The 57,671-nt window shown below is 33.6% G+C and carries 54 protein-coding genes, 2 tRNA genes and 7 pseudogenes (1 of these 63 cut by a window edge); 26 read left to right on the top strand and 37 right to left on the bottom strand.

The features are described 5' to 3' along the window. The first annotated feature begins 22 nt into the window (after positions 1-22). The 5 genes from ACQ9BO_RS26825 (at position 23) to ACQ9BO_RS26805 (ending at position 3,752) form a co-directional block, all read left to right on the top strand. Positions 23-1,171 carry an FAD-dependent monooxygenase gene (locus ACQ9BO_RS26825; protein ID WP_431243147.1) on the top strand — a complete coding sequence of 383 codons (1,149 nt, stop codon included), beginning with the start codon at positions 23-25 and terminating at the stop codon, positions 1,169-1,171. Then, positions 1,054-1,410 (top strand): FAD-dependent oxidoreductase, encoded by a 357-nt coding sequence (locus tag ACQ9BO_RS26820; protein WP_431243146.1) that lies wholly within the window; start codon positions 1,054-1,056, stop codon positions 1,408-1,410. Before ACQ9BO_RS26825 ends, ACQ9BO_RS26820 begins: the two co-directional genes overlap by 118 nt. 119 nt (positions 1,411-1,529) lie before the next feature. Then, positions 1,530-2,255, top strand: coding sequence for a hypothetical protein (locus tag ACQ9BO_RS26815; protein WP_431243145.1), 726 nt, complete (start codon positions 1,530-1,532; stop codon positions 2,253-2,255). 41 nt (positions 2,256-2,296) lie between these two features. Continuing rightward, positions 2,297-3,274: an alpha/beta fold hydrolase gene (locus ACQ9BO_RS26810; RefSeq protein ID WP_431243144.1), complete on the top strand. Its 978-nt coding sequence runs from the start codon at positions 2,297-2,299 to the stop codon at positions 3,272-3,274. A gap of 19 nt (positions 3,275-3,293) precedes the next feature. After that, positions 3,294-3,752, top strand: coding sequence for a hypothetical protein (locus ACQ9BO_RS26805; protein WP_431243143.1), 459 nt, complete (start codon positions 3,294-3,296; stop codon positions 3,750-3,752). A gap of 76 nt (positions 3,753-3,828) precedes the next feature. On the opposite strand, the gene ACQ9BO_RS26800 is transcribed toward ACQ9BO_RS26805, so the two are convergent. The 5 genes and pseudogenes from ACQ9BO_RS26800 to ACQ9BO_RS26780 form a co-directional block, all read right to left on the bottom strand. Then, positions 3,829-3,909 (bottom strand) — tRNA-Tyr (locus ACQ9BO_RS26800). An 81-nt stretch (positions 3,910-3,990) separates the two neighbouring features. Then, positions 3,991-4,065: transfer RNA gene (locus ACQ9BO_RS26795), tRNA-Val, on the bottom strand. Positions 4,066-4,225: 160 nt separating this feature from the next. Then, the gene (locus ACQ9BO_RS26790) at positions 4,226-4,411 is read right to left on the bottom strand and encodes a hypothetical protein (RefSeq protein WP_431243142.1); all 186 of its coding nucleotides are present in this window, start codon (positions 4,409-4,411) and stop codon (positions 4,226-4,228) included. Between the two features lie 4 nt (positions 4,412-4,415). Then, a complete protein-coding gene (locus tag ACQ9BO_RS26785) occupies positions 4,416-5,036 on the bottom strand; it encodes a hypothetical protein (protein ID WP_431243141.1) in 621 nt (206 codons plus the stop codon). Between the two features lie 88 nt (positions 5,037-5,124). Beyond that, a pseudogene (locus tag ACQ9BO_RS26780) lies at positions 5,125-6,361 on the bottom strand (bifunctional folylpolyglutamate synthase/dihydrofolate synthase). Positions 6,362-6,490: 129 nt separating this feature from the next. On the opposite strand from ACQ9BO_RS26780, the pseudogene ACQ9BO_RS26775 reads away from it, so the two are divergent. Beyond that, a pseudogene (locus tag ACQ9BO_RS26775) lies at positions 6,491-7,187 on the top strand (MotA/TolQ/ExbB proton channel family protein). 3 nt (positions 7,188-7,190) lie between these two features. Next, positions 7,191-7,586 carry an ExbD/TolR family protein gene (locus tag ACQ9BO_RS26770; RefSeq protein WP_026728937.1) on the top strand — a complete coding sequence of 132 codons (396 nt, stop codon included), beginning with the start codon at positions 7,191-7,193 and terminating at the stop codon, positions 7,584-7,586. A gap of 487 nt (positions 7,587-8,073) precedes the next feature. On the opposite strand, the gene ACQ9BO_RS26765 is transcribed toward ACQ9BO_RS26770, so the two are convergent. The 3 genes from ACQ9BO_RS26765 to ACQ9BO_RS26755 all read right to left on the bottom strand — a co-directional run bounded on the left by ACQ9BO_RS26765 (position 8,074) and on the right by ACQ9BO_RS26755 (position 11,305). Continuing rightward, the gene (locus ACQ9BO_RS26765) at positions 8,074-8,937 is read right to left on the bottom strand and encodes an energy transducer TonB (RefSeq protein WP_431243140.1); all 864 of its coding nucleotides are present in this window, start codon (positions 8,935-8,937) and stop codon (positions 8,074-8,076) included. Positions 8,938-9,351: 414 nt separating this feature from the next. Next, positions 9,352-10,578: a Glu/Leu/Phe/Val dehydrogenase dimerization domain-containing protein gene (locus tag ACQ9BO_RS26760; protein WP_431243139.1), complete on the bottom strand. Its 1,227-nt coding sequence runs from the start codon at positions 10,576-10,578 to the stop codon at positions 9,352-9,354. Between the two features lie 151 nt (positions 10,579-10,729). Beyond that, on the bottom strand, positions 10,730-11,305 hold the full coding sequence (locus tag ACQ9BO_RS26755; protein WP_431243138.1) for a chalcone isomerase family protein: 576 nt from the start codon (positions 11,303-11,305) through the stop codon (positions 10,730-10,732). A gap of 481 nt (positions 11,306-11,786) precedes the next feature. Here ACQ9BO_RS26755 and ACQ9BO_RS26750 point away from each other — a divergent pair, with 481 nt between their 5' ends. From ACQ9BO_RS26750 to ACQ9BO_RS26725, 6 genes are all read left to right on the top strand, one after another. Then, entirely contained in the window at positions 11,787-12,929 is a 1,143-nt protein-coding gene (locus tag ACQ9BO_RS26750) for an acyl-CoA dehydrogenase (protein ID WP_132989062.1), read from the top strand. A 140-nt stretch (positions 12,930-13,069) separates the two neighbouring features. Continuing rightward, on the top strand, positions 13,070-14,047 hold the full coding sequence (locus ACQ9BO_RS26745; RefSeq protein WP_431243137.1) for a M20/M25/M40 family metallo-hydrolase: 978 nt from the start codon (positions 13,070-13,072) through the stop codon (positions 14,045-14,047). A 38-nt stretch (positions 14,048-14,085) separates the two neighbouring features. Next, positions 14,086-14,763: an SDR family NAD(P)-dependent oxidoreductase gene (locus ACQ9BO_RS26740; RefSeq protein WP_431243136.1), complete on the top strand. Its 678-nt coding sequence runs from the start codon at positions 14,086-14,088 to the stop codon at positions 14,761-14,763. 55 nt (positions 14,764-14,818) lie between these two features. Continuing rightward, a complete protein-coding gene (locus ACQ9BO_RS26735; RefSeq protein ID WP_431243135.1) occupies positions 14,819-15,184 on the top strand; it encodes a four helix bundle protein in 366 nt (121 codons plus the stop codon). A gap of 22 nt (positions 15,185-15,206) precedes the next feature. Further along, entirely contained in the window at positions 15,207-15,803 is a 597-nt protein-coding gene (locus tag ACQ9BO_RS26730) for a SprT-like domain-containing protein (protein WP_431243134.1), read from the top strand. 162 nt (positions 15,804-15,965) lie between these two features. Then, complete coding sequence (locus ACQ9BO_RS26725) at positions 15,966-16,571, top strand: hypothetical protein (RefSeq protein ID WP_431243133.1); 606 nt, start codon at positions 15,966-15,968, stop codon at positions 16,569-16,571. Positions 16,572-16,651: 80 nt separating this feature from the next. Here ACQ9BO_RS26725 and ACQ9BO_RS26720 read toward each other — a convergent pair whose 3' ends face one another. From ACQ9BO_RS26720 to gcvP, 6 genes and pseudogenes are all read right to left on the bottom strand, one after another. Further along, positions 16,652-17,413: an ABC transporter ATP-binding protein gene (locus ACQ9BO_RS26720; RefSeq protein ID WP_035650552.1), complete on the bottom strand. Its 762-nt coding sequence runs from the start codon at positions 17,411-17,413 to the stop codon at positions 16,652-16,654. Then, entirely contained in the window at positions 17,413-18,159 is a 747-nt protein-coding gene (locus tag ACQ9BO_RS26715; protein ID WP_012022541.1) for an MlaE family ABC transporter permease, read from the bottom strand. Before ACQ9BO_RS26715 ends, ACQ9BO_RS26720 begins: the two co-directional genes overlap by 1 nt. 79 nt (positions 18,160-18,238) lie before the next feature. Further along, a complete protein-coding gene (locus ACQ9BO_RS26710) occupies positions 18,239-19,087 on the bottom strand; it encodes a glycosyltransferase (protein ID WP_431243132.1) in 849 nt (282 codons plus the stop codon). A 96-nt stretch (positions 19,088-19,183) separates the two neighbouring features. After that, positions 19,184-19,711 (bottom strand): methyltransferase, encoded by a 528-nt coding sequence (locus ACQ9BO_RS26705; protein WP_431243131.1) that lies wholly within the window; start codon positions 19,709-19,711, stop codon positions 19,184-19,186. A 213-nt stretch (positions 19,712-19,924) separates the two neighbouring features. After that, positions 19,925-20,983, bottom strand: coding sequence for a 3-oxoacyl-ACP synthase III family protein (locus ACQ9BO_RS26700; protein WP_431243130.1), 1,059 nt, complete (start codon positions 20,981-20,983; stop codon positions 19,925-19,927). Between the two features lie 397 nt (positions 20,984-21,380). After that, positions 21,381-24,233, bottom strand: a pseudogene (gcvP, locus tag ACQ9BO_RS26695) (aminomethyl-transferring glycine dehydrogenase). 196 nt (positions 24,234-24,429) lie between these two features. Between gcvP and ACQ9BO_RS26690 the strand changes: the two are divergent. Beyond that, positions 24,430-25,241: pseudogene (locus tag ACQ9BO_RS26690) on the top strand (hypothetical protein). Between the two features lie 399 nt (positions 25,242-25,640). On the opposite strand, the gene ACQ9BO_RS26685 reads toward ACQ9BO_RS26690, so the two are convergent. The 8 genes from ACQ9BO_RS26685 to ACQ9BO_RS26650 all read right to left on the bottom strand — a co-directional run bounded on the left by ACQ9BO_RS26685 (position 25,641) and on the right by ACQ9BO_RS26650 (position 30,361). Next, the gene (locus tag ACQ9BO_RS26685; protein WP_431243129.1) at positions 25,641-25,880 is read right to left on the bottom strand and encodes a hypothetical protein; all 240 of its coding nucleotides are present in this window, start codon (positions 25,878-25,880) and stop codon (positions 25,641-25,643) included. 102 nt (positions 25,881-25,982) lie between these two features. Beyond that, entirely contained in the window at positions 25,983-26,438 is a 456-nt protein-coding gene (locus ACQ9BO_RS26680; RefSeq protein ID WP_431243128.1) for an SRPBCC family protein, read from the bottom strand. Positions 26,439-26,440: 2 nt separating this feature from the next. Then, on the bottom strand, positions 26,441-26,839 hold the full coding sequence (locus ACQ9BO_RS26675) for a hypothetical protein (RefSeq protein ID WP_431243127.1): 399 nt from the start codon (positions 26,837-26,839) through the stop codon (positions 26,441-26,443). After that, positions 26,836-27,747, bottom strand: a complete 912-nt coding sequence (locus ACQ9BO_RS26670) for a TIGR01777 family oxidoreductase (RefSeq protein ID WP_431243126.1) — start codon at positions 27,745-27,747, stop codon at positions 26,836-26,838. Before ACQ9BO_RS26670 ends, ACQ9BO_RS26675 begins: the two co-directional genes overlap by 4 nt. A 99-nt stretch (positions 27,748-27,846) precedes the next feature. Continuing rightward, positions 27,847-28,647 carry a hypothetical protein gene (locus ACQ9BO_RS26665; RefSeq protein ID WP_431243125.1) on the bottom strand — a complete coding sequence of 267 codons (801 nt, stop codon included), beginning with the start codon at positions 28,645-28,647 and terminating at the stop codon, positions 27,847-27,849. 27 nt (positions 28,648-28,674) lie between these two features. Next, a complete protein-coding gene (locus ACQ9BO_RS26660; RefSeq protein ID WP_431243124.1) occupies positions 28,675-29,415 on the bottom strand; it encodes a YqjF family protein in 741 nt (246 codons plus the stop codon). 27 nt (positions 29,416-29,442) lie between these two features. Next, entirely contained in the window at positions 29,443-29,802 is a 360-nt protein-coding gene (locus ACQ9BO_RS26655) for a hypothetical protein (RefSeq protein WP_431243123.1), read from the bottom strand. A gap of 55 nt (positions 29,803-29,857) precedes the next feature. Beyond that, the gene (locus tag ACQ9BO_RS26650) at positions 29,858-30,361 is read right to left on the bottom strand and encodes a GbsR/MarR family transcriptional regulator (RefSeq protein WP_431243122.1); all 504 of its coding nucleotides are present in this window, start codon (positions 30,359-30,361) and stop codon (positions 29,858-29,860) included. Positions 30,362-30,498: 137 nt separating this feature from the next. Between ACQ9BO_RS26650 and ACQ9BO_RS26645 the strand changes: the two genes are divergently transcribed. The 3 genes from ACQ9BO_RS26645 (at position 30,499) to ACQ9BO_RS26635 (ending at position 32,578) form a co-directional block, all read left to right on the top strand. Further along, a complete protein-coding gene (locus ACQ9BO_RS26645; protein ID WP_431243121.1) occupies positions 30,499-31,761 on the top strand; it encodes a cation:proton antiporter in 1,263 nt (420 codons plus the stop codon). Between the two features lie 222 nt (positions 31,762-31,983). Further along, a complete protein-coding gene (locus ACQ9BO_RS26640) occupies positions 31,984-32,226 on the top strand; it encodes a type II toxin-antitoxin system HicA family toxin (protein WP_431243120.1) in 243 nt (80 codons plus the stop codon). Position 32,227: 1 nt separating this feature from the next. Beyond that, positions 32,228-32,578: a type II toxin-antitoxin system HicB family antitoxin gene (locus tag ACQ9BO_RS26635; RefSeq protein WP_431243119.1), complete on the top strand. Its 351-nt coding sequence runs from the start codon at positions 32,228-32,230 to the stop codon at positions 32,576-32,578. Positions 32,579-32,608: 30 nt separating this feature from the next. Here ACQ9BO_RS26635 and ACQ9BO_RS26630 read toward each other — a convergent pair whose 3' ends face one another. The 7 genes and pseudogenes from ACQ9BO_RS26630 to ACQ9BO_RS26600 all read right to left on the bottom strand — a co-directional run bounded on the left by ACQ9BO_RS26630 (position 32,609) and on the right by ACQ9BO_RS26600 (position 41,977). Next, positions 32,609-33,268 carry a SanA/YdcF family protein gene (locus ACQ9BO_RS26630; protein ID WP_431243118.1) on the bottom strand — a complete coding sequence of 220 codons (660 nt, stop codon included), beginning with the start codon at positions 33,266-33,268 and terminating at the stop codon, positions 32,609-32,611. A 144-nt stretch (positions 33,269-33,412) separates the two neighbouring features. After that, positions 33,413-35,440 (bottom strand): M3 family metallopeptidase, encoded by a 2,028-nt coding sequence (locus tag ACQ9BO_RS26625; RefSeq protein WP_431243117.1) that lies wholly within the window; start codon positions 35,438-35,440, stop codon positions 33,413-33,415. Positions 35,441-35,553: 113 nt separating this feature from the next. Continuing rightward, positions 35,554-36,040 (bottom strand): annotated as a pseudogene (gene purE, locus ACQ9BO_RS26620) (5-(carboxyamino)imidazole ribonucleotide mutase). Between the two features lie 308 nt (positions 36,041-36,348). Beyond that, complete coding sequence (locus ACQ9BO_RS26615) at positions 36,349-37,512, bottom strand: 5-(carboxyamino)imidazole ribonucleotide synthase (protein WP_431243116.1); 1,164 nt, start codon at positions 37,510-37,512, stop codon at positions 36,349-36,351. A 263-nt stretch (positions 37,513-37,775) separates the two neighbouring features. Continuing rightward, positions 37,776-38,327 (bottom strand): hypothetical protein, encoded by a 552-nt coding sequence (locus ACQ9BO_RS26610; protein ID WP_431243115.1) that lies wholly within the window; start codon positions 38,325-38,327, stop codon positions 37,776-37,778. Between the two features lie 23 nt (positions 38,328-38,350). Next, positions 38,351-40,453, bottom strand: a complete 2,103-nt coding sequence (locus ACQ9BO_RS26605; RefSeq protein ID WP_431243114.1) for a TonB-dependent receptor — start codon at positions 40,451-40,453, stop codon at positions 38,351-38,353. 255 nt (positions 40,454-40,708) lie between these two features. Continuing rightward, positions 40,709-41,977 (bottom strand): annotated as a pseudogene (locus ACQ9BO_RS26600) (PQQ-dependent sugar dehydrogenase). A gap of 165 nt (positions 41,978-42,142) precedes the next feature. Here ACQ9BO_RS26600 and hpt point away from each other — a divergent pair. The 6 genes and pseudogenes from hpt (at position 42,143) to ACQ9BO_RS26570 (ending at position 48,271) form a co-directional block, all read left to right on the top strand. Continuing rightward, entirely contained in the window at positions 42,143-42,673 is a 531-nt protein-coding gene (gene hpt, locus ACQ9BO_RS26595; protein ID WP_431243113.1) for a hypoxanthine phosphoribosyltransferase, read from the top strand. A gap of 69 nt (positions 42,674-42,742) precedes the next feature. Then, a complete protein-coding gene (locus tag ACQ9BO_RS26590; RefSeq protein WP_132989092.1) occupies positions 42,743-43,315 on the top strand; it encodes an adenylate kinase in 573 nt (190 codons plus the stop codon). A 216-nt stretch (positions 43,316-43,531) separates the two neighbouring features. Then, positions 43,532-44,001, top strand: a pseudogene (locus ACQ9BO_RS26585) (CNNM domain-containing protein); the annotation flags it as partial. Positions 44,002-44,121: 120 nt separating this feature from the next. Continuing rightward, a complete protein-coding gene (locus ACQ9BO_RS26580; protein ID WP_431245224.1) occupies positions 44,122-44,754 on the top strand; it encodes a transporter associated domain-containing protein in 633 nt (210 codons plus the stop codon). A gap of 143 nt (positions 44,755-44,897) precedes the next feature. After that, positions 44,898-45,899: a GTPase ObgE gene (gene obgE / locus ACQ9BO_RS26575; RefSeq protein WP_431243112.1), complete on the top strand. Its 1,002-nt coding sequence runs from the start codon at positions 44,898-44,900 to the stop codon at positions 45,897-45,899. A gap of 227 nt (positions 45,900-46,126) precedes the next feature. After that, positions 46,127-48,271 carry a S46 family peptidase gene (locus tag ACQ9BO_RS26570; RefSeq protein WP_431243111.1) on the top strand — a complete coding sequence of 715 codons (2,145 nt, stop codon included), beginning with the start codon at positions 46,127-46,129 and terminating at the stop codon, positions 48,269-48,271. 76 nt (positions 48,272-48,347) lie between these two features. Here ACQ9BO_RS26570 and ACQ9BO_RS26565 read toward each other — a convergent pair whose 3' ends face one another. From ACQ9BO_RS26565 to ACQ9BO_RS26530, 8 genes are all read right to left on the bottom strand, one after another. After that, complete coding sequence (locus ACQ9BO_RS26565; RefSeq protein ID WP_431243110.1) at positions 48,348-48,521, bottom strand: hypothetical protein; 174 nt, start codon at positions 48,519-48,521, stop codon at positions 48,348-48,350. Next, positions 48,460-48,873 carry a hypothetical protein gene (locus tag ACQ9BO_RS26560; protein WP_431243109.1) on the bottom strand — a complete coding sequence of 138 codons (414 nt, stop codon included), beginning with the start codon at positions 48,871-48,873 and terminating at the stop codon, positions 48,460-48,462. The genes ACQ9BO_RS26565 and ACQ9BO_RS26560 overlap by 62 nt, the downstream gene beginning before the upstream one ends. Then, positions 48,795-49,751 carry a hypothetical protein gene (locus ACQ9BO_RS26555; RefSeq protein ID WP_431243108.1) on the bottom strand — a complete coding sequence of 319 codons (957 nt, stop codon included), beginning with the start codon at positions 49,749-49,751 and terminating at the stop codon, positions 48,795-48,797. Before ACQ9BO_RS26555 ends, ACQ9BO_RS26560 begins: the two co-directional genes overlap by 79 nt. Before the next feature lie 23 nt (positions 49,752-49,774). Then, a complete protein-coding gene (locus ACQ9BO_RS26550; protein ID WP_431243107.1) occupies positions 49,775-50,806 on the bottom strand; it encodes an alpha-2-macroglobulin family protein in 1,032 nt (343 codons plus the stop codon). 88 nt (positions 50,807-50,894) lie between these two features. Beyond that, positions 50,895-51,257, bottom strand: a complete 363-nt coding sequence (locus tag ACQ9BO_RS26545) for a hypothetical protein (RefSeq protein WP_431243106.1) — start codon at positions 51,255-51,257, stop codon at positions 50,895-50,897. After that, entirely contained in the window at positions 51,178-52,620 is a 1,443-nt protein-coding gene (locus tag ACQ9BO_RS26540) for a carboxypeptidase-like regulatory domain-containing protein (protein ID WP_431243105.1), read from the bottom strand. Before ACQ9BO_RS26540 ends, ACQ9BO_RS26545 begins: the two co-directional genes overlap by 80 nt. A gap of 182 nt (positions 52,621-52,802) precedes the next feature. Next, entirely contained in the window at positions 52,803-54,113 is a 1,311-nt protein-coding gene (locus ACQ9BO_RS26535; protein WP_431243104.1) for an MG2 domain-containing protein, read from the bottom strand. Further along, complete coding sequence (locus tag ACQ9BO_RS26530) at positions 54,065-54,889, bottom strand: hypothetical protein (RefSeq protein WP_431243103.1); 825 nt, start codon at positions 54,887-54,889, stop codon at positions 54,065-54,067. The genes ACQ9BO_RS26535 and ACQ9BO_RS26530 overlap by 49 nt, the downstream gene beginning before the upstream one ends. 131 nt (positions 54,890-55,020) lie before the next feature. On the opposite strand from ACQ9BO_RS26530, the gene ACQ9BO_RS26525 reads away from it, so the two are divergent. From ACQ9BO_RS26525 to radC, 3 genes are all read left to right on the top strand, one after another. Continuing rightward, positions 55,021-55,707, top strand: coding sequence for a tetratricopeptide repeat protein (locus ACQ9BO_RS26525; RefSeq protein ID WP_431243102.1), 687 nt, complete (start codon positions 55,021-55,023; stop codon positions 55,705-55,707). 66 nt (positions 55,708-55,773) lie between these two features. Further along, positions 55,774-57,129, top strand: a complete 1,356-nt coding sequence (locus ACQ9BO_RS26520) for a UDP-N-acetylmuramate--L-alanine ligase (protein ID WP_431243101.1) — start codon at positions 55,774-55,776, stop codon at positions 57,127-57,129. A 155-nt stretch (positions 57,130-57,284) separates the two neighbouring features. Further along, on the top strand, positions 57,285-57,671 hold the 5' portion of the coding sequence (radC, locus tag ACQ9BO_RS26515; RefSeq protein ID WP_431243100.1) for a RadC family protein. It continues 303 nt past the right edge of the window; 387 of the gene's 690 nt are visible here — the first part of the coding sequence; the start codon lies at positions 57,285-57,287; its stop codon lies off the right edge, out of view.

The raw sequence follows: 57,671 nt of genomic DNA, 5'->3' as shown, positions 1-57,671 counted from the left end.
AAAATACTGAAATAAAGGAAAAGTGAAAAACGAAGCAACAAACTGGAAAATTTGTGAGGTATGCGAAGGACGTGGCAAAAAAAGCCAGCGACTTAGTAAAAAAGTACGACTCCAATTCCAATTCGAATTAGAACAATTTGAAAAATCTAATGGAGAAGGAAATGTTCCCGTTCGACCAAAAGCCCACAAAATCATATGTTCTAATTGTGGCGGAACCGGAATAATTTCGTCTGCTTTTTTTCCTGTGGCTGATGTTGAAAAATATCCTCATGTTGCCATTATCGGTGGCGGAATTGGAGGTGTGGCTTTGGCTGTAGCTTGTCTTCATCGTGGTATTCCTTTTACGATTTATGAGCGCGACCAAAATTTCGAAGCACGTTCGCAAGGATACGGACTTACTTTGCAACAAGCCAGCAAAGCGATTGCAGGTTTAGGAATTTTAGATTTAAAAGATGGCGTTGTTTCAACTAGACATTTGGTCCATACGACCGATGGAAAAGTAATTGGAGAGTGGGGAGTAAGAAAATGGATTCCAGCTGAAGCCAAAACATTTAAAAAACGTTCCAATATCCATATCGCCCGTCAATCTTTGCGTTTGGAATTGCTTCATCAGCTTGGAGAAAATGAAAATATAAAATGGGGACATCAATTAATAGATTTTCAACAAAACGATGATCAAAGTTTTACGCTGAATTTTTCGGTAAACGATGAAATAAAAAGTGAAAAAGCTACTCTTGTAGTAGGAGCAGATGGTATTCGAAGTTCAGTTCGAAAATTATCGATTGACGAAGATATTGCTCCTTTGCGTTATTTGGATTGTATAGTGATTTTAGGCATTTGTCCTTTGAGTGCGCTTGAAGGAGTTGAAAGTTCATTATTGGATTCGGCGACAGTATTTCAAACCGCAAATGGAAACGAGCGAATTTACATTATGCCTTATAAATCAGATTCTGTAATGTGGCAATTAAGTTTCCCGATGCCAGAAAATGAAGCTAAAGATTTAAGTTCAAAAGGTACTGAGGCATTAAAAGAAGAAGCAATTAAGAGAACAAAATGGCACGAGCCAATTCCTCAAATTTTAAAGGCGACGCAAGAAGCTCAAATTTCTGGTTATCCCGTTTACGACCGCGAATTGCTCAACGCCGAAGTATTAAAAAAGGAGGGAATGTAACGTTAATTGGCGACGCAAGACATCCAATGAGTCCGTTTAAAGGGCAAGGAGCAAATCAGGCTTTGCTAGATGCGCTGTCGCTTGCTCGAGCGATTACAAAAGGTTGCAAATCATTATCGCATTGGAAAAAAGTAGGACTTCGAGAAAGTGTCTTGAATGAATTTGAAGCCGAAATGCTAAAACGCAGCGCCGTAAAAGTAAAAGATTCGATTGCTAGCTGCAGAATTCCTTCATTCTGATATTGTACTTCGTGAAGGTGACAAGCCGAGAGGAAGTTGCTTAAAGTAATATTTGGTTTACACTTGTAATCTATTTCTTTAATTGTTAGTTTTGAGTAAACTAAGACAAAACAATTAAAATGAAACATTCCAAATATTTGCTTTTTGTTTTCATGGCGCTAATAAGTTTGACTATAAAGGCGCAAAATGTAACTCAACTAACTTGGACAGGAACACTCAACAATAAAATACCAATTTCTTTATCGTACTCGATTTCTAAAGGAATAATTACTGGAGAAATCATATATCTTGATACAAAAAACAAAACTCCAATTAAAGTGATTGGATCCGTGAAAGATGATAAAAGCTATAGAATTCTAGAATTTGAAAAAAGCGGGAATATTTCAGGAATCATCACCGGAAAACCAACAGAAACTGAATTTGTTGGAGATTGGTTTTCACCAAAGTCTAGAAAATCATTAAGCCTGAAATTAGCAAATCCGATTAAGAAGCAAAAAATGCTTTCTCAAAATGCTTTCATAACGACTGCTGATTACCATTATGGCTATAGCGAAAAAGGATCGCAAGGCGATTTTCAGATTGAAAAGCTTAAAAATGGTAAATTCCGATTCAGTATTTTCTCAGTAACAAGCGATCCAGCTCGAAATATTGCCAATATTGATGAAACTGAAGTCAATATTGCCGGAAACAGTTTTGTTTACAGTCTTCCCGAAGAAAAAAACAATCAATTTAAAGTGATTTTCTATCCTGAATTTGTAGTTGTAAAATATACAAAAGGAGATTTTGAAGGACAATTTGGGCACAATGCAACTATTGAAGGGATTTATTTGAAGATGGTTAAATAAGCAAAACAGTTTAAATTTTAAAAAAAATCATTTTTGAAAATATGAAAAGAAAATTGTCAATAGTCTTGTTCGTCATTTTGTTTCCTATTTGTAATTCCATTGGGCAAAATAAAACAGAAACGAATTCTCAAAACGTTTCGAGAAAAATAGATTCACAATTAACACTTGAAATAGGAGGCATTAAACAAGTCATAGAAATCAAAACAGATGATTCGAATAAACCGATACTTCTTTTTTTAGCAGGTGGTCCGGGAGGGTCAATGATGAATAATGCACGCTCTTTTACTTCTATTCTGAAAAATAATTTCACAATTGTTCAATGGGATCAGCGTGATGCGGGGAAAACTTTAAAATTAAATCAGTCACCGGTTCAACCTACAGTGGAACTAATGGGAGCGGATACTTATGAAGTTGTCTGTTTTTTGATAAAAGAATTAAATCAAGAAAAAATATACTTGTTGGGAAGTTCCTGGGGGAATGTTTTGGGTTTTTATATGGTTAAAAATCATCCCGAACTCCTGCATGCTTACTTTGCTGTAAATCCTGTTATCAGTCAATTAGCAAGTGAGCAAGAATTGTTGCAGATTTTAAAAACTACTTTGAAAGACAATCCAGATGCTAGTCAAGAGTTGGCGAAAATAAATATTCCTTTTACAAATGATAAAGATTTGTTTTACCTACGAAAGTGGCTTTTTTATAAAGAAGGGCAAAAAATGGCATTAAGTAACAATTTTAAAACTATTTTTTCGCAATGGTCAAAAACCTGGTGGCCGGTTTGGCAAGAAGTTATGAATATTGATTTGCCAAAGACTTTAAAGAAAGTAGATTGTCCCGTTTACTTTTTTGTTGGTAAAAATGATATTCAGACATCAACAAAAATAACAGAAGCCTATTTTAAGGAATTAGAAGCACCAAAAAAGGATTTGTTTTTGTTTGAAAATTCAGGACATCAAATTCATCAAGATGAACCTGAAAAGTTTCAAAAGACAATAATTAAAATATTGGAGAGTAAATTTTAGGAAATAATCAAGAATTGAAATGAGCTACAAAAACATAAAAAGGGTTTTGTCTACATTCGGAATATTGATTTTCTTTCTTCCTTTTTTTCAGATGTGTTCACATGATTCTCTTAAGTCGCCATCTGAAATTTTTAGAACGCATTCTGATTCTCAAGATCCATTGAAGAAAAATGAAGCTTTTGAAAAAGCTGAAAACAGTGCGTCTTTAACGGGTTATGATTTAGCGTTAGATTTTGAAATTTCGGTGTTGTCGATTTTTACGATAATTATGTTTCTAAATTTCATTATTTGGGTTTTTACCTTACGAAATTTCGAAATATCGATGCTTGCATTTTTAAATACATTCCTCTCTTTTATTGCTTTTGTTCTATTATGCATCGCTATTCCATTTGGACAATTCAGATATGGAATGTTTTTATTTCAATTGAATTCGTTGGCTCTTTTTTATTTCGTTTGCAGAGAGACAAGAAAAAACTAAGCAGATAGGATTAGCAAAAAATGGAATCATAAAAAAAACTCCAAAATCAAATGACTTTGGAGTTTTTTAAATTTTGTGGGGAGAGCAGGATTCGAACCTGCGAAGTTCACACAGCAGATTTACAGTCTGCCCTCGTTGGCCGCTTGAGTATCTCCCCAAATTAAAAGATTGGATTTAAAATCCATCAACGCTTAGTAAGGCGTAAAAAAAACTCCCTAATTTCTTAAGGAGTTTTTTGTGGGCGATGAGGGGTTCGAACCCCCGACCCCCTCGGTGTAAACGAGGTGCTCTGAACCAGCTGAGCTAATCGCCCTATTTTACTAGGTTGCTATCATTTTGTGATTGCGAGTGCAAATATACGCTAGTTTTTGAGTTCTGCAAAGAAAACACACTAAAAATTTAAACTTTTTTTAATGTGTTTTCTATCTTGTTGAGGCAGAAAATGTTATAAGCGTAAATTTTTTAGGTATTTTTTACTTTGAAAGCGTCGGAACGTTTCTGTAGATGTAATCACTGTGTTTTCCAGTGAAAGATTTTTCCAATTCATCAAAAAAAGCATCGGCATCTTTTTCATTTGGCCAAGTTGATTTAATGAGTTCGTCTATTTTTTCACTTGATTTCTCCATATCGGCTAAGGAATCATAGAAAAAGGCTTCCATAAAATCAGTGCTTGCTGGAACCCCAAGAATGTCGGAACGGATAATATGCTTTTATATACGGATCCTTAAAAGTGATTTTGTCATTAAATTCTTTAAGATTCTGTCCTTTTCCTTTTCCACTCATTTCTGATTTTCGAATGTAAATAATCATTGGTTTTTTAGTAACATCTTTATAGGCTTTTTCACCAATAGAAGTGATGCTCTGATAAATTTCATCAGAATGTTTTTGGGTATAAAAAGCATCGTATTTTTCAAAAAATGCTTTTCTAGCTTTTTCATCTGGCCAAGCTTTTTTGGCAAGTTCGTCGCTAATGGCATTTGCTTTTTCGATGTCTTCCCAATTTTTGTAAACACTTACTAAAACAACTTCAGTATTGTCATCCGTATAATAATGAGTCAGAAGCTCTGAACCGATAATAAGATCATTTTTGCTGGTAACTTTGTCAAAATATTCCTGTTCAGTGGCCTTCCAGTCTTTAGCTTTTCCATCCAAACTCCGATGCAGGGTCGTCATGGTGATAAAGACTGGTTTTTCTTTTTCGGGGGCTTTGTCTTGTGCGTACGTGGCTACGCACCATAAGGTCATCCATAGGACGAGCCCTAAAAGTGTACTTCTTGTTTTCATGATTAAATTTGTTTGGTTAAAAAAAAGTAAACAAATTTAACTCATTAATAAACAGGTAGTTGTAAAAGTGGTGTTTTATCGATAAACGTTAAATTTTTATGTTTAACGGCAACTCTGCGACTACAAAAGTACTGCCACCAACATATATAAAGTCGCTTTTTGCGACCTTTTTCTTCGGCTGCCGAAAAAGCATTTTCGACAGAATCGTATTTTTCACCTATCAAATCATACTTTTTAGCTGTATCTTGCAGAATTTCAGTGTTTAATCCCCTCGGAGAATCGGGTCTGCAGAAATAATATTTAGCTTTTTTAGGGAACAGTGGCAAAATTGAATCCAGATCTTTGTCGTTTACAACACCCAAAACAATATGCAAATTTTCATAAGTTTCCTTTTGAAGCTGATTCATAACAATAGCAAGACCGTGTTTGTTATGTGCAGTGTCACAAATAATTTTCGGATTTTCGCCAAGTTGTTGCCATCTGCCTTGAAGCCCTGTATTTTTTACAACTTTCAATAATCCTGATTTCAGACTTTCTTCATAAACTTTAAAATCGGTGGTTTCATTTAAAATCTGAATCGTCTGCTGTACCGTTTTTTTATTATGAAATTGATAATCGCCAATTAAATCAGAAGGGAAAACTTCTGAAATCAAATCAGAAGCAAAATAAATCGGAGCTTTATTTTCTTCGGCTTTCGCCAAAAATACAGGTTGCGTTTCATTTGTATATTCGCCGATAACAACTGGAATATTTGGTTTTATGATTCCGGCTTTTTCTCCAGCAATTGCTTCAAGTGTATTTCCTAAAAATTGTGTGTGATCTAAACCAATATTGGTAATAACAGAAACCAAAGGTTTAATAATATTTGTAGCGTCTAATCTTCCACCCAAACCAACTTCGATAATAGCAATATCCACTTTTTCGGAAGCAAAATAATCAAAAGCCAATCCAACAGACATTTCGAAGAAGCTCATAGCATTAGCCTCAAAAAAGCTTTTATGTTTTTCAATAAATTCAATTACAAAATCTTCCGAAATTTCTTGGCCGTTTATTTTGATTCTTTCTCTAAAATCTTTTAAATGTGGAGAAGTGTACAATCCAACTTTATATCCAGCTTCTTGTAAAACGGATGCAAGCATATGTGAAGTTGAGCCTTTTCCGTTTGTCCCAGCAACATGAATGCATTTTAACTTGGTTTCTGGATTATCAAGATGCGCTACCAATAATTTAATATTAGTCAAATCTTCTTTGTATGCCGAAGCGCCCTGCGTCTGGTACATTGGAAGCTGATTAAACATCCAATTTGTAGTCTCTTGATAGTTCATTTATTCAGATAAAATAGTGGTTGATTGAAATAAATTTCGATTTTTGTAGTTTAATATTACAGCGAAAATTATCTTTAGTGCAAATTTCAAATAATTTTTAGAATTAATCATAAAAACAAGAATTAAAATATGTTTAGCTTCATTCAATTACAAACAGATACCATCGCAAACGCAAGCATCTAACGTAGTTATCGAAAAAATCGCTCCAGAACAAGAAATTTCAATGTTTGGGTTCATCATGAAAGGAGGAGTTTTTCTTATTCCAATCGCTATTTTATTGTTTTATACTATTTATGTCATTTTTGAACGTTACATGTATATCAGCAGAGCGTCAAAAATTGACAGCCGATTGATGCAAGATGTTGGCGATAAATTGAATGCTGGTAATATTGAATTGGCAAGAACAATTGTAGAAAGAAGCAACACTGCGGCAGGAAATATATTAAAAGAAGGCGTTTTAGTAATTGGAAGGCCAATTGCAGAAATTGAATCAAACATGGACCGCGTCGCTGATATTGAAATTGGCGAAATGGAAAAACATTTAGGTCATCTTGGACTTATTGCGGGTATTGCTCCAACGCTTGGTTTCATCGGAACAATTTCTGGAGTTATTAAGATTTTCTACAGTATTTCGGTGACAGAAAATATCAGTATCGGAAACATTTCTGGAGGTTTGTACGAGAAAATGATCAGTTCAGGTTCTGGATTAATTGTGGGTATTATTGCATATTCAGCTTACCACTTATTAAACGGAAAAATTGATAATTTCGCCTTGAAAATTCAAAAACAAATATTAGAATTTGTCAATATAATTCAAAGAGCATAAGCTATGTCGATCAAGAGAAAAAGAAGATTTCATGCTGAGGTGGCGACTTCGTCATTAAGTGATATTATGTTTTTCCTGTTGTTGTTTTTCCTAATTATTTCAACGCTGGCAAATCCTAATGTGATTAAAATGACGTTGCCGAAAGCTAAAGCAAATGAAAAAACGAATAAGCAATTAATAAGTTTATCGGTTACTGAAGATAAAAAATTCTACATTGACAAAGAACCAGTTGATTTTGAAAATCTAGAAACGAGTTTAATGTCTAAAATAGGAACAGACAAAGAACAAACAGTTGTAGTCCGAATTCCGTTTAATTTACAAGTACAGGATTTAGTTGATGTTTTGCAGATAGGAGTGAAGAACAATTTGAAGTTTGTAATTGCTACTAGTCCGAAGTAAAATGATCATTAGGGCGTGACCACAATAAAAAAATGGGCTAATCAACAAAGTGTTGATAGGCCCATTTTTTTATTGCGGTCGGGCTATCCGCTCCGCCGTGGCGGATTGCTTCTATCCCTCACGCGGAAACAAGGCGATTTTAGTATTCGAGAAATAAAGTAACTTCAACACAATCTTGTCATTCCGAGGAACGAGGAATCTCCGCAAGTAGCTCTACAAAGATTGGTGATTCTCTTTACGTAATTACTGGTGTTTTTAGAGTTGACAGGTTTTGTTCGAAATAAACTTTACGCAACAGTTTTGTCATTCTGAGGAACGAGGAATCACACCAGAAACTCGACAAAGATTGGCGACTCCCTTTGCAGAATTACTTGTGTGATTCCTCGTTCCTCAGAATGACAAACAAAACGAAAAAAGGCTTTCAGAATTTCTGAAAGCCTTTTTTATGAGAATATATTTTCGTGTAAATCCGTGAAATTCGTGTTTTTTAATTCAAACTAAAATTATAAATAATCTTCCCAACTTGTTTTGCAGGAGCGTCACTGTCAGATTCCCATTTGGTGTTCATTGCGGCAATTTTTGCCTGGTCTAGTAAACATGGAGCTGTATTAGTTGTCCCTTTTATTCCGGCAGTTGCGCTTATTGTTTTTCCGTTTTGATCAACAGTAACTTCAACCACAACTTTTCCTTCCTCATTGCAAGTATATTTTGGAGCAGGTTTAGATAAAGCTTTTCGGTTTCCTAAAGAATATCCTGATCCTCCGCCAGAACCACCGCCACTTCCGGCTCCATAACCACTTCCTGTGCCAATTCCATGCCCGGTTCCGTTGCCGCCTCCGGTTCCTCCGCCAGAGCCACCGCTTCCATAATAGCCATTTGAATTCAAACTTCCGTTTGATTTTCCTTTATTTCCAGCCACTTTATCATCTCCATCGCCACCTTTATTTGAGCCTTTTAAAATGCTTGATAGAGCGTCGTTTGTAGAGTTGGAAACTTTCGGTTTCTCAGGTACTGGTTTTTGTATTGGTTTTTCAACTGGTACAGGTTTTTTAGGTTTTTCCTTTGTTGGAATAACTACGTCATTATCTGCAGTTGTGTTTTCCTGCGAAATTATAGCTTCCTCTTCAGGAGTTGCTTTTGCAGGCGCTTGTTTCACATTGTTTTTTACTTCTAAAACTTCACTTTTATAATTTGCTCCGGAACCTAAATCACTATCGCCAAAGTTTACCGTTACTCCGCCACCGCCGCCACCGCCATCAGCAAGGGCAACATTGTTTTCTGGATTGTATGGGGGCCAAAAACGTATAAAAAACAGAAGTAAAATCAATATTCCGAATATTATACTAGTCATTATAAAAGATTTCTTTTTGTCGGAAAGAGAAGATTTTAATATAAAGCCAAAAAGCAATCCAAAAAAAGAAATGTAAGACGACTAATATTTCTTGACGTAACGCTCATTATTCTGTAATTTATTATTTCAATTTTAAACGTTTAAAAGTAGTAAAAATTGTTTAAAATCAAAGAGAGGATTTTACCGCAAAGAGCGCTAAGATTAACGCAAAGTTCGCAAAGTTTTTTTCACGCAGATTTTACAGATTTAAGCAGATTTTTATTTTTAAAATGAATCTGCACTAATCTGCTTAAATCTATTTTAAATCTGCGTGAAAATAAAACCACAAAGTTCAAATCCAAATAATCTTTTAATCTGTGGCAAAAAAAACGAGCTAAATAATTTAGCCCGTTTTAGAAATGAAGTATAAAAAGATTACACTAATTGTTTCAATGCAATCTCAAAAGCAGTTGCACTGATATTTGTTTTTGATGAGCTTAAAGCATGCGCTTTAACAATCGCATTTTTAATCGTTTCAGAAGTATCATTAAAAATAGCCTCATCTGTCATTTGAACTTTTTTCTCCATGAAATAAGCAAAAACTCTCGCCATTCCGCAGTTTGAAATGAAATCAGGAATTAAGCTTACTTTATGATCCACTTCTTCCATAATTGATCCGAAGAAAATTTCTTTGTCTGCAAAAGGAACATTTGCACCACACGAAATAACTTCTAATCCATTTGCAATTAAATTATCGATCTGCGCTTGAGTAACTAATCTTGAAGCGGCGCAAGGTGTGAAAATTTCAGCACCAATTGTCCAGATTTTAGAATTGATTTCTTCAAACGGAATCATATTATCGGCAACTAATTTATTTCCATCTTTATTTAAAAACAACGTTCTGATTTCTTCGAAAGAAAAACCTTCTTCCTTAATCAATCCCCCGTCACGGTCAATAATTCCGATAACTTTTGCGCCCATTTCGGCTAAATAAAAAGCAGCGAGCAGATCCAACATTTCCAAAACCTTGAACGATTGCTTTTTTCCTTTAATGTCACCTCCATAAATAGAATAAAAATGACGAACCGCTTCAGCAACGCCGTAACCTGTGATCATATCGGCAACAGTATATTTTCTAGTTACATCTGGAGAGAATTTCGGGTTTTCAATTACTTTGATAACACCTTGGCGCAATTGTCCAATTCTATTGATTTTATCAGCTTCAGTTGGTTTGAAATGTCCGTTGAAAACACCTTCCTGCGGATGCCAAACACCACATTCTTCTGTCATTGGAATTACTTCGTGAATCTCATCAACATTTAAATCGCCTCCAGTTCCGTAATAGCTTTTTAATAAAGGTGAAACAGCTTTGTACCAACGCTGTAAAACGCCTTTTTTGCGAGGATCATTTGGGTCAAAATTTATTCCAGATTTAGCGCCTCCAATTGCTGGTCCAGAAACTGAAAATTTAACTTCCATAGTTTTAGCCAAAGATAAAACTTCGTTCATATCTAAGCCTTTTCTCATTCTAGTTCCTCCGCCTGCCGCACCGCCACGAAGTGAATTAATCACAGTCCATCCTTCTGCTTCTGTTTCAGAATCTTTCCAGTTAAACACAATTTCAGGTTCCTTATTTTCAAATTGTTGTAATAAATCTTTCATTTTGTTGAGATATGTTTATTTTGCGTAAAAGTATAAAATAGAATAATGCGAATAATGTATTTTATTGCAAATTTAATGAAAGAAAAAAAGAAAGCCGAAAACTATAAGGTTTTCGGCTTTCGATATTCGAATATTTTTAAGAAATTCAGAATTATATTCCTAATAAGTGTTTTTTCAAAGTTTCGTCAACTGGTTTGTCTGAAAGCCAGATTCCGAATAATGCTTGTTTGAAATCAAATCCTGTGATTTTTCCTTTTGGAACATCGTTTTTGATTACGTTAACTGTTTGATCAAGCGGATTGTAAAACAAAATAAATACGTCTTTCTCGGTAATAGGATCACTTAATAATGTTTTGAACTGCTCAATTCGTGGGCGCAAAGCTTCAAGATTGCTTCCAGCAGATTTTTCAAAACCTGTATTCATTGCTTTTGTTAGTTTGTTTGAAGATACCATAGAAGAGGTGATTTCGATTCTCACAGCCATTTCAGTATCACTATCAATAATGAATTTTGGATCTTGGCTTAATTGTGATAAATAAAGTGCTTGAACATAAACTTCCAACCACATTTTTGATCTTCCTCCAGCACCATTTAGCCGCATTGTTTTATTTTGAACTTCAATTTTTCTCGGTACTGTAACGCCGTTTACTTCTAACTGAGTTTGCGCCGAAACAGTCGAAAACTGCACACTAAATATAAGTGCAAATAATAGTAAAATCTTTTTCATACTTCTATCGATAATTTTTGTTTTTTGGCAAAAATACTTTTAATTTCTAAATTTTGCTCTCTAAAAATACATGTTTTTTATTAAAGTATATTAATTTTTTAAAATGTATTTCTTTCATAATCAATTTAGTAAGACTTGCTTTACGTACATTTACGTGTTCCCGAACCGGTTGCGCTTTTTTTAGTCAGTAATTTTCTAAAACTTTAAAAAAACGTCTTTTTTATGTGCAATTATATTCTTAAATTTTAAAGAAAACGTTGCAATATTGATGCTTGTCTGTTCAAAATCCAGAATAATTACGAAAACGTTATCGTAATTATTGATTATCTATTAATTTTATATGCACGCATTGTTAATTTGGGTTTTAAAAATTATCTTTGGAAGCCTTTTTAAGCAAAAAACAAAAAAAATACAAAAACAAATTATTTTCATTTTCAACAATTTGATTATGGATTTAGAAAAACAATAAACTAACTACATTATGGATTTTAATCTTACCGAAGAGCATTTGATGATTCAACAAGCGGCAAGAGATTTTGCTCAAAATGAATTATTGCCTGGAGTTATTGAACGTGACGAAAAACAAATTTTTCCAACTGAGCAAATCAAAAAAATGGGTGAGCTTGGATTTATGGGAATGATGGTTGACCCAAAATACGGCGGAAGCGGACTTGATGCTATTTCATATGTAATTGCTATGGAAGAAATCTCTAAAGTTGATGCATCAGCTTCTGTAGTGATGTCTGTTAACAATTCATTAGTTTGCTGGGGACTTCAAGAATTTGGAACCGAAGAGCAAAAACAAAAATATTTGCCAGGTTTGGCTTCAGGACAAATTCACGGAGCATTTTGCTTAAGTGAGCCAGAAGCTGGAAGTGATGCTACTTCTCAAAAAACAACTGCTGTTGATATGGGAGATCACTATTTGGTAAACGGAACAAAAAACTGGATTACTAACGGAAATACAGCTTCAGTATATTTAGTAATTGCTCAAACGCATCCTGAATTAAAACATAAAGGAATCAATGCGTTGATTATGACGAAAGATATGCCAGGTTTTTCTATTGGTCCAAAAGAACAAAAAATGGGAATCCGTGGTTCTGATACACACTCTTTAATGTTTAGTGATGTAAAAGTTCCAAAAGAAAACAGAATTGGAGAAGATGGTTTCGGATTCAAATTTGCAATGAAAACTTTGGCTGGAGGAAGAATCGGAATTGCTTCTCAAGCTTTAGGAATTGCTTCTGGAGCTTATGAATTGGCTTTGAAATATTCTAAAGAACGTAAAGCTTTCGGAACTGAAATCTGCAATCATCAGGCAATTGCTTTCAAATTGGCCGATATGGCTGTAAATATTGAAGCGGCACGTCATTTGTGTATGAAAGCGGCTTGGGATAAAGATCAGCATAAAAACTACGACGTGAGTGGTGCGATGGCAAAATTATTTGCTTCGCAAGTAGCAATGGATACAGCTGTTGAAGCGGTTCAAATTCACGGAGGAAACGGATATGTGAAAGAATATCATGTTGAACGTATGATGCGTGACGCAAAAATCACTCAGATTTATGAAGGAACTTCTGAAATTCAGAAAATTGTAATTTCAAGATCAGTTATCGCAGGATAAATTTAGATTTTCATCAGAATAGATATAGAAACCCTTTCAGCTTATTGAGCTTCGAAAGGGTTTTTTGATTTTTTTGTTACTTTTCAAAAACAAAATATTTAAAAGCAATTGTCTTTTGTTAAATGAAAACCATCATCTTTATGAAAAAGCTTTACTTTCTTTTTGTTCCGTTAGCTTTATTAGGCTGTAAATCGAGCCCTTCTCCCATTAATGAAACTGCTGAAACTTCAAGTCCGAAAAAAATAGAAATTAATTATAAAGTAAGTGAATCTGAAGTTTCAGATTTCTTGAAATATCTTTCTTCGGATGAATTAGAAGGACGCGAAACAGGGACAAAAGGAATTGAAAAAGCGGCGGTTTTTTTAGAAGATTTCTTAAAAAAGAATAATGTTAAACCTTATTTTGCTTCGTATCGCGATACACTGACTAATTTTAAATTGCCAGCGTATAATATTGTTGGAGTTTTAGAAGGGACAGATCCTGTTTTGAAAAAAGAATTTGTGGTTTTGAGTGCACATTATGATCATATTGGAAAAGAGAAAAAACAGCAAGCCGATGTTATAAATAATGGTGCTAATGATGATGCTTCGGGCGTGACAGCAGTGGCTCAGATGGCGGAATATTTTGCGAAAACAAAATCGAATAAACGAAGTATTCTTATTGTGTTTTTTGCAGGTGAAGAAAAAGGATTGCTAGGCTCTAAAAGTCTTGTTCCAAAATTAAAAAAGAGAGATTTTAATTTATACACACAGCTGAATATTGAAATGATAGGCGTGCCGATGAAGCGCGATTTTTTGGCCTACGTTACTGGTTTTGACAAATCAAACATGGCACAGAAAATCAACGAATACACAGGGAAAAACACCATTGGATTTTTGCCGAAAGAAGCAGAATATAAATTGTTTTACAGATCAGATAATTATTCATTTTTTGAAGCTTTTGGAAAACCTTGCCAATCGATAAGTACTTTCGATTTTGAAAATTTTGAATTTTATCATCATGTTTCAGATGAATTCAAAGTAATGGATATTCCTCATATTACTGCATTTGTGCAAGAATTATTGCCGGCGGTGACTCAGATAGCGATTACTTCAACGAAGGAAATTACAATGAATTAATAACGCGACCTTTTATTGGTTTTGTTTATTTTTGCAACATGAAAAATATTATCGTTACAGGAACCAGCCGAGGAATTGGATATGAATTGGCATTACAATTTGCAAATGCTGGCCATCAGGTTTTGGCAATTTCCCGAAAAATACCGCAATCTTTATTAGAGCATCAAAATGTTACGTGTCTTTCAGTTGATTTGGCAGATGAAAGTGCTTTGACTGAAGTAAATCATTTTCTGTCGTCGACTTGGAAAAAAGTGGATGCAGTTGTTCATAATGCCGGAGCTTTAATTTGGAAACCTTTTGCAGAAACTACCCAAGCCGATTTTGAAAATATATATAAAGTAAATGTTTTCGCAGTAGCAAATCTTACCAGAATTTGTCTTCCCTATTTGCAAAAAGGAAGTCATGTCGTGACCATAAGTTCTATTGGCGGTGTTCGAGGAAGTTTGAAATTTGCCGGTTTGGTCGCTTACAGTTCTAGTAAAGGCGCTGTAATCACTTTAACTGAATTATTAGCCGAAGAATATAAAGAAAAAGGAATTTCATTTAATGTTTTAGCTTTAGGTTCTGTACAGACAGAAATGTTGAATGAAGCTTTCCCAGGTTATCAGGCACCAATTTCTGCCGAAGGAATGGCGAATTATATTTATGATTTTACGTTGAACGGAAATAAATATTTCAACGGAAAGGTTTTAGAAGTTTCTTCTACTAATCCTTAATTAATTATGAATTATGAGTTATGAATTATGAGTTATGAATTATGAGTTATGAATTATGAGTGAAAGTATTATGAAAACCAAAAGTTTTGAATTAGCTATAAGAGGAGTTAATTTTTATAAATGGTTGGTTGCTGAAAAGAAAGAATTTGTAATGAGTAAGCAGTTTTTGCGTTCAATTACATCGGTTGGTGCAAATGTTCGGGAAGCCGTGAATGCTCAAAGTAAAGCTGATTTTATTCATAAATTATCAATTTCTCAAAAAGAATGTGATGAGTCTATGTATTGGCTGGAAATATTAATTGCAACGAATTATATTTCTAAAGCTGAATTTGAATCGATGCACAATCAATGTGAGGAAGTGCTAAAAATCATAAAAAGCATAATTATAACGTCAAAGAAGAAACTTATAACTCATAACTAAAAACTCATAATTCATAATTACATTGAGCGAAACTTTAGCAAAATACATTCCCGAACACGCTGTAAAGCCTGTTTTTGATTTGATTGTTTCAAATCAGGTGCATTTGAAAATTGTAAATGAGCGTCAGACGCGTCATGGCGATTATCGAAGAGGACCGAGTGGAAAACATGAAATTACCGTTAATGCAAGTTTGAATAAATATCGCTTTTTAATTACGCTTATTCATGAAATTGCGCATTTAGTAGCATTCGAAAAATTTGGGCGAAATATAAAACCACATGGCAATGAGTGGAAATATACTTTTCAGCGTTTGATGGTTCCGTTTATTCGTCCAGAGATTTTTCCGAGCCAGATTTTGCCTTTGCTGGCAAGGCATTTCAAAAATCCATCGGCGAGCAGTGATACTGATACTACTTTGTCATTGGCATTAAAACAATATGATTCAAACAGTGACAAAAATTATATTTTTGAAATTCCATACGGAAGTGTTTTCCGAATTAAAAATGGTAAAGTTTTTAAGAAATTAGCCGTTCGCACAAAACGTTTTGAATGCATCGAAATAAGCACAGGCAAAACCTATCTTTTTAATCCAAATGCTGAAGTTGAGCTTATAGATTAAAGGTTTACATATATCAAAATAGAAATTCCAAATTCCAATTTTATGTAAGATTGGAATTTGGATTTTTTGTTGGAATTTGTCATAAGAAATTTAATATTAATTTCAAGTGTATTTTGTTCTACATGTGTAGAATTAGTATATATTTGAAAAAATTAATTTTTTATGAAAAGAATATTACTCAGCTTATTTTTTGTGTTGGTTTTTTCAAATTTTGTTTTAGGACAAGAGACTTCTAATTTGGAAAAAGAAGAAAAAACGAATCCGATTATTTTTTTTGAAGGTTTTGGCGGACCATCAGTAGTAAAGAATCTTGGCGTTTCTGGCGGTGTTGGACTCAATTATCAATTGGGAGAAAGCCTGTTTACTTTTAGATATATTAATTCGGCTGGATACAGAAGGAAAAATGATGGCGCGGTTATTATTGCGCCATCCGTTTACAAGTCAGAAGATAATGTTGAGCTTGCCTTAATGTACGGTAGACGTTGGGTAAAAGAGCATCATTCCTATAGTATTTCAGCGGGAATTAGCCGAAATAATTTGGAATTAGAAAGCCGTGATCTTGACGGAATTCGCACAGTCTCAACTATAGGTTTTTATGGATTTCCTTTTGAAGCCAATTATAAAAGATTTTACTCAAAAAAAAGATCTAATTTGATATATAATGTTTTAATTCCGAGTGTCGGTTTTAAGCTTTTTGGCGATATTGGGAAATATACTTTTGTAGGTGTTGGTGTATCAGTAGGTTTTGGATTGTGTAAACACTACTAAAAAGAAAATCCCAATTTCCAATTAAGATAGTTGGAATTTGGGATTTTATCCCGAGGCTTCGGGATGAGATTTAAAAGGTTTTAGCCTTTCAAATAAGCTTCTCTTACTTTTTTAAATAGGTTTGAAGAATAAACAAACTTCACAATGTCTTTGTTGTCAGTTCTAAAGATTTCTTCTTTATTTCCTTGCCATGCTTTCAAGCCTTTTTTTAGAAAAACGATATTTTCACCAATTTCCATTACAGAGTTCATATCGTGTGTGTTGATAACGGTTGTAATGTTGTATTCTCTAGTGATTTCTTGAATTAAGTTGTCAATCAAAGTTGAAGTATTCGGATCTAGACCAGAGTTTGGCTCATCACAAAATAAATACTTTGGATTGTTTACAATAGCACGTGCAATAGCAACACGTTTCTGCATACCTCCAGAAATTTCAGAAGGTAATTTTTTATGAGCATCGATCAGATTTACTCTTTCTAAAACAAAATCAACACGTTCTTGAATTTGAGCTTTGTTTTTGTTAGTGAACATTCTTAGTGGGAATGCCACATTTTCTTCAACGGTCATCGAGTCAAATAAGGCACTTCCCTGAAATACCATTCCGATTTCAGTTCTTAACTCACGTTTTTCATCTTTATCCAAATCTGAATAAACTCTTCCATCAAATTCAATTGTTCCCGAGTCTGGCGTGTGAATTCCCAATAACGTTTTCAATAAAACTGTTTTTCCAGATCCACTTTGTCCGATAATCAAGTTGGTTTTTCCAGTTTCAAATACCGTCGAAACGCCTTTTAAAACTTTGCTGTCGCCAAACGATTTTTCTATGTTTTTTACTTCTATCATTATCCTAATAATAATTGAGTTAATATATAATTTAGAAGAATAATAGTAACAGATGTCCATACAAATGACGTTGTACTTGCCTTACCAACTTCTAATGCGCCACCTTTCATGTAATAACCATGAAAAGACGGAATCGTTGCCAATAACATGGCGAAAATTAAAGTTTTGATAAAGGCATACGTAATATGAAAGGGTATGAAATCTTTTTGAGCTCCCATAATAAAATCGGCACCAGTCGAAAATCCTCCGTAAGCACACGCAAGCCATCCTCCAAAAATTCCTAAAAACATACTAATCCCGATTACAAATGGATACATTAATAAAGCTATAATTTTTGGGAAAACAAGATAATTTACTGAGTTAACTCCCATAACTTCTAAAGCATCAATTTGCTCTGTAACGCGCATTGTTCCAATACTTGAAGTAATGTAAGATCCCATTTTTCCGGCCATAATTACCGAAATAAAAGTAGGAGCAAATTCTAATACTACAGATTGACGTGTAGCGAAACCAATTAGGTATTTTGGAATTAAAGGGTTTGTTAAGTTCAGCGCTGTTTGAATGGCAACAACTCCTCCGATGAAAAAAGAGATAAAGCAAACAATTCCAAGAGAGTCAATAATTAAATCGTCGATTTCTTTGAAAATTAAATTTTTCATAACAGGCCATTTGGTCTGTTTATTAAAAATTTCTTTCAGCATTAAAAAATATTTCCCTATTTGGGATAAATAACGAATTAGCATCATAGTTTTTGAAATATTGGCTAAATTAAGGATTAGTTTACAGTTTACAGTTTCAGTTTACAGTTTTTTAATTTTTTTAAGATTAAAAAAGCTTCTGTTTCATTTTTTGAAAACGATAGTTTCTAATAAATTTAGCTTGTTCCGGAGTTACTAATAAAGGTGTTTTGGCTTTTTTTGCTTTCCAAAAACCTCTTATATAATCTAAAAATAAAAATGGTTTTTTCTTCATCATGGCCAATTTTGCCGATGCAATTGCCGTAATCCAAAAACCATATCCTATTGTGTAAAAAGCTTCGCCTTGTTTATAACGAGCTGTTTTGTTGTAATTTGCGCCTGTTGGTTTTAAATGTTTTACATGTAAAGATTCATCGGTAACGATTTTCCAGTCGTAATATTTGCAAAGTAATTCGTCAACGGTATCCCAGCCCATTGCAGGACGTAAGCCACCAATTTGCTTAAAAGTTTCTTTTCGATATGCTTTTAAAGCGCCACGAATATGATCTTTATCGGTCAAATTTTCCAAAACCCATTTTCCATTTTTATCAATGTAGCAGAATCCGCCAGCCATTCCAATTCTTGAATCTGAATTAAAATGTTTGATGATAGTTTCAAAATAATTTGGAGGAAAAATTAAATCGCCGTCTATTTTTACAATAATATCATAATCAGAATCCAGTGTTTCAAAGCCTTTTTGAAAAGCCTGAATGACTTTGCTTCCTGGCATATGAATTGCATCTGAAGTTTTATTAACAACAGAAATGTATGGGTTTTCCTTTGCAAAACTTAGCACAACTTCTTCTGTTTTATCAGTCGAATTATCGTTTACAACGACAACTTTTGAAGGCAAAACGGTTTGAGAAACTAGAGATTGTAAGGTCAAGCCAATTAAATCTTGCTCGTTGTGCGCGGGAATGACGATGTAATATTTCATTAAAAAAGTTTAGTCCCGAAGCTTCGGGATTAGATTTTAGATTTTAGATTTTTACTTTATCTAAAATCAGAAATCCAAAATCGTTAATCTGCAATCTTATTTCTTTACTTTTTCCGCAACAACAAGATAATATCTCGGAGTGAAATATCTTAATAATGGTCTAAGTCCAAGTTTTTTTACTGGATGTGTAAATTGTAAACGATCTGTAATTTTCCAGCCTGTTTTTTCTAAAAGCCAGTCCAATTGCCAGTCTTCAAATTCGTGATAATGTCTGTCCCACATATCTGTTTTAGAACGATATGCCGGAGAAAACCATAAACGTAACGGAATCGAAATTAACAATTTATCACATTTTACGTTTTCTAAAACCGTGTACGGATTCAATAAATGTTCGAAAATTTCAAATGCTGTAAAAACAGTATATTCTTCTGTTTGTAAAGCAGTGTGGTCATTATCTAAATCTTCGCCTTTTGTATTTTTTACGGTATAACCATTTTCTTCCATTATTTTAGAGAATGGATTTGGAACTCCAAAATCAAAAATGGTTTCAGATGTGCTAACGTGTTTTTGCAAAAATTCTAAAGTAAGTTTGAATCTTTTATTCGGAAATGTTTTTTCGTACATTTTATAGTTTTTAACAACAAGGCGCAAATATACAAAGTTATCTTCTTTCTTGTTTTTTTAATTGGAATGAAAATAGAAGTGTTTTAATGGAAGTTTGCAATCAATCTCTCGCAAAGACGCGAAGTCGCAAAGTAATTATTTTAAAACTTTGCGACTTCGCGTCTTTGCGAGATTAAACTCGGCTTAAAAAAGCTTAATTTATTTTAGTACTACTTAATATCGATACACAAAAGCATTAATATTCATTCCTGCCCCAACTGAAGCAAAAATTAGAACATCGCCTTTATTTATTTCTTGACCTTCGATTTTTCCTTGAAGGATTAAATCGTATAATGTTGGAACAGTTGCAACACTGCTATTTCCTAAATCATGAATGCTCATTGGCATAATATCTTTTGGTGCAGTTTTATCATAAAGTTTGTAAAAACGTTCGATAATAGCTTCGTCCATTTTTTCGTTTGCTTGATGAATAAGAATTTTTTTGACTTCGCTGATATCGATTCCGCTTTTGTCAAGACAGCTTTTCATGGCGCATGGAACGTTGCTTAAAGCAAATTCATAGATTTTACGGCCGTACATTTTGATGTATTTTGTATCTGGATCTAAATCTGGATTGTATGATTTTCCGAAGAAAAGGAAATTTGCTTCATCAATAGCAAAAGTAGCGCTTTCGTACGCTAACAATCCAGCCTCGTCCGTTGAAGCTTCTAAAATTGAAGCGCCAGCACCATCAGAGTAAATCATTGAATCGCGATCGTGATCATCTACAACTCTTGACAAAGTCTCAGCTCCAATAACTAAAACTCTTTTTGCCATTCCCGATTTGATGAATGCATTGGCTTGCAAAACACCTTCAATCCATCCTGGGCATCCGAAGATAATATCATAAGCAACACATTTAGGATTTTTGATTCCTAATTTATGTTTAACTCGTGTTGCCAAACTTGGCAACATGTCAGATTGTGTAGTTCCGATTTTTACATCTCCAAAGTTATGAGCAATGATAATGTAGTCTATAGTTTCGGCATCAATTCCGGCGTTTGCAATTGCTTTTTCAGCCGCAAAAAACGCTAAGTCAGATGCTGTGTATTGCGGTTCGGCGTAACGACGGTTTTGAATTCCGGTAATGCCTTTGAATTTTTTAATAACAACTTCGTTCGGATAACCAAAAGGAGTTCCATCTTCATTTAAAAAAACATGTTTGTCAAAATCTGTGTTTTTTACTTCTAAATTAGGAATATAGCTCCCAATACCAATAATTTTTATTTTCATTTTTCCCGTAATTATCCGATAAATTTGGTGCTAAAATAGAAATAAAATCATGATAACTATCATAAAAAATACTATGCATGCATATAATTGTGAAATAAAAGATTTTTCAATGATAAACTGATTATTTTCTAATGATTTTTTAATTTTTCCGAGATTTCAAACGTTTGAGATTGATTTGGAAGCTTATTTTTATTTTGCTCTTTTATTTTGGAATGTTATAAAAATAAGTAAAGTTGTAGTTAATGTTATAAAAAGAGAAAGTGTCGTTTTTTTGGGGTTCAGGTTTCAAGTTTCACGTTATGTGTAGAACTTGAAACCTGAAACCTGAAACAAAAACAAAACCCGACAGGTTTTTAAAATCTGTCGGGTTTGAATAATATGTAAAGAAAACTAATTCTTAGTTCTCCATATAAGCTTCAATAGGAGCACAGCTACAAACTAAGTTTCTGTCACCGTAAGCATCGTCAACGCGACGAACAGATGGCCAGAATTTATTGTCAGCGATGTAATCTAATGGATAAGCCGCTTTTCCTCTAGAATAAGGGAAATCCCAAGAATCAGAAGTTAACATTGCTAATGTGTGAGGAGCATTTTTCAATACGTTATTTTTGTCATCAGCTGTTGCGGCTTCTATTTCTTTTCTAATTGAAATAAGTGCATCACAGAAACGGTCTAACTCAGCTAAATCTTCAGATTCAGTTGGTTCAATCATTAAAGTTCCAGCAACTGGGAAAGAAACCGTTGGAGCGTGGAAACCATAATCCATTAAACGTTTCGCGATATCACCAACTTCGATTCCGTTTTCTTTAAATGCACGGCAATCTAAGATCATTTCGTGAGTCGCTTCTTCCACATTCTCCAGTATAAAGAATAGGGTAATGACCTTCGAAACGAGCTTTCATGTAATTTGCGTTTAAGATCGCATGCTCTGTAGCGCTTTTTAATCCTTCAGCGCCCATCATTGTGATGTAGCCGTAAGAAATTAAACAAACCAAAGCAGATCCGTAAGGCGCAGATGAAATCGCAGTAATCGCTTGCTCGCCACCAACATTTAAGATTGGGTTTGTTGGCAAGAACGGAACTAATTTCTCGTTCACACAAATTGGCCCAACTCCAGGTCCGCCACCACCGTGAGGAATAGCGAAAGTTTTGTGTAAGTTTAAGTGACAAACGTCAGCACCAATTGTAGCAGGATTTGTTAATCCAACTTGCGCGTTCATGTTTGCACCATCCATATATACTAATCCGCCGTTTTCGTGGATTAATTTTGTGATTTCGATAATTGAAGATTCGAAAACTCCGTGAGTAGAAGGATACGTTACCATTAAACAAGATAAATCGTCTTTATGCTCAATCGCTTTTTCTCTTAAATCTTCTACGTCAATATTTCCTTCTGGAGTCGTTTTCGTAACAATGATTTTCATTCCAGCCATCGCGACGAGAAGCAGGGTTTGTTCCGTGAGCCGATGATGGAATCAAACATACATTACGGTGTCCTTCGTTTCTTGACATGTGGTAAGCACGAATCGCCATTAAACCTGCATATTCTCCTTGAGCTCCTGAGTTTGGCTGTAGTGTTGTTCCAGCAAATCCAGTAATTACATTTAATTGTTGCTCTAATTTTTTAAGCATTGTTAGGTAACCTTCAACTTGGTCAACTGGTGCAAATGGGTGAATGCTGTTCCAGTTTGGCATTGAAAGAGGCAACATTTCTGAAGTCGCGTTTAATTTCATTGTACAAGAACCTAATGAAATCATCGAGTGATTCAATGATAAATCTTTACGCTCTAATTTTTTGATGTAACGCATTAACTGACTTTCTGAATGATGATTGTTGAATACATCATGCGTCAAGAAAGAAGATGTTCTTTCTAATGAAGCCGGTAATTGACTTCCAGTAGATAACTCAGAAACCGTAACAGTTTCTTTTCCTAAAGCTTCAGCAAAAATTGCAATGATTTGGTTGATGTCTGCAACAGAAGTTGTTTCGTTTAATGAAATTGAAACTGATTCTGCATCAGGATAGAAAAAGTTTACTTTGTTATTCTCAGCAACTGCTTTCACTTTTTGAGCGTCAGCTTTTACTAAAATAGTATCAAAGTAAGCAGTGTTGATTTGGTAAACTCCTAATTTATTTAAAGCTTCAGCAGTAGTAACTGCAGAAGCGTGAACTTTATTTGCAATGTATTTTAATCCTTCTGGTCCGTGGTAAACTGCGTACATTCCAGCCATAACTGCCAATAAAACTTGAGCAGTACAGATGTTTGAAGTCGCTTTTTCACGCTTGATGTGTTGCTCACGAGTTCCTAAAGCCATACGTAAAGCACGGTTTCCGTTTGCATCAACAGAAACTCCAATGATACGGCCCGGCATAGAACGTTTGTATTCGTCTTTAGTTGCAAAATAAGCGGCGTGAGGACCACCGTAACCCATTGGTACACCAAAACGTTGTGTTGTTCCCACAACTACAGCAAGCACCCATTTCTCCAGGTGAAGTTAAAGTTGCAAGTGATAAAATATCAGCGACAAAAGCAACTTTGATTTCGTTTTCTTTTGCTTTAGCAACAAAGGCGCTATAATCGTTTACTTGACCGTATTTTCCTGGATATTGTAAAATCGCTCCGAAAAATTCATTTGAAAAATCAAATGTTTCATGGTTTCCAACAACTAATTCAATTCCAATTGGAGTTGAACGTGTTTGAAGTACAGATAAAGTCTGAGGTAAAATTTCTTCAGAAACGAAGAATTTGTGTGTATTGTTTTTCTTTTGATCTCTCGTACGAACGTCAAATAATAACGCCATAGCTTCTGCGGCGGCAGTTCCTTCATCAAGTAAAGATGCGTTTGCAATTTCCATTCCAGTTAATTCGATAACAGTAGTCTGGAAATTCAAGATTGCTTCAAGACGACCTTGAGCAATTTCTGCTTGGTAAGGCGTGTAAGCTGTGTACCATCCTGGGTTTTCAAAAATATTTCTTTGAATTGGAGCCGGAACGATAGTTGGGTGATACCCCAAACCAATGTATGATTTAAATGTTTTGTTTTTCTTTCCTAATTCGCGAATATGATTTGCAAATTCGAATTCTGTCATTGCAGGATCTAAATTCAAAGGCGCTTTTAAACGAATATCGTCCGGAAGGGTTTCATAAACAAGTTGTTCAATCGAGTCAACACCAATTGTTTTCAGCATGTGCTGAAGATCAGTTTCTCTTGGACCAATGTGTCTTAAAGCAAAAGCATCTGTTTTCATGTAGCTATCTAAATTTTTTAAATTAATGTGTTCGTACACCATTTTGACATACGAATCACATTTAAAAGTAAATGTGTTGTTTTTTTGTGGCGCAAAATTAAGTATTATTAATAATTTAACGGGTATTTTTAACTTCATTTTTTATCAAATTTCTAACTAATGATATGATTTGTTAATAAATGATTAGATTTGAGATATGAAACTTCTAAAACAAATATTCGATTTTTATTTGAACAGCAGTATTCACGTGGCTTTGTCGTGTTATGCTTTGGTGCATATTACGTTTCATGTATTTCATATTCAGTACGATGCACCAATGGCATTGTTTGCTTTTTTGGAACAATTGTAGGATATAATTTCGTAAAATATGAAGCTTTGTTTCGTGCAAAGAAACTTCAGGTTAGAAAACAGCTCAAAATTATTGCCGTTTTAAGTTTCATTTCGCTCATTTTGGTTGGCTATTATTTTTTCCATTTAAAACGAATTACGCAAATTGTCTCTGTTGTTATTTTTTTGATTACAGCGCTTTATACACTTCCTTTTTTTCCAAATAGAAAAAATGCTAGAAATTGGGCAGGTGTAAAAATTTACATTGTAGCACTTTGTTGGGTTGGCACTACTTTAGTTTTACCGCTTATAAATGCCGAAATGCTGTTTACATTTACCTTCTTCATCAAATGTATTCAGCGTTTTGTATTGGTTTTTGTTTTGATTTTAGTTTTCGAAATCATCGATTTAGCCAATGACGATCCGCATTTGCAAACTGTTCCGCAGACAATCGGCGTAAAACGAACTAAAATTTTAGGACTTTCGCTTCTGGTTCCGTTTTGGGTTTTGGAGTTTTTTATTTCGACCTTTAATTATCATGATGTTTTTATTAATTTGATAATGGTCATCACGCTGATGCTTTTTATTGTTTTTGCCAATCCGAATCGTTCCAAATATTATACTTCTTTTTGGGTTGAAGCTGTGCCGATTTTTTGGTGGCTGATGGTGGTTTTTCTATAAAATGCTTTGGGCGTGCCACCATCCCGATAAAAGGGCAAATTCTCTTTGCGTTTATACGCCCTTTTATCGGGATGCTGTCGGGCTATCCGTTTCAAGTCCTCGCACTTCCTTCGTCAGGCTGTGGGCTTTCCACTGCTATCCCTCACGCAATTCGGAAATGAGAAAATTCGTTTTCATAATTTAATATTTTTTATTTCGATAAGCATTGCCAATGGTTTCAAGCATTGGGACGCTTTCCTTACCTAACGTTTCGCGACGTTTCATAACGTTTCCCTCGGTTGAAACCGCGGGCTATGTTTGAAATTTGGAGTTTGAAAAAAATGAATTTTCATCTAATTGGTTTTCTGAATTGCCTCAAGCTTTAGCTGGAGGTTAAAAAAAATGCCTCCAATAAAGGCTTTAGCCAAATGACAAAGTTTGGCTGAAGCCAAGAATATTCAATTCTGATTTACCTCCAGTTAAAACTAGAGGCAACTGAACTTGTTTTTTTATTTCGATAAATATTGCCAATGGTTTCAACCATTGAGATGTTTTCTTCTCACAACGTTTCCTGCGGTTGAAACCGCAGGCTATGTTTGGAATTTGAAACGAAGAATTTTCATTTAATTTAGTCAAATGACAAAGTTTGGCTAAAGCCATGAATATTGAATCCTTAATTCACCTCCAGTTAAAACTGGAGGCAAATAAATTTGATTTTTTTATCTGCTAAAATTTGTAGAATCTGCGTGAAATAAAATCCAATCAAATATTTTTCTCTGAAATCTCTTTCAAAACCTTATTTCTTTCTAAAAGAAAATTCGTCAAATGTCTCTTCAAGAACAAAACATCAAATAACTTCCCGAAAATCCCAAACGGAGTTGCATATTGCAATTTATCTTTCATAATGGTAAAACCATTTTCTTCCTGAAAAAAATGTTCATGTTTGAACGATTTGAATTTGCCTTTTTCCATTTCGTCAACAAAATAATCATAAGGATTCATTACTGTTATTCTACTTTTGTGTGTGAAATAAAATCCAAAATGCTTTCCTTGCCAAGTTACGGTTTCTCCAAAATTTATTAAACTAGAAGTTACTCCAGCAATTGCTTTTTCTTTTGAAGGACTTGCTGATTGTTGATGAATATCGATATTTCTTGAAGCATCAAAAACGATTTGTTTTGATGCTTTTATTTTGGTAGTTAAGTTTATAGTGGTCATGATTATTCTTCAGGTCTATATTTTAAATCGAACACCAATCCACTAATAATTGATGAAATTGAATAAGATAGAGCAATGAAGTATGAAATATTTCCTTCTATAAATGCTGTTGTTATAAATATTCCAATTATTGTGAGTGATATTAAAATGATTTTTAGAGTTAAACTTGATGTATTTTTGCTAGAGAAATGATGATAAACGAAAGCGTATGCAATATAAGTTGGTATTGAAAAGATAATACTGACAACGAATATTATTGGAAACATTTCCAATAGACCAACTGATTGATAATTCAAAAGAAGGGCTAAAAGTGAAATTATTTGTGCAATTATGGGGCCTATAATCAAAGTAAAAATCCAATGCTTGAAAAAATAACCCCAGTTTATATTTTGTGTTTTCATTTGTTTAATAAATTTTTAAATGCTTCATCAATATCCCCAAACTTAAATTCAAACCCATTTTCTAAAAGTCTTTTAGGAATCACATTTCTACTTTTCAAAACCAATTCCGTTTCAGTTCGAATGAAGAAAGATCCAATTTCCAGAAAGAATGTATTCAACGGAATTCCAAAAGGAAAACCAACAGCTTTTCGAAGTTTTTCCATAAAATCAACATTTCGAATTGGAGTAGGAGAAACAATATTGATAATACCAGACATTTCTTTTTCAATTATAAAATCAACAGCATCGGCAAAATCATCTTCGTGAATCCAACTTACAAATTGATTCCCTTTTCCTTGTTTTCCTCCAAAACCAATTTTTGCCAAAGTCTTTAACGGAATAAAAGCGCCACCATTTTTCCCTAAAACAATAGAAGTCCGCAAAGCTGTTTTTAAGGTATTTGGAGTTTCGGTTTTAAAGAATGCTTTTTCCCAGGAAAGCGCTACGTTTATAGAAAAATCATTTCCAATTTCGCCATCAACTTCATCCATTTGTTTGTCTAATGAAAAACGATAAATAGTGGCTGTTGATGAATTCAGCCAATGTTTCGGAGGATTCTTGCAATTCAAAACCGCTTTATTCAGGATTTTTGTACTGTCAATTCTCGACCAAAGAATTTCTTTTTTATTCTTTTTCGTATAACGGCAATCAACCGATTTTCCTGCTAGATTAATTAAAACTGTAGCATTTTCCAATTCCATTTCCCAACCAGAAAAAGTTTTGGCATTCCAGTTTACATATTTAATTCCGTCAATTGTCTGTGATTTTTCTCTTGTTAGAATTACAATTTCTTCAAATTTATTTTTGAAATGATTGATTAAAACCTGTCCGAGAAAACCGGTTCCAGATGCTATTATAAGTTTGCTCATTGGTGTAATTTTATAGCCACAAATTCACGAATTATTTTTTAGATTCAGTTTATATTAATTCGTGAATTCGTGGCGGACTTTTTTAATTAAGAATAAAAACTAATGCAAGAATTCTATATAAAATCCAGTGTAAGATAAGTAAAAAGGAAGTTTTAAAAGTTTTACCCTTCTCAAATGTTCCAAAAACATAATCAAAACCGTTACTCCAAACCAACCCAAAATAATCATTTCTGGAAGTGGAACAAATTGGCTTAAAATCAAAATCGGACTTAAAATTAAACTTCCCATCAAAGAAACCGTCATTAAATTTCCTGCGTAATTAAGAATCGTTTGTTTGTCAAATTTCGTCAGAAGTAAACCTTGAAAAACAATTTGTCCAAAAGCTAAAATGAATTCTCTCAAAATATTTGTTTTCGGTAAAATCGGAATCAAATTTGAAAATCCGAACAAAACAAAAGTTGTGATTGTTAAAGCAAATCCGATAAACAGAAATCTGTATTTGTAATTGAAATCGGGAGTGCATTGCAATTTGTTTTCCTCTTTTACATTTCCCGGAATAATTACTTTTCTATTATAAGAAACAAAAGAGTACATTTTCTTCAGAACATAATGGACAGGTTTTATAGTTGCAATTTTTTCAATTACAGGAAAAGAAAATCCAATGACTTTTATAAGACTGTCAATTCCGTAAATCACCGTTTGAGTTTTATTATCAATCAAAGCAATTTCGTTTGGAGCACGTTTTAAATCCACAAAACTTTGCTCTTCGGCAGATAACTGACAGTAAGATTTTCTTCCGTTTTCATCGAGCATTCCGCTTTTGACAAATCCAGTTGTATACAAACTGCAAAGCGGACAATCTTCATCATAAAGCAAGGTTTGGTTTTCTAACGTTTTCATGATTTTTGGTTTTAAAGATGAATAGTTTTATGCGTATAATTCTTCTTGTGCAGGAATCAACTCAATTTTTCTTTTATTCTTTACTGTAATTTTTGATCCTTTAGCCAAGAAAACTGACGCTGGTTTTTGAGTTTGAAGAAATCCAAAATCGCGTCCATAATTTTTTTCGAAATCAATATCAATTCGGTGATTTAAAACCTCAAATTGTTCCCATCTTGGGTGCGTCACTTCGTATTCAAAAGTTGTTTCTTCGTCAATTTTGGTATATCCGAAATAATGTTCTGTGATAAATTCAGCTTCAGAGTCAATTTCAATTTTGCTTAAATCTTTTTTGGTTTCAATTTCAATTGTATTCCATTCTTTGTCATTCTTCCATTGATAAATGAAAGTACTGCTGTTTTCGTTTTCAATAATTTCATGTCTCATTTTCTGAGTTTCATAATGTTCCTGATACAAAGTATTGGCAATAAAAGTGATGGCTTTTTTAGGAACAATTTCTTTGATGAAAACTACACCGCGTTTCCATTCACCATTTTCGAAACGTTTGACATAAAATCTCAAATTTACTTCTTCAAAATGGACATGAAATGGAACTTTCAATCCTAAAACTTTGGTGTTTTTAAACATAAACCCAACCAAACTGACATAACATTTGTTGTTCCAAATATCTATTTCAGTTCCTACAGGAAGATATTTTTTTAATAGTTTAGCATCAACTCCATAATTGAAAAGTGCTAAGTTTTTCCATTCTGCTTTTAAGAAGTTCATTGGTGTGCTTTTTTATAGATTATAAATTCAGAATTCTCGGCTGAGTTCATATTCAGCAACTATTTTTCTCATTATTACATAGAAATAAATTGCAATTGACATAGGAAAAACTACCATTAAAGACCATTCTATTGCATCATTTGAAGTTGGAAAATAGTTATGTTGTACATAAAATAAAACAAGTTCAGAAATTGTTACGATCCAATAAATAGATAAGTTTCTTTTTGCATAATCTGATTTATGGTACATTTTGACTGTTAAATAAATAGCTGAAATTACCTGAATAATTCCCAAAGGGATTTGTGCTAACATTCCAAGATATATTGTTAGGAATAAAACTAAGGTTGTACACAATGCAATTTTGTTGATTTTTTTAAGTGTTTTCATAACTGTTTGTTGTTTTTAAACTTTCAGAAAAAAATGAAAGTTTTGATTAAATTTTTTATTTCATCATTTTGATGACTAATTTTCCTAACCAATTTTCGTTAAATTCAGTCATTTTATCTAACATATTATCCGCTTTTAAAACGAAATCATACAATTTAGTAGTCTGATCTACAAAGTGTTTTTCCTCAGCTGATTCACTAGCTTCAATTGTCGAAACTTCTTTCAAGATTTTAAGCGCTGGTTTAATTTCTCTTTTGCTTCTTTCTCTGGAAATTTTTGATGCCAATTCATCTAAATCTTTTTCGGCAGTAAAGAATTCTTTTCTTTCGCCGGCTTTAAATTCTTTGTAAACAATTCCCCAATCCATTAAAGCTCTTAAGTTCATGCTCGCATTTCCTCGGGAAATTTGCAACTCTTCCATGATGTTTTCCATAGAAACAGCTTCGTTTGAGACCATTAATAAAGCGTGGATTTGTGCCATCGTTTTATTAATTCCCCATTGAGAGCCTAATGCTCCCCAAGTCTGAACAAACTTATTTTTTGCTTCTTTGAATTCCATAGATCAAATGTAAGTAAAAGTTTTTAAACTTTCAAAAATAATTGAAACTTATTTAGCGAATTATAAAGTTATGTTAATTCAAGTCACGTAATTGTTGATTAAGTAATGAGAAAATTATTTTTGTAAAAATCACATTTATGGAATTATACTACACATTTTCGGTGCTAATTGTATTGGCATCATTCTTTGCCTATTTGAATTTAAGATTTTTAAAACTTCCAGGAACTATCGGAATCATGATTATTGCCATGTTGGTTTCTGTTGGAATTCGTCTTTTGGGAGATTCTTATTTTCCTGCAACGACAAAGCATTTTTTTGATTTGATAAAAGAATTTGATTTCAACGAAATCCTGATGGGAGCAATGTTGAACTTTCTTTTATTCGCAGGAGCTTTACACGTAAACATGTTTGATTTGAAAGAACAAAAAGTTCCTATTATGATTTATTCGACGGTGAGTGTCGTTTTATCAGCTTTAATTATATCTGTTCTGCTTTATAATATCGCACCATTTTTAGGAATCAATATACCTTATATATTTTGCTTAGTTTTCGGAACTTTAATTTCACCAACCGATCCAATCGTTGTTTTGGGAGTTTTAAAAGAAGCCAAAGTTTCTAAAAGAATAGAAACTAAAATTGTTGGTGAATCACTTTTTAATGATGGAGTAGCGGTAGTAATGTTTGCAGTGGTTCTTAAAATGGCAACTGATCCAACATTTGATGCTACGTTTGGTTCAATTAGTTGGTTGTTTATCAAAGAAGGAATTGGCGGACTTTTATTGGGAACAGTTTTCGGATTTACTGCTTCGAGAGTCATGAAGAAAATAGACGACTATAAAGTTTCAGTTTTAATTACACTTTCTATCGTCACAGGAGGATTTTTGGTAGCTCAGGCATTACACGTTTCTAGTCCGTTGGCAATGGTTGTTGCTGGTTTGATTATTGGAAATTATGGTAAAAAAGTTGCCATGAGCGAAGTCACAAAAGATTATCTGGGTAAATTTTGGGAACTTATCGATGAAATCCTGAATGCCGTTTTATTCTTATTTATAGGTTTTGAATTGTTGTTACTTCCAAATTTGGACAAACAATTATTGACAGGTATTGTTGCCATTTTTATTGTGTTGTTTTCAAGATTAACGTCGATTGTTTTACCGTGGAAATTCTTTGATATTTTTAAGTTCTTCGGAATCAAATCGGCTTACAACAAAGGTTCTTTGATGGTTTTAGTTTGGGGTGGAATCCGTGGTGGAGTTTCAATTGCTTTAGTGCTTTCTATGCCGGAAGGAGAATATAAAAACCTTTTACTTGAAGTAACTTATATTGTGGTATTATTTTCAATTGTGGTACAAGGACTGACGGTTGGTAAATTAGCAAATAGAGTTTTAGAAAAAGAGTAAAGGAATATCATAGGAAAGAGTTTCAAGAATAAAGATTTTATTTTTTGAACCATTTAATAAAAGACTTGCAAAAAATATTTGTAGGTCTTTTTTTTGATCTGTCTTCGATTGAATATTTTTTTAAACACATTGTTTTTTGAAAGATTTTTCTTGATTTTAATCTTTAGTTTAATTTTGCGACTAAATAATAGTTGCAAAACTAAAATTTAATGATAAATTTGTATGAGTAAGATTGATAAACTTATTGAAAGGTTAAAATCAAAACCAAAAGATTTTTCTTGGGATGAAATGCTGAAAATTTTAAATCATTTTGGTTATAAGCAGATTTCACAAGGAAAAACAGGTGGTTCAAGAAGAAAGTTTGTAAATGAAAATAAACAGATTATAAATCTGCACGAACCACATCCACAAAAAGTGCTGAAAGGATATCAGCTTGATATTATTATTGAATATTTAGAATTGTAAGATGAAGAATTATTTAGAATATAACGGATACATTGGTACATTAGAATTTTCTGCAGATGATAAAATATTCTTTGGAAAAATTCAAGGTATAACCGATTTAGTAACTTTTGAAGGATCTTCTGTTACCGAATTAGAAGAAGCTTTTAAAGAAGCTGTTGAAGATTATTTAGAGACATGTAAATTATTGAATAAAGTCCCAGATAAAACATATAAAGGTTCTTTTAATGTGAGAGTTTCACAGGAGTTGCATCAAAAAATAGCTCTATTAGCATCAAAAAAAGGATTAAATTTAAATGAAATTGTAAAAGAAGCTTTGTCATATGTTGTGAAACATGAAGAAATTTTAAATTAAAAAAGGCGAAACTGATAAGTTTCGCCTTTTTTATCTCTTATCTTCTTTCGAATAATTCGATTCTCCATTAATATTAATTTCTCCACCTAAAAAACGAGGTTCACGATTTCTTAAAACATCAAAAAACGATTTAAAAACCGAACCATATTCTCTAAAGCGTACATAATTATATCCTAAATATTCTCCTCGATTTGCAGAATATCCAGCCGATTTAATTCCGAGTTTTTGGCCAATATAAATGGCACGATTTAAATGATATTCTTGAGATATTAAAGTTGCTTTCCTAATCTTAAAAATATGTTTGGCGCGATACATTGTCGAGTAAGTATCGAAACCTGCATAATCAATAAATATTTTGGTTGTATCAACTCCGTGATTAAAACAGTAGTTTTTCATGACCGTTAATTCGTCATATTCGTCACGGCCGTTATCTCCTGAAAGTAAAATTTTATTGATGCGTTTTGCTTTCCAAAGCATAATTCCCGCATCCAAGCGATCTTTTAAATATTTGCTTGGCTGATTTCCGTTGATTCCAGCTCCAAAAATAATTCCCACATCATTTTTAGGAAACTTTTTTATGGAATAATAAATATTCTTTTTGGTTGAAGACTTTATATAATAATTTACCGAAACAATGGCAATTACTCCAATAATTGCAAGATAAAGGGCGATTTTAAAATATTTTTTCACGGCTTGTATTTGTAAGATTAAGATTTAAAAACACGAAGATAGCTAAAGTAAAACCAAATAAAAAACCGAAGCAGAAATGCTTCGGTTTCAAAATTCGGTTCTCTAAAAAGCTTAGCAACTTAGAACCTTAGTATCTTAGAATCTTTACAATAATCCTGCTCTTTTCAACAAAGCTTCAGGTTTTGGTTCTTGACCTCTAAAACGTTTGTATAAAGTCATCGGATGTTCTGTTCCTCCTTTAGAAAGCACATTATCTTTGAATTTCTTCGCTACTTCTTCGTTGAAGATTCCATTTTCATGAAAATATTCAAAAGCATCAGCATCTAGAACTTCAGCCCATTTGTAGCTGTAATATCCAGACGAATATCCACCTTGAAAAATATGAGAGAATGCTGTACTCATCGCATTTTCTTTTACATCAGGATACAATTGCGTATTGGCAAATTGTTCTGTTTCGAAAGCTTTAAGATCTGTAATATTAGTTGGATCTTGTCCGTGCCAAGCCATGTCTAATAATCCAAAACTTAATTGGCGTAATGTTGCCAAACCTTCCTGAAAACTTGCACTTTCTTTAATTTTCTGAACATACTCAATCGGAATAATTTCTCCCGTTTCGTAATGATTCGCAAACAAAGCCAAAGCTTCCGGTTCGTAACACCAATTCTCCATAATCTGACTTGGTAATTCTACGAAATCCCAATAAACAGAAGTTCCTGATAAACTTGGATAAACTGTGTTTGCTAACATTCCGTGCAATCCGTGACCGAATTCGTGGAATAAAGTCGTTACTTCATTAAAAGTCAATAATGAAGGTTTTGTTTCAGTTGGTTTTGTAAAATTACAAACGTTCGAAATGTGCGGTCTTTCGTTCACGCCGTCTTTTACATATTGCGATTTGAATGAAGTCATCCACGCACCGTTTCTTTTTCCTTTTCTCGGGAAGAAATCAGCATAGAAAATCGAAACCAAATTGTTTTCGGCATCACGAACTTCATAAGTCGTAACTTCTTCGTGATATTTATCGATATCAAAAACCTCGGTAAAAGTTAAACCGTATAGTTTTTGGGCAACTGTAAAAGCACCGTCTAAAACTTTTTCTAATTGAAAATAAGGTTTCAGTTTTTCATCGTCTAAATTAAAAAGCTGTTGTTTTAATTTCTCAGAATAATAAGCGCCGTCCCATTTTTCTAATTGTTCAATTCCATCTAGTTTTTTTGCGAAAGCAGTCAATTCTGCAAATTCTTTTTGAGTCGCAGGTTTTGCTTTTGCCAATAAATCATTTAGGAAAGAGAAAACTTTTTCCGGACTTTCGGCCATTCTTTCTTCCAGAACAAAATGCGCGTGCGTTTTGTAACCTAATAAATTAGCTCTTTCATGACGAAGTTTAGCGATTTTCAGAACGTTTTCTTCATTGTTGAATTCGTTATTTTGAAATGCTTTTGCGCCAAAAGCAATTGCCATTTTTTTACGCAATTCACGATTATCAGCATAAGTTAAAAACGGAATATAACTTGGATGATCTAAAGTAAAAATCCAGCCCTCTTTTTCTTGATTTTTGGCTAATAATCTTGTCGCTTCAATTGTTCCTTCTGGTAAACCAGCTAAATCTTTTTCATCAGTTAAATGCAATTCGAAATTGTTGGTTTCTGCCAAAACGTTTTCACCAAATTGTAAACTCAATTTCGATAATTCTTTGTCGATTTCTCTTAATTGATTTTTCTTGTCTTCAGGCAAATTAGCTCCGTTTCTAGAAAAGCTTTTGTATTTTTTATCTAATAAAGTCGTTTGTTCCGCGTTGAGGTTCAAACTTTCTTTTTGATCATAAACGGCTTTTACTTTCGCAAACAAATCAGCATTCAAACGAATGTCGTTTCCAAATTCTGAAAGCCAAGGCGAAACTTCCTGAGCAATTTTCTGCATTTCGTCATTCGTTTCAGCCGAATTCAAATTGAAGAAAACACTTGAAAGACGATCTAAAATATCGCCTGAATAATCCATCGCAACGATTGTATTTTCAAAAGTCGGAGCTTCCGGATTGTTTACAATTGCATCAATTTCGGCTTTAGCCAAAGCAATCCCTTCCTGAAAAGCAGGAACGTAATCTTCGATTTTAATTTGCGAAAAAGGCGCAGTGTTATGTTTGGTGCTAAAGTATTGTGTTAATACGCTCATAGTGTTATTGTGTTACGCAAAGTTTCGCTAAGAAGACACAGAGCTTCGCAAAGTTTTTTAAATATTCTTTGCGAAGCTTTGTGTTTATTTTGTGAATCTCTGTGGAATTAAACTTATTTATTAAGTCCTTCAGCGACTTTATTAACTGTTGCTTTCAGTTCTTCTTTATAAGAAATAATAGTATCCAAAACTTTTTTATCGTGGCTTCCGATGATTTGTGCTCGCTAAAATTCCAGCATTTTTTGCTCCGTTTAAAGCTACAGTTGCAACAGGAACGCCACCCGGCATTTGTAGAATTGACAATACAGAATCCCAGCCATCAATTGAGTTGCTTGACTTTACTGGAACTCCAATTACTGGAAGGGGAGACATTGAAGCCACCATTCCAGGTAAATGTGCCGCACCGCCCGCACCAGCAATAATTACCGAAATACCGCGAGTATGTGCATTTTTGCTGAAATCGAATAATTTCTCCGGCGTTCTATGTGCCGAAACAATATCTACTTCAACTTCTACATTAAATTGTTTTAATATGTCGATTGCATCCTGCATAACTGGCATGTCGGAGATGCTTCCCATTATAATAGCTACTTTGCTCATTTTGTTTTTTGTTTCAGGTTTAAAGTTTCAAGTTTTGTTGTGACTAAAAACTGTTTTTATGCTTTTTGGTTTTATGATCTTAATTTAAGCAGAATTGTATAAATAAGAAATAAAATGAAAATTATTAATGCTAAAGAAAATACGACAAGAATTATAAATAAAATAAAACTTTTTATTCGCTCGCCTTTATATTCGTATTTATCTGTAAATTTTTCAAAATGAATTTTAAACAAATTTGATTTGTCGTCTAAATTCAAAAGATTCATAACTATTTCTACAAAATCATCCATTAAACTAATCACTAAAAATTACTGACCACTGATCACTTTAATAGTATTTTTAACTTCCTCGGCAATACGTCTTGCTTCCTGCATATCTTCATTTACAATCGTAACGTGGCCCATTTTTCTGAAAGGACGCGTTTGTTTTTTTCCGTAAATATGAGGTGTAACGCCATTCCATCCCAAAATGGTTTCGATATTTTCATAAACAACATTTCCAGAATGACCTTCGGCACCGACTAAATTGACCATAATTCCGGCCACTTTGCTGTCTGTGTTTCCTAAAGGAAGATCTAAGATAGCACGTAAATGATTTTCGAATTGTGAAGTATAACTTGCTTCGATAGAATAATGTCCAGAATTGTGCGGACGCGGTGCAACTTCGTTTACCAAAATTTCGTCATCTTGAGTCTGGAACATTTCAACAGCTAGAAGACCAACGTGATTAAAGTTTTCTGAAACCTGCAAAGCAATTGCTCTAGCTTTTTCAGCAACTTTATTGTCGATTCTTGCTGGGCAGATTACGTATTCAACTTGATTGGCTTCTGGGTGAAATTCCATTTCTACAACTGGATAGGTTTTCATTTCACCTGACGGATTTCTAACCACAATTACCGCCAATTCGTTTTTGAACGGAACCATAGTTTCTGCAATGCATTCTACATTTGGAAGCGTATCTAAATCGGATGCTTGACGAACTATTTTTACTCCATTTCCGTCATAACCAAATTCGGTGCATTTCCACACGAAAGGCAATTTGATTGTTGATTGTTGATTAACGAGTGCCGATTTTAGATTTTCTAAATTTTCAAATCTTTCGAAAGGTGCAGTTGGGATATTATTTTTAGCGTAAAATTCTTTTTGAACGCCTTTATTCTGAATTCCTTTTAAGGTTTTTGGAGACGGATATATTTTTAAACCTTCATTTTCCAATTGCGTTAAAGCTTCAAGGTTTACCAATTCGATTTCGAAAGTCAGAACATCGACTTGTTTCCCGAAATTATAAACCGTTTCATAATCCATTAAATCGCCTTGAAAAAACTTGTTGCAGGAAATTTTACTCGGCGCTTCGTCGCTTGGATCCAGAACGTAAGTTTGTATGTCAAATTTTCGGGTGTCGAACAAAAGCATTTTGCCTAATTGTCCTCCGCCTAATATTCCTAATTTAAAATCAGAAGAAAAATAATTCATTTTGTGTTGTGTTTTTGCAAAGATACTTTTTAATCTTTTTTTAGCCAAAATTTAGTTTTTCTGCTATGGATTGATAAAGTTTTGCCACAGATTTAAAAGATTAAAATGATTTTTCTCTTTGTGGGTTTTGGGTTGCCACGAATTACACGAATTTGCACTAATTTTTTAGGTGGAATTTGAAAAAAATAATTCGTGGAAATTCGTGTAATTCGTGGCGAAAAAAAATCCTTTCTAATCCATTTAATCTGTGGCTATCAAAAAAACTATTTTATTTTCTTCAAAACTTCTTTGGCGACGGCTTTGTATGCGGGTGAATGATCTCCGAAATCTTTATCAATGATTACTTTTAATTCAGGATGAATCCAGTCGTAATAATTTCCTAAAATATATAAAGTACGAATAGAATAGGCTTTTGTGGCGACTTTGGTATCGTTAATCAGCCAGTCGAAAGAAGCTTCAATGCAATCTTGAAGATTTTCTTCGGAGAGTTTTATGCCGTTTTCGTTTTTCTTGTAATGCGATTTTACCAAAAGCTGAACCACTTTTGCAATCGGACGCATCGAACTTTCGTCTTTTAAAACTTTTAGATTCGAACAGAAAAAATCAAGATGAGGCTGGAGCCAATGCAATTCTTCGTACGAAACAAATTCAAGAATCCAGCAGGCTTTATGATTGTTTTTGTCTTCGGGCGAAAAGCAAATCGAAACCAATTCACTAAAAAGTGAAGGGTTTTCTAAAACATCTTTTGCCGTTTTGAGACGATTTTCTCTGTAAGCATTGACATAATCCAGTTTTCTCTGCAGTTCGGAAAGCATTGTTTTTGATGTTTAATACAATGCTAAAATACGTAATTTAATGAGATAATTCCGTAATAGTTTATCGGCAATCCAGGGTAATAAAATCTCGGTTGTGCATTTCCAACCGCTGTAGCATTGGTCAAAATCATAGAAGCGTATTTTTCGTTCATGACATTATTTATTCCCGCATCAAAATGAGCTTTTAAACCCGATAAAATTTCAAATTGATAACCCGTTTTTAAATTCAAAAGAGAATAAGAATCTGAAAAATTAGCGTTTGAATCATTCATCGGAATTTTATCAGTAAACTGAAAATCGGCTGAAAAATAAAATCCTGAAATCATGTTTAAATTAAAACCTGCACTTGTAGTATTGGCAGGAACTCCGGTTAATTTGTTTCCAGAAAAATCATTTCCGTTATCGACAAATTCTTTGAATTCATAATTTCCGATTGATGTTCCAACATAAGAATTTAAATTAAAAATCCGATTTATGGGCCAATTATGGTTTAGCGAAATTTCGATTCCTTCATGAAAAGTTTTTCCAGCATTTACGCCTTCATATTGATCATCGCCAATTCTTTCGGCAACCAATAAATCGTTAATTTCCATTCGATAAACAGCAATTTCGGTGTAAAGTTTTTTATTGAAAAAATGCAATTTTCCTCCTAATTCAAAGTTATAACCGGTTTCGGGTTTTATGTCTGGATTGATATTTCCCGTTGAAGTTAACGTTTCTTCGGTTGCAGGAAGAGAAAATCCTCGACTTACAGAAAAGTAAAAAGTTTGAACTTCATTCGGTTTAAATAAAAAAGAAAGCTGTGGCGAAAAAATCCCGTCATAACTATATTTCTCCTTCGGATTATTCGCGGAAGCGGGAAAATCATTCTGCAATTCAAATTTTGTTTTGTTATAATTTAAACCTGCCTGAATTTCAAATCGATCGGAAAGTAAAGTTCTGATTTGCGAAAAAATATTATAAAAATCTCTTTTTTGATCGGTTGCGGTAAGTTGATCGCCTTGCAGACTTCCATTTCCATTATTCTGCTGATATAAGTTCTGAAAAGTATTTCCGCTGTAATTATCTCTGAAATATTCTAATCCCGCAATGAACTGATTTTTGATTTTTCCAATTTTAAAATCTCCTGAAAACTGAGTTCTAGCGCCCGAAGCAAAAGTATATTGGCGCAAAATATCAAAAGGTCGCGGTTCGTTGCTGTCTTTATAATTGATGAAAACCGAAGTCGAATTTTTTAAATTTTCATTAATTGAAAAATCATAAGCCAATCCTGCCAAAGTCGAATTGTATTCTTTAAACCCTTTTGAAGCAACCCAAGTCGGCGCACCCGCTTGCGGATTATTTTCGAAAGTGGTTTTATTAATCGAACTCGGAATGTATGCTTTTAAATAAGTATAATTCGAAAAGTATGTCAGTTTGCTGTTTTTCTTTCGGAATAATTCTCCGCCAAGCGTAATTCCTTCCCGATTGTAAGCGCTGTTTTCACGCCAGCCGTCGGTTTTTAAATTATGATAACTCAGATTTAAAGAAGCACTTTTTTCATTCAAATTAAAACCGACTCTGTTTTTCAATAATCCAAAAGATCCAAAAACAGAACTGACTTCGGTTTGATAGTTGGATTTATTAAATGTTTCGGGTGAAATTAAAATCGCTCCGCCCAAACCCGCGCCGTAAATACTCGAAAGCGGACCTTTAATAACTTCAACCTGATTGATATTTTGAAGATCAATATCATCAATTACGGTTTCGCTGTTTCCAGAAGTTAGTGGAATATTTCCATAAAAAGCTCTGATTTTATTAGTTCCGTACGGAGTTCTCGCGCCAATTCCGCGAATCGAAATTCGGGTTGTGGTAATATTCGACGATTGCATAAAAACACCCGGAATTGTGTTGATGACATTGCTAATGTCTGTGGTATTATTTCGAAGTAATTCTTTTTCAGATAAAATGCCAATTGAAGCCGGACTATTTTGTAAATCACGATTAATATGAAGCGGACTTATTAAAACTTCGTTTAATTTTTCGGTTTTTACAGAATCAATAGAGTTGCTTTTTCCATCTTGTGCAAAAATGTTTTGACAAACAATTAAAATAAGAAGAAAAAAACAACAATTTTTTGAAAGCATAAAAAGTTTCTTAAACATGAAAAAAATAACTGCAGAAAACGAAAAGGTTTCGTAGAGAACACAAAGATTAACCACAATCTTGTCATTTCGACGAAGGAGAAATCTTCGCGAGTAGCTCCACAATCAAAATCGTCAATCTTTGTAGAGTTTCTTGTGGAGATTTCTCCTTCGTCGAAATGACAAAAATGACGAAAACGGCAAAAATTAAATTTGCGAAAATTTGTGCAATTTGTGGTTAAAACCAAGCTTGTCGATTTATTTGGCTGAAACTCTCCAAATCGTATTTCCGCTGTCATCATTTACTAAAAGCGATCCGTCACTCATAACAGTTACGGCAACTGGACGCCCGTAAACTTCTGCTTTTTCATCATTAGAAATAAAACCAGTTAAAAAGTCCTCTGGTTTTCCTGAAGGTTTTCCATCTTTAAAAGGAACAAACAATACTTTATAACCTGAAATATTAGAACGGTTCCAAGAACCATGCTGACCTACAAAAGCGCCATTTTTGTATTTTGCGGGAAAAGCATCTTTAGTGTAAAAAGCCAATCCAAGAGAAGCGGTATGCGGCCCAACTGGAACATCAGGAACAATAGCTCTTTTTATCAAATCTTTTCGTTCGCCTTTTAATCTTGGATCAGGAATACTTCCAAAATACGAATAAGGCCATCCATAAAAACCGCCTCTTTTTACACTTGTGATATAATCCGGAACTAAATCATCGCCTAGTTCATCTCTTTCATTTACCGCTGTCCAAAGTTCTTTTTTGTTGGCTGGATTCCAGTCCATTCCCATTGGGTTTCTAAGTCCGTCAGCATAAATTTTTTCGCCAGTTCCGTCGGGATTGATTTCTAAAATTGTCTGCGCGACGAATTTCTTTATCCATTCCGTTTTCGCCAACATTACTTCCTGAACCAACACCAATATAAATTTTTGTTCCTTCAGGATTTGCAAGCAAACTTCTTGTCCAGTGATTGTTGTATCCGCCGGCTGGCAGTTCAACAATTTTAGTTCCTTGAGTTTCTAATTTTAAAGGCGCATCTTTATAAGGATAACGGTAAAGTCCGTCAGTATTTGCAATGTAAAAAAGTCTTTAAGAATTAGCATTCCTAAAGGTCTGTTTAATCCAGAAATAAAAACTTCGCGAGTTTCATATTTTCCATCTTTATCCTTGTCGCGTAAAATGATAATTTGGTTTTTGCTTGTTCTTGTGCCACTTTCAACAACAAAAATATCATTGTTTGGACCAATATAACTCCAACGCGGATTGCTAAAACCGTCAGCAAATTTTGTAACTGTAAAACCTTCGGGGGCAATTGGCGTTTTTCCTTCTGGCCAGCCTAAAACTTTACTGTTTTTTGTTTTTGATTCGGTTGCATACGGCGGTGGCAAAGTAATGTTGCCTATAGCTGTTTTTACAACATTTGCAGGTTGTTTCGAAAGTGCTTCTTTTTCTTCTTTGCTTACTTGTCCGTGACATGCTGTAAGGATCAAAAAAGCTGAAAAAATTTGTATTGTGGTTTTCATTGTCGTTCGTATTAAAGTTTAGAAGGCTACAATTTACTAAAATTAAAAAGTTTTTTTCCGAAAAGATGTGCTTAAAGTGTTTAAAAATGCTCAGACAGTTTATTTTGATATTTAGAGTTAAGTTGTAATTCTGTATCTTTGTCCATTATTTTAAATTTAAAAATAATGATACAACTTCACGATAAACAATTTGTTCCGTTTATTTCGGCTAAAGAAATTGATTTTGCTTTAACTAAATTAGTCGCTCAGGTAGAAGATGATTTTGGAGATGATACGCCAATTTTTATTGGAGTTTTGAACGGCGCCTTTATGGTTGTTGCTGATTTTCTGAAAAAATATAAAAAACCGTGCGAGGTTTCATTTATCAAAATGGCTTCGTATGAAGGTACAGAAACTACAAATTCGGTTAAAGAATTAATCGGTATTAATCAGGATTTGTCTGGTAGAACTGTTGTTGTTATTGAAGATATTGTCGATACCGGAAATACGATTGAAGAATTAAAGCATTTGTTTAAAGCGCAAAATGTAAAACATTTTAAAGTAGCAACATTGTTCTTTAAGCCTGAAGCGTATAAAAAAGACATGAAAATAGATTATATCGGAATCAGAATTCCGAATAAATTTATTGTCGGTTACGGATTAGATTACGACGGTTTGGGAAGAAACCTTACTGAAGTTTATAAATTAGCAGAATAATTAAAAACAAACACAACTAAATATTCATTTAAAGACTTCTGAAAAAGAAGTACAACACTCATTTCAATTATGATTAACATCGTTTTATTTGGAAAGCCTGGTGCAGGAAAAGGAACGCAGGCAGAATTTTTAAAAGAAAAATACAATTTAACGCACCTTTCGACAGGAGATATTTTTCGTTTCAATTTAAAAAATGATACTGAACTAGGGAAAAAAGCAAGAGTTTTTATGGACAATGGAGAATTAGTTCCTTGCGAAGTAACAACTGCAATGTTAATTGATGAAGTAAAAAAACACCCAGAAAGCGCAGGATTTTTGTTCGACGGATATCCAAGAACGCTAGATCAAGCACAAGCTTTAGATAAATTTTTGCCAACAATTGGATCAAGCGTAACAGCAACAATCGCTTTAGAAGCTGATGACGAAATTTTGGTAAAACGTTTGTTGGAAAGAGGAAAAACAAGTGGAAGAGCTGACGATCAAGACGAAGAAAAAATTCGTGTGAGATATCAGGAATACAATGAGAAAACAGCTCCATTAATTGGATATTATAAAGAACAAGGTAAGTTTTATGCCGTAGATGGTATTGGAACTATTGAGCAAATTACAGAAAGATTAACGTCTGTTATAGATAATTTGTAGAAAATTCCCGGTGGCTATCGGGATTCCTAAAGGCTATTTTTCTAAGCATAAAACCAGCTTCTGATAGATGCAGTTTTTTGTTTAGAAAAATTAGTTTTTTAAAAAATAGCCAAAACAAGAATACCTAAACACAGTGAACCAAACAAATAACGAATCTACTAAACATTGGAAATACTAATAATATTTTTTCTAATACTATTAAACGGAGTGTTCTCTATGTCTGAAATTGCACTGATTTCGGCCAGGAAAAACAGACTAGAAACTGCCGCAAAAAAGGAAATAAAAGCGCCAAAATTGCACTCGATTTGGCAAATTCACCAAACAAGTTTTTATCGACAGTGCAAATCGGAATTACTTTGATTGGGATTTTAACAGGTATTTATAGTGGCGATAAAATTACATTAGATGTAGAAGGATTTGTTGGCGGATTTGCAGTTTTAAAACCATATGCGCATTCAGTTGCAGTAGGAATTGTAGTTGTAGTACTGACTTTTTTCTCATTGGTTTTGGGAGAATTACTTCCAAAACGAATTGGATTAAATTATCCAGAATCAATTGCAAAAATGGTGGCAATGCCAATGAAAATCATTTCGATCATCACGGCACCTTTCATCTGGCTTTTAACAACTTCGACAGATTTTTTATTGAATATTTTTCAAATAAAACCAACGGCTGACGGAAAAGTTACCGAAGAAGAAATTAAAGCCATCATTAAAGAAGGAACCGAAGTTGGTGAAGTTCAGGAAATTGAACAAGATATTGTGGAACGTGTTTTTCACATTGGAGATCGAAAAGTGAGTTCATTAATGACGCATCGAAAATCGGTAGATATCTTGCCTTTAAAAGCTGACAAAGCCAAAATTAAAGAATTGGTAGTTCAGGATTTGCATGCAGTTTATCCGGTTTACAACGATAATTATGATGATATTGTGGGAGTTGTAACGCTAAAAAATATTTTTGCCCATATCGAAAATGATAATTTTGATTTGGCTTCAATAATGTATGAAGCACCTTATTTGATGGAGCAAACGACGGCTTATAAAGCATTGGAAAATTTCAAAAAAACGGGCGTACATTATGCTTTGGTTTCTGATGAATATGGCGTTTTTCAAGGTATGATTACGTTGAATGATATTTTGGAAGCTTTAGTAGGCGATGCATCAGAATTTTATAGAGACGAGTTCCAGCTTATAGAAAGAGAAGATGGTTCATGGCTGGTTGACGGACATTATTCGTTGCACGATTTCTTGACGTATTTCGAGTTAGACGAATTGACAAACGATTACGAAGTAAATACCGTAAGCGGAATGATTATGACGGAGCTTTCGCATATTCCAAAAGAAGGTGAGAAATTAGTTTGGCAAAAATTTGTCCTTGAAGTTATCGATATGGATGGCGTAAAGATTGACAAAGTGCTTGTAAGAGCATTAAAAGAATAGATAAAATAGTTTTCAGTCTCGGTTTTCAGTCTCAGTTTGGTACTGAAAAGTGTGACTGCAACTGAAAAATAAATAAAATAGAATTTAGAAATAGAAGTTAGAGAAATCTAAAATCTAAAATCTGAAATCTGAAATTCAGAAAAATGACAGAAGGAAATTTTGTAGATTACGTTAAAATATATGTTTCGTCCGGAAAAGGAGGAAAAGGTTCGACGCATTTACATAGAGAGAAATTTATTGAAAAAGGTGGTCCAGACGGTGGAGACGGTGGCCGTGGAGGACATGTGTATTTAGTTGGGAATAAAGGACTCTGGACATTATTTCATTTAAAGTTTGCGCGTCACATTAAAGCTGGTCATGGTGGAGACGGAGGTTCTGATAGAAGTACAGGTGCAGACGGAGAAGATAAAATTATTGAAGTGCCACTAGGAACTGTTGTAAAAGACAAAGAAACTGGTGAAACACTTTTTGAAATTACAGAAGACGGAGAAAAAAGAATCCTTGCAAAAGGAGGAAAGGGAGGTCTAGGGAACTGGCATTTTAGAAGTTCAACAAATCAAACGCCGCGTTATGCACAACCAGGTTTACTTGGGGTAGAAATGGATGTGATTCTAGAGCTTAAAGTTTTGGCAGATGTTGGTTTAGTTGGTTTTCCAAACGCAGGAAAATCTACTTTGTTATCTGTATTAACTTCAGCAAAGCCAAAAATTGCCGATTATCCGTTTACGACTTTAAAACCAAATTTAGGAATTGTGGCTTACAGAGATTTCCAATCGTTTGTAATTGCTGATATTCCTGGTATTATCGAAGGCGCCGCCGAAGGTAAAGGTCTTGGCCATTATTTCTTGCGTCATATTGAGCGTAATTCAACTTTGTTGTTTTTAGTTCCGGTTGATACGCCAGATATTAAAGCTGAATATGATATTTTGGTTAACGAATTGACGAAATATAATCCAGAAATGTTGGACAAAGAACGTCTTGTTGTTATTTCAAAATGCGATATGCTAGATGATGAACTAAAAGCAGAATTGAAAGCTGAATTAGATGTTTCTTTCAAAGATGTTCCATACATGTTTATTTCGTCTGTTGCACAACAAGGTTTGACAGATTTGAAAGACAGGCTTTGGAAAATGCTTAATGAATAAAATTCTGAGTCGCTAAGATTCTAAGTTCAAAGATGACGACTTAAAATCTTAGTGTCTTAGTAACTTCTCAAAAAGGTATTCTATTTTTAGAATACCTTTTTTGTTTGCAAGAATGTTAAATTCGTAATAAACATCCAAAAAAGCGACATCATCTTTAATTTTAAGATAAGTTAAGATTATATAATTGCGAAAAAGGCGTTATATTCGCATCACTTAAACAAAATAACATGAAAAAAGTAATTTTATTCTTGACCATGTGCCTTGTGGCTTTCCCTATGAGAGCCGATGAAGGAATGTGGTTTTTGATGTTTATCGAAAGATTGAACCATAGAGATATGGAAAAAATGGGCTTGCAATTGACAGCCGAAGAAATTTACAGTATTAATCACCACAGTTTAAAAGATGCTATTGTACAATTCAATGGAGGATGTACTGCAGAAATCGTTTCTAATACTGGTTTGGTATTGACAAATCACCATTGCGGTTATAGCGCAATTGCGGAACTTTCTTCTGCAGAACAAAACTATTTAAAAGATGGTTTCTGGGCTAAAGATCGTAGCCAGGAAATGAAGCCAAAATCTTTGTTTGTTCGTTTCTTCGTTCGTATGGATGATGTTTCTAAAAGAATTTTATCTAAAGTAAACGATCAAATGACGGAAACGGAAAGAAACAAAGCAATTCAGCAAGAAATCAGTTTGATCGAAAAAGAAAACAGCGAAAATGGAAAATATACGGTTTCAGTTCGTCCTTTCTTTCAAGGAAATGAATATTACTATTTTGTTTATCAAGATTACACAGACGTTCGTTTAGTGGGAACACCACCAGAAAGTGTTGGTAAATTTGGTGGAGATACAGACAACTGGGAGTGGCCTCGCCAAACGGGAGATTTCTCAATGTTCAGAGTTTATGCCGATAAAGACGGAAATCCTGCGACTTACTCAAAAGATAATGTGCCCTTACAACCAAAACACTATTTACCAGTAAGTATTAAAGGTGTAAAAGAAAATGATTTTGTAATGATCTTAGGTTATCCGGGAAGAACTAACCGCTGGATGCCAGCTGGAGGAATCGAGCAAAATGTGAAATATGCGTATCCTGCTTGGGTTGAAGGTGCTAAAACCGGAATGGATGTAATGAAAAAGTATATGGATAAAGATGCGACTGTTCGTTTGAAATATGCTTCAAAATATGCTTCGACTGCAAACTACTGGAAAAACCGCCAAGGTATGATCGATGCTTTAACAAAAGCTGGAACAGCAGATACAAAAGCAGAACAGGAAGATAAATTTTATGAGTGGGCGAGCAAACCTGCTAATAAAGATAAGTACGAGAATGTAATTCCGACTATCAACGATTATTACAGAGAAACGAACTTAAAAGCGCGCCACGATAATTACTTGACACAACTTTTACGTACTTCTAGTTATGCAACTGGACCAGCTAATTTAGGAAACGCATTAATTGCATATTACAAAGAAAATGATGCAAAGAAAGCTGAAATGCTTCCTAAAATCAACGCAATGGTTGAAACTATTTATGGGGATTTTTATGCGCCATTAGAAAAAGATGTTTTAACTGCACAATTGAACTTATACGCTTCTAAAGCTTCGGAATACGGACTTGCTCCAGAAGTTGCAAAAATGAAAGCCGCTAATAATGGTGACTTTACTGCTGATGTTGCAAAAGCAACTGAGGTTAGTTATTTTACTACTAAAGAAAAAGTATTAGCATTTTTAGCAGATCCAAAACCATTGGCAATTGTACACGATCCGTTGTATATTATTTCGAATGATTTAATGACAAAATTCCGAGCTAAAACAGATGATCAAGCAAAAGCTGACGATGGTTTTGCAATTGCTTACCGTAAATTGGTTGAAGGTTTAAGAGAGTCTAAATTAAACGCGATTAAATATCCAGATGCTAACTCTACTTTAAGATTGACTTATGGAAAAGTTCGTGCATTGCCTGCAGATCCTCGTAACGATGCTAAAATCAACAACTATACAGATATGACGAGTATGGTTAAAAAATACAAAGCGGGAGATCAGGAATTTGATTTGCCAGCTCGTTTATTAGAATTGAATAAAGCAAAAGATTTTGGGCAATATGCTGATAAAGCAGGATATATGCCAATCAACTTCTTGACAGATAACGATATTACAGGAGGAAACTCTGGTTCGCCGGTTTTGAATGGAAAAGGAGAATTAATCGGTATTGCTTTTGACGGAAACATCGAAGCAATGGCTGGAGACGTTATTTTTGATTCTAAATTACAAAGAACAATCAACGTTGATATTCGTTATGTACTTTGGATTATCGACAAATACGCTGGAGCTAAAAATATCATTGATGAATTGACGATTGCTAAATAATCTCAATTTCTACAATTTTATCCGCCACGAATTCACGAATTAATTAAATAAAATTCGTGAATTCGTGGCGGATTTTTTATTGAACTTTCACTCGAATTCCTTTTGTATGGCTTGTAAATTCTGGAGCGTACATGCTTTGGATCGTGGTAATTCCGTTGGAGAATTCTCCAATGTTATTTACTCGAATATCATATTCTAGAACATAAGTTCCTTTGTTTATTTGATTGAAGAAGAAATGTGTTGCGAGCATCTTTTGTACTCATGTAATAACCTAAGCGATCTTTGTATTGATATTCAGAAAGAACATTTACGGGTTCAAAACAAGAAGCTCGCATATCTTTTAAATGAACGTATTCCATATCTTCTTTCGCACTAATAATTAAACGGACAGTTACTAAATCGCCAATTTTTAAAGAATTTTGTCTTGTGATTTTTTGTAATTCGTCGCCTTTTAAAGTATTTTTCTTCAGATATAATTCTTTTGAAACAGATAAAACTGCACCCGAATTGTTTTTGATTTTATCTAAATCTTCAAAATATTGCCAGTAAATGCCACCAAATCCTGGAACTTTAGATTTGTTTTCGATTTTGATAGACGCCATTTCTTTTTTATTTCTTCAGGTTTCCAGCTTAATTTGATGTATCCGGTTTCAGCCTCTTTTTCATTTTCAGATAATTTTTTGGTCATGATTTTTTCATCTCCCAATTTGATGATGGTATTATCTTTTACAGAAAGCCAATCAGTTCCTTGCATCAATAAAGCATAAATGGCTTCGGTTGTTGATTTTGTTGTTGGCCAGTTTTTGGTTTGTTTGTTTTTCAAAAGCCAGACTTTCATTGCATCGACTGATTTAGTGTCGTTTGTCACTTCGGCGAAAGCCTCAATTAATAAAGCCTGAGTTTCAATTGGCGCTTGATACCAATACCAACCCGCTTTATTCGAAATCCAATACATTCCCCAATCTTCGTTGTTTGAAGAAGTTTCTTTTAGGCTTTCAAGAATTTTTTTAGCACTTTCTTTTTCTCCAAAACGATTTAAAGTCAAAGCTGTCAATCCTTTTTCGTAAAGAGAATATTGTAGCCAATCTTTTTTAGCCATTTCTAAGTATAATTTTGAAGCCTTTTTCAATTCATCAGACAAAGGGTATTTTTTTAAATAGAAACTTCTGGTATAGAAATAATGCAAATCAGAATGAGGGTTGATCCAGATTAATTTGTCAGTAGGCTTTAGGTTTTTAGTTCGGTTTTTATGATATTCTAGGAATTTATTGTCTAAGAATGATATTCCAGTTTTAGCAATTTCATCTATTTTTTCTTCATTTTCTTCAGATTGGCTAAGCTTTGCTAAATGTCCCAGACCAGCAAGAATATGTCTTGTAATATATTCGCTTTCGTCGTAGCCGTCAAACCATGCAAAACCTCCAGACGATTTTTGTTTCTTTTTTAATTTTTCGAAAGTGGCCTCCTGAGAAGTTTTCATTTTTTCCAAATCAAATAAAAGGGCTAGGTTTTTCTTTTTTCATCTTCGCTTTTGGCATCGTTTAGCCAAGGTGTTTCGGCAAGAATAATCGATTTTAATTCTTCGTTTTCTTCTAGCTTTGAATGCAGTTTTCCCTTTTTTCTCCAATTTTCAAAAATGGTTGCGATTTTAGGATTACTCGAAATAATTTCTGATGCTAAAGCATTGGCATAAAATCTAGCAAAAGTCTGTTCGGCACATTCGTGTTCGTATTCCATTAAATAAGGAAGCGACTGAATCGCAATCCAAGTTGGGTTTGAAGTATATTCTAAAGTAAACTGATGATTTCTTAAAGTTGTTGAAGTGTTATTTTTTAAGTTTTCAAAAGTGTATTCTTTAGTTGAATTCTCACGAACCCAAAGCGGAATGCTTTCTGTAACCAACATATTATTCGTTAGAACAGGAATTATGTTTTCTTCGCCATCTGAGAAATTACCAGCTTTTGCTACAATTTTATATTGAACGCCTTGTAAGCCTTCGGGAATTGCAATCGTCCAATTTGCGGTTGTATTGCCAAAAGCGGGAATAGTAAAGTTTTTTATGTTTTTTGTGTTCAACATTTTGGCATCGATTGGTCGCATCGTTGTCGCATCAAAAAACTGTAAACTTGCGATTCCGGTTTTTGTTTCATTGGTCACATTCGAAATTTTAGCGCTAATTACGATTGTATCTTTTTCTCTCAAAAAGCGAGGAAAATTTGGCAAAACCATTACTTCTTTTTGAGTAACGACGCTTTTCTCCAAATAACCAGAAACGGCATCTTTATTATGCGCTAATAAACGAAGTTTCCAAGCGGTCAAGGCCTCAGGCGAAGTAAAGTTGAAACTTATATTTCCTTTTTCATCTGTTTTTAAATGAGGAAGAAAGAAAGCGGTTTCAGATAGATTTTTTCGTGCTTTTACCTGACTTAATACTTCTAGTGATTTTTTGGTTGTAATAAGTATTGTTCCTTTTGAGCCTTTGCTTCCATAAAGTTTTGTTGCTTTGTCTTGATCTAAAAAGTCAATGTCAAGCAAATCTTCTGGATTTATTTTTTGAAGTTTTCTTCAGATGAAATTTCGCCGTCAATAACATATAATGTTTCTGCATTTATAGCCATTGACGTTAGGCCGTTGACAATTTTTTTCCTGGAACATAGATTAATTTTTTAGTTCGAAAATAATACTCAGGATTATTTATATCTCCAGGAACTATTTGCACTCCGCTTGGAACTGCACCATCTATGCGTGAAGCATTATAAACAGCATTATCTTCTTCAACTACCATATGTGCGGCTGAAAGCTGTATTACAGAGCCAGTAACAGATTGTTTTTTTTGAATGCCATAAGCCGTAACGACAACTTCTTTTAGACTATTAGAATCGTCTTCTAAAGTTTGATTTATAATTTTAGTCTTGCCTACTTTTGCTGAAGTTGTTTTTGTGCCAATATAAGAGAAAATTATTTCTTCGCCAGCAATGACGATCAATTTCGTAATAACCGTCAAAACTTGAAATTGTAGTTCTTTTTGTGCCTTTTACCGTTACTGAAACACCAGGAAGTGGTAATCCGGTATTGTCTGTTATAATGCCTGAAATCAGTTTTGCGTTTGACGGTTTTCGTACTTTTTTAGTGAGTTGTTTTAAATATTGACTTTGCTGATATGCATTGGTTGGATTATTAAAATCAAAACCAAACCAAATTAAGTTTGTCGACTCATTCGTGTACGGTACTTTTGAAATATAGCTGTTTAAGTTTTTGATTGTTTGATATATTTGACCAAAACCTAAGACCGTTTTCCTGTTGCCAGAATTATAGTTGTAACTATTTATTTCCGGCGCCATCCATTCCTTAGTTGTGAATTTATCCAAAGAACTGTCGTACATAGAGGCAAGAACTTCGGCTTCTTTTTTAGCGTTTTCTGCTTTTAATTGAAACGACCAAGTTTCATTACTTCCTGGCTCAATTTTGTTTCTCAAACTTTTCGCTTTCCATTCTAATTTTGGGATTTCACTTTTTAGCGTAACACTTAATTCGTCATTAAAAACTTGGTTTTCAAAAACACTTTCAAATGTTAGTTTCAATATCTTTTCAAATTCAGATTTAAGAGGAATTTTAACTATAAGTTCTTTGTTTTGAAGATGATAGGTTTCTTCAAAAAAAACAGTGCTTTTGTAATTTCCTGCAGTGTTAATATATAAGTCAGAAATTGGTGAAGTTACTTTTAATTCAAGAAAACCATCTTTTTTTGGATCGTCATTAATTTGCTGTACGGTAAATAATTTACTCGAATCGTATTTGTCGTTGCTTTGCGTAAGCTCGAAATTTGTTGTAGCCTCAATTGAATTTTTAAAACTGTCATTTGCGCTGAAAACAATTTTATAGTTTCCAGATTTATAATTTGAGATAAAATCCAGCGGAATCATTTTATCTTTTTCGGTATCCACTTTTTTTGAATATACTAAAGTTTCTTTCGGTTCTTCTAAAAACTCTTTTCCTGTGATTTCAAAAGGGAATAATTTCTCGAAATCTTCATCTGAAATGGTTTCGATTTCTGGTTTTTCCAATTCTCTAGTTTTAAACTTATTCAAAAACGGACGAACAAAATACATTTTTACTTCGCCTTTTATAGCTTTAAATTCGCCGTTCAGGTTTGTGCTGGTTAATAGAATGTTGTTTTTGTCTTTAGTTTGAATTTTATTTGGCAATGAAGCTTCCAAAATCAAATCATGATAACCAACTTTTACAGAAGTTCCTGAATCATGAGTTTCGCCATTAATATCAGTAACAGAAACCTCAATCTCATAAGTAAAAATGGGTAATTGTGCTTTATTTGCATCTTCAGGAGGCAAGGCAACAAAGTCAATTGAGAATTTTCCAGAAGCATCTGTTTTTACCTCGCCTTGGGCAATTTCTTTTTCATCTTCTTTTCCAAAATAATTTCTTGTGTAGCTTGTATAACGAGTGACAGTATAATTTACTGTTGCATCTGAAACGTTGCTTCCAGCAAACGCTTTTGCGGAACCTTTAATTTTTACGGATTGATTGACTTGAAAGCTTTCTTTTTAGGGTCAAACAAAACTTCAAACTTTGGACGTTTGTATTCTTCAACCTTGAAATTTGTTTGTGAGTAATCGAAATCAGTGTTTACCCAGAATGGATATTTCTCCTTTTCTTTTTCAAAATCGGCAGGTTTTTCGGCTGTAATTTTAAATGAACCAGTTAAACCTGTTTTGGGCAAAGTGAACTCTCCAGAAAATGAACCAAATTCGTTTGTGGTGATATTGAATTCTTCGACTTTATTGTAATTGGGGTCTTTAACATGAACTTGAAAAGCAGTGTTCGGAACTATAGTTGTTTTATCGTTATTTTTCTGAATCGCAATTCCTTTGAAATATACAGTTTGACCTGGACGATAAATCGCACGATCCAAATAAAATTCTACTTTCGCTCTTAAGTTTTCTTGCTGATTTGCTGAATAAGAATAAATTCGATTAATATAATTATTGTCAATTGTAATAGTATCATTTTCAGAGGCAACTTGGAGTGTTTCGTAATTTCGGTTATTACTTTTTTGTTGATAAGAAACTTTGCCGTTTTTATCTGTTATAGCAGTAAATCGTGGTGAATTGAAAGTTGCATTTTTGATTGGGTTACCATTTTTTCGATCTAAAACCTGGTATGTTTCAATTCCGTTAGTTTCAGAGGTCGCTATTGTAAAATTGGTTACCGTTAAGGTTTCATAAGCGGTTGCTTTTTCTCCTTCGGTATCTTTTGTAGTTTCAAAGTATACAAGATAAGAACCTGTTTTTAAATGAGGCACCAATACCTCTGTGGAGTACTGAAAATAGTCTTTTTTATTTTTTAGTGTATAAGTTTCTGTGATTTCGGGTTTTTTGTTTTTTGCAATTTCCTCGGCGTAAGCATCTCTAGAAAAGCTATAACCACTGAAAGATAAAACTTGTTTCTGGTTGATTTTATAGAATGAAATTTTTAAATTTTCTACATTTTTGTACTTAATATGAGCACGTGTATTTTCGTTGTTGTAAATGTATTTTTGAAGTTGTACCGTAAGTGATTTTGAAAGTAGATTCTGTTTTTGGCTGAAAGCATTTTCGCGTGCATTTGAATTGTTGTTGACTTCTATAATGCTGTCTAAAATTGCAAGTGCTCTATTATTGTAATCAGGATGCAGGTTTTTTGATGCTGATGAAATTAAATACTCTGTTTTTTCAAGTTGAATCTTTTGAATTAAAGTTTTGCTATCTATATTTTTCTGTATTTTATCTAATGCTTTCAAATAATCATCATCTGTCTGAAATAAATAATTTTTGCAAAAAAGCAAACGTTCGAATTGATTTTGTGATGATGGATTATCTCTTTCTTTTTTTGATAAAGCGAGATGACCAAGTGAAGATTTTGGTCATTTATAAAGTCTAAATTCAGTTTTGTAAATGCCGAAGAATTTCCAAAGAAATCTTTTTTATAAGGAATAAAAATATTTTTAGGAATTTGCCAAGTAGATAATTTTTGAGTGTAAAAATTGATATTTTCGGCTAAAACATAATCATACAAATTTTCGGTCTTGAATTTTTCTGAAGAGCTATAATCAAATATCTTTTCATATATGCTTATCGGTGTATTTTTTAAAAGATTTTCATTTTGCAATGTTTCGGCCATTGCCTCATTTATTTGATTTTTAAAATTCTTTTCAGTCCAAGTCAAGAAATCAGCATCGGCAGTTTCAATATTAGTTCGGCTTCTGATTTGATAATTGTTTTTGTTGAAATAATCATTCAGACATTTTGCATAGACTATTTTTAGAATAGCTTTAGAAGGCACAGAAATCTGGCTTATAGTCAGTTTTAAGTTGTTTATAATCTTAGTTTGTGCATCTTCTTCAAGAATTTGCATGTATTTCGATTGGTAGAAAAAGCATTTTATGATTTGTTCTTCGTCTTTTTTTGCTTTTGCATTTTTGTAAATATCCACGACAATTTCATTTGCAGATCTTATTTTTCCTTCGGTTTCAAGAGCAATAATTTTATCCCATTTTTTGTCATTTTGCTGTGCGAAAATTGCTGTCGAAAGAAATAAGAATACAAATAATATATTTTTCATAAATCGGTTTTCTTGTATAGAGTATTGTTTTGTGGAAAAGGTTGGTTTGCGATTAAAAATATTTTTCGTACAAATTACTAATTTCTGTTCAAAACCAAATTATGCATTTTTTATTTCCTTATTTTTGATATATGAAAAAGTCGCTAATTTTCTTTTTAATTGTTCCAATATGCTGTTGGTCACAGTCTAATTTTGAAAAAGCAGAAAAATTATTTCAGTCTAAAAAATACAGTGAAGCCCAATTACTTTTTGAGGGAATTTTAAAAAATAACCCATCAGATGTAAAAACTTTGGAGTATTTGGGTGAAATTTCGGCGCACCAAAAATCTTGGGTAAAGGGCGCGGAATATTTTAAAAAATTAAAAGAATTAAAGCCAACTGTAGCCGACTATTTTTTTAAATATGGAGGATGTCTCGCAATGCATTCTTTAGAAGTGAATAGAATCAAAGCTTTTGGAATGGTGGGCGATATGAAAGAAGCTTTTGAAAAAGCAATTGAACTCAATCCGAAACATGTTCAGGCCAGATGGGCATTAATAGAAATTTATTTGCAATTGCCTGGGATTCTCGGCGGGAGCGAATCAAAAGCACTCGCATATTCAAATGAATTGGCACAATTTTCTCCAATTGACGGTTATTTGTCAAAAGGAAGAATCGACGAATATTTTAAAAGATATGATTCGGCTGAAAAAAATTATAGAAAAGCACATGAAATTGGCAATTCAAAAGTCACGTTTCAAAAATTATATAATTTATATTTGAACAAATTAAAAGACACAAAAAAAGCGCAGGATTTGAAACGAAAATTCGAAGCTTGAAATAAAAATCTCGAAAGACAAATTCTGTAATATATTGGAATTTGTAATTTAATAATTGGAATTTAAATGAAAACACATTTCATCGCGATAGGCGGAAGTGCAATGCACAACTTAGCATTAGCATTGCATAACAAAGGATATCAAGTTACTGGAAGTGACGATGCTATTTTTGAACCATCAAAATCAAGATTAGAGAAAAAAGGAATATTGCCAGCTGAATTAGGATGGTTTCCAGAAAAAATCACTGCTGATATTGATGCAATCATTCTTGGAATGCACGCAAAAGCAGATAATCCAGAATTGCTGAAAGCACAAGAATTGGGATTGAAAATTTATTCGTACCCTGAATTTTTATACGAGCAATCTAAAAATAAAACACGCGTTGTAATTGGCGGTTCACACGGAAAAACAACAATTACTTCGATGATTCTGCACGTAATGCATTATCACAATATTGCAGTTGACTATATGGTTGGCGCGCAATTGGAAGGTTTCGATACTATGGTTCACTTAACTGAGGAAAATGATTTCATGGTTTTAGAAGGTGATGAATATTTGTCTTCGCCAATTGATAGACGCCCGAAATTTCATTTATATCAGCCAAATATTGCTTTGATTTCTGGAATTGCTTGGGATCATATTAATGTATTTCCAACATATGATAATTATGTAGAGCAGTTTGAAATTTTCATCCAAAAAATTACAAACGGTGGTATTTTGGTATATAATGAAAATGATCCAGAAGTAAAACGTGTTGCCGAAGCGGCGACGAATCCAATTCGTAAACTGGCTTATTCAACTCCAAATTATACAGTTAGTGATGGCGTTACTTTATTAGAAACTCCTGAAGGAGATATGCCAATTGAAGTTTTTGGCGCTCATAATTTGAATAATCTAGCAGGAGCAAAATGGATTTGCCAAAATATGGGTGTTGACGAAGCTGATTTTTATGAAGCAATTGCAAGTTTCAAAGGTGCATCTAAACGTCTAGAAAAAATTGCTGAAGGAAAAGGAAAGGTAGCTTATAAAGATTTTGCGCATTCGCCAAGCAAAGTTGCGGCAACTACTAAAGCAGTAAAAGAACAATATCCAAACAGAACATTAGTAGCTTGTTTGGAATTGCATACGTATAGCAGTTTAAATGCCGCATTTTTGAAAGAGTATGAAGGCGCGTTAGAATATGCAGATGTTGCAGTTGTTTTTTATTCGCCAGATGCTGTAAAAATTAAGCAGTTAGAAGAGGTGACTTACGAACAGATTGCTACAGCATTCAACAGAAAAGATTTAATCATTTATACAAATCCAGCTGAATTCAAAGAGTATTTGTTCAATTTGAATTTAGATAATTCGGCGCTTTTATTAATGAGTTCTGGAAATTATGGAGGTTTGAATTTTGATGAAGTAAAAGGATTGATTGAGTAAATTAGTCAATTAGAAAATTAGATAATGTGTCAATTGCTTTGCAGTTGGCACTTTTTTTGAATTATCTAATTGACACATTATCTAATTTTCTAATTCTTTTTTGAGCGATTTTTCTTTCTTTTTGATATATTCGCTTTTCAAAAATCATCTAGTTTATGGAACAATCTCATTTCCCAATTACAAATTGGTCAGAAGACGACAGGCCTCGTGAAAAATTAATGCTTAAAGGAAAAAGTGTTTTAAGTGATGCCGAATTAATTGCAATTTTGATTGGTTCAGGAAGTCGAAATGAATCGGCTGTTGATTTAAGCAAAAGAATTTTGAAGAATGCTGAAAGTCTCAACGCTTTAGGTAAAATGTCGATTTCACAATTAATGAATTTTAAAGGGATAGGTGAGGCAAAGGCGATTACCATTATCGCGGCTATGGAACTCGGACGTCGTCGTCGGGCTGAAGATCCAGTGGAGTTGATTAAAATTACATCGAGCAAATTAGTTTTTGAATTGATGGTTCCTATTATTGGTGAATTGGCTCATGAAGAA

The sequence above is a fragment of the Flavobacterium sp. P21 genome (assembly GCF_050632225.1).
Classification (GTDB): Bacteria; Bacteroidota; Bacteroidia; order Flavobacteriales; family Flavobacteriaceae; genus Flavobacterium.
Note: the sequence above shows the minus strand (reverse complement) of the source record. Positions and strands in the feature narration are given on the sequence as shown.

Bases quoted from the DNA above. Each gene is read 5' to 3' on its own strand.
- ACQ9BO_RS26820 (WP_431243146.1), top strand. From the start codon at position 1,054: ATGGCACGAGCCAATTCCTCAAATTTTAAAGGCGACGCAAGAAGCTCA.
- ACQ9BO_RS26815 (WP_431243145.1), top strand. From the start codon at position 1,530: ATGAAACATTCCAAATATTTGCTTTTTGTTTTCATGGCGCTAATAAGT.
- ACQ9BO_RS26810 (WP_431243144.1), top strand. From the start codon at position 2,297: ATGAAAAGAAAATTGTCAATAGTCTTGTTCGTCATTTTGTTTCCTATT.
- ACQ9BO_RS26805 (WP_431243143.1), top strand. From the start codon at position 3,294: ATGAGCTACAAAAACATAAAAAGGGTTTTGTCTACATTCGGAATATTG.
- ACQ9BO_RS26790 (WP_431243142.1), bottom strand. From the start codon at position 4,411: ATGGAAGCCTTTTTCTATGATTCCTTAGCCGATATGGAGAAATCAAGT.
- ACQ9BO_RS26785 (WP_431243141.1), bottom strand. From the start codon at position 5,036: ATGAAAACAAGAAGTACACTTTTAGGGCTCGTCCTATGGATGACCTTA.
- ACQ9BO_RS26770 (WP_026728937.1), top strand. From the start codon at position 7,191: ATGTCGATCAAGAGAAAAAGAAGATTTCATGCTGAGGTGGCGACTTCG.
- ACQ9BO_RS26765 (WP_431243140.1), bottom strand. From the start codon at position 8,937: ATGACTAGTATAATATTCGGAATATTGATTTTACTTCTGTTTTTTATA.
- ACQ9BO_RS26760 (WP_431243139.1), bottom strand. From the start codon at position 10,578: ATGAAAGATTTATTACAACAATTTGAAAATAAGGAACCTGAAATTGTG.
- ACQ9BO_RS26755 (WP_431243138.1), bottom strand. From the start codon at position 11,305: ATGAAAAAGATTTTACTATTATTTGCACTTATATTTAGTGTGCAGTTT.
- ACQ9BO_RS26750 (WP_132989062.1), top strand. From the start codon at position 11,787: ATGGATTTTAATCTTACCGAAGAGCATTTGATGATTCAACAAGCGGCA.
- ACQ9BO_RS26745 (WP_431243137.1), top strand. From the start codon at position 13,070: ATGAAAAAGCTTTACTTTCTTTTTGTTCCGTTAGCTTTATTAGGCTGT.
- ACQ9BO_RS26740 (WP_431243136.1), top strand. From the start codon at position 14,086: ATGAAAAATATTATCGTTACAGGAACCAGCCGAGGAATTGGATATGAA.
- ACQ9BO_RS26735 (WP_431243135.1), top strand. From the start codon at position 14,819: ATGAGTGAAAGTATTATGAAAACCAAAAGTTTTGAATTAGCTATAAGA.
- ACQ9BO_RS26725 (WP_431243133.1), top strand. From the start codon at position 15,966: ATGAAAAGAATATTACTCAGCTTATTTTTTGTGTTGGTTTTTTCAAAT.
- ACQ9BO_RS26720 (WP_035650552.1), bottom strand. From the start codon at position 17,413: ATGATAGAAGTAAAAAACATAGAAAAATCGTTTGGCGACAGCAAAGTT.
- ACQ9BO_RS26715 (WP_012022541.1), bottom strand. From the start codon at position 18,159: ATGATGCTAATTCGTTATTTATCCCAAATAGGGAAATATTTTTTAATG.
- ACQ9BO_RS26710 (WP_431243132.1), bottom strand. From the start codon at position 19,087: ATGAAATATTACATCGTCATTCCCGCGCACAACGAGCAAGATTTAATT.
- ACQ9BO_RS26705 (WP_431243131.1), bottom strand. From the start codon at position 19,711: ATGTACGAAAAAACATTTCCGAATAAAAGATTCAAACTTACTTTAGAA.
- ACQ9BO_RS26700 (WP_431243130.1), bottom strand. From the start codon at position 20,983: ATGAAAATAAAAATTATTGGTATTGGGAGCTATATTCCTAATTTAGAA.
- ACQ9BO_RS26685 (WP_431243129.1), bottom strand. From the start codon at position 25,880: ATGGCTTTAGCCAAACTTTGTCATTTGACTAAATTAAATGAAAATTCT.
- ACQ9BO_RS26680 (WP_431243128.1), bottom strand. From the start codon at position 26,438: ATGACCACTATAAACTTAACTACCAAAATAAAAGCATCAAAACAAATC.
- ACQ9BO_RS26675 (WP_431243127.1), bottom strand. From the start codon at position 26,839: ATGAAAACACAAAATATAAACTGGGGTTATTTTTTCAAGCATTGGATT.
- ACQ9BO_RS26670 (WP_431243126.1), bottom strand. From the start codon at position 27,747: ATGAGCAAACTTATAATAGCATCTGGAACCGGTTTTCTCGGACAGGTT.
- ACQ9BO_RS26665 (WP_431243125.1), bottom strand. From the start codon at position 28,647: ATGAAAACGTTAGAAAACCAAACCTTGCTTTATGATGAAGATTGTCCG.
- ACQ9BO_RS26660 (WP_431243124.1), bottom strand. From the start codon at position 29,415: ATGAACTTCTTAAAAGCAGAATGGAAAAACTTAGCACTTTTCAATTAT.
- ACQ9BO_RS26655 (WP_431243123.1), bottom strand. From the start codon at position 29,802: ATGAAAACACTTAAAAAAATCAACAAAATTGCATTGTGTACAACCTTA.
- ACQ9BO_RS26650 (WP_431243122.1), bottom strand. From the start codon at position 30,361: ATGGAATTCAAAGAAGCAAAAAATAAGTTTGTTCAGACTTGGGGAGCA.
- ACQ9BO_RS26645 (WP_431243121.1), top strand. From the start codon at position 30,499: ATGGAATTATACTACACATTTTCGGTGCTAATTGTATTGGCATCATTC.
- ACQ9BO_RS26640 (WP_431243120.1), top strand. From the start codon at position 31,984: ATGAGTAAGATTGATAAACTTATTGAAAGGTTAAAATCAAAACCAAAA.
- ACQ9BO_RS26635 (WP_431243119.1), top strand. From the start codon at position 32,228: ATGAAGAATTATTTAGAATATAACGGATACATTGGTACATTAGAATTT.
- ACQ9BO_RS26625 (WP_431243117.1), bottom strand. From the start codon at position 35,440: ATGAGCGTATTAACACAATACTTTAGCACCAAACATAACACTGCGCCT.
- ACQ9BO_RS26615 (WP_431243116.1), bottom strand. From the start codon at position 37,512: ATGAATTATTTTTCTTCTGATTTTAAATTAGGAATATTAGGCGGAGGA.
- ACQ9BO_RS26610 (WP_431243115.1), bottom strand. From the start codon at position 38,327: ATGCTTTCCGAACTGCAGAGAAAACTGGATTATGTCAATGCTTACAGA.
- ACQ9BO_RS26605 (WP_431243114.1), bottom strand. From the start codon at position 40,453: ATGCTTTCAAAAAATTGTTGTTTTTTTCTTCTTATTTTAATTGTTTGT.
- hpt (WP_431243113.1), top strand. From the start codon at position 42,143: ATGATACAACTTCACGATAAACAATTTGTTCCGTTTATTTCGGCTAAA.
- ACQ9BO_RS26590 (WP_132989092.1), top strand. From the start codon at position 42,743: ATGATTAACATCGTTTTATTTGGAAAGCCTGGTGCAGGAAAAGGAACG.
- ACQ9BO_RS26580 (WP_431245224.1), top strand. From the start codon at position 44,122: ATGACGCATCGAAAATCGGTAGATATCTTGCCTTTAAAAGCTGACAAA.
- obgE (WP_431243112.1), top strand. From the start codon at position 44,898: ATGACAGAAGGAAATTTTGTAGATTACGTTAAAATATATGTTTCGTCC.
- ACQ9BO_RS26570 (WP_431243111.1), top strand. From the start codon at position 46,127: ATGAAAAAAGTAATTTTATTCTTGACCATGTGCCTTGTGGCTTTCCCT.
- ACQ9BO_RS26565 (WP_431243110.1), bottom strand. From the start codon at position 48,521: ATGCTCGCAACACATTTCTTCTTCAATCAAATAAACAAAGGAACTTAT.
- ACQ9BO_RS26560 (WP_431243109.1), bottom strand. From the start codon at position 48,873: ATGGCGTCTATCAAAATCGAAAACAAATCTAAAGTTCCAGGATTTGGT.
- ACQ9BO_RS26555 (WP_431243108.1), bottom strand. From the start codon at position 49,751: ATGAAAACTTCTCAGGAGGCCACTTTCGAAAAATTAAAAAAGAAACAA.
- ACQ9BO_RS26530 (WP_431243103.1), bottom strand. From the start codon at position 54,889: ATGAAAAATATATTATTTGTATTCTTATTTCTTTCGACAGCAATTTTC.
- ACQ9BO_RS26525 (WP_431243102.1), top strand. From the start codon at position 55,021: ATGAAAAAGTCGCTAATTTTCTTTTTAATTGTTCCAATATGCTGTTGG.
- ACQ9BO_RS26520 (WP_431243101.1), top strand. From the start codon at position 55,774: ATGAAAACACATTTCATCGCGATAGGCGGAAGTGCAATGCACAACTTA.